Source organism: Billgrantia antri (assembly GCF_019430905.1).
Taxonomy (GTDB): Bacteria; Pseudomonadota; Gammaproteobacteria; order Pseudomonadales; family Halomonadaceae; genus Halomonas; species Halomonas antri.
The window spans coordinates 233,095-289,834 of sequence record NZ_JAHYCA010000001.1; the positions used below are offsets into that span (position 1 = coordinate 233,095).

The following is a 56,740-nucleotide window of genomic DNA, read 5'->3' on the forward strand; positions in this document are numbered from 1 at the left end:
CGACAGCGCCACGACCACCAAGGACTCGGCCGTCGAGATCGCCGTGCTGGCCAACGACAGCGACCCGGACGGCGATCCGCTGGCGGTGGGCAGCTTTACCCAGCCGACCAACGGCAGCGTCACCCAGAATGACAACGGCAACCTCATCTACACGCCGAACCAAGGCTTCGTTGGGAGCGACACTTTCACCTATCACGCCTCGGACGGCGAGCTGGTCAGTGATGATCCCGCCACCGTAACCGTCACGGTCGAGGAAGACGAACCACCGCCAGCATCCGGCACGCTGCAGTTCCAGCAGGGCCTCGACGGCTATGCGGGTGTCGTCGATACCTACCTCCACGGGGGCTCCAAGGCCACCAGCCGGGCCGGGGTGACCACGCTCAACGTCGACAGCGACGACAAGGGCAACGCGGTACAGACGCTACTGCGCTTCGAGCAGATATTCGGCAGCGGATCCGGGCAGATCCCGCTGGGCGCCACCATCGTCTCCGCCACCCTGGAGCTCAACACCACCGGCAAGGGTGACGGCGCCCGGCTGCACCGCATGCTGATGCCGTGGAACGATACCGATACCTGGAACACCTTCACCGATGGCCTCCAGGCCGACGGCGTCGAAGCCCATGCCAGCGCCGACCTGACCACCGGCTTCGTGCCCGCCGGCACTACCCGGCTCGACGTCACCGCCAGCCTGCAGGCCTGGGCCGACGGCACGCCCAACTACGGCTGGGCGTTCCTGCCGACGGGCCCCAACGGCTGGGACTTCCACTCGGCGGAGGGCAGTACGCCACCGCGGCTGATCGTCGAGTACACCACCGACGGCAGCGAGCCCGGCAATAACCCGCCGGTGGCCAACGACGACAGCGCCACGACCACCAAGGACTCGGCCGTCGAGATCGCCGTGCTGGCCAACGACAGCGACCCGGACGGCGATCCGCTGGCGGTGGGCAGCTTTACCCAGCCGACCAACGGCAGCGTCACGCTGAACCCCAGCGGCACCCTCACCTACTCGCCGAACCAAGGGTTCATCGGCAGCGACAGCTTCACCTATCGCGCCTCGGACGGAAGTCTCCAGAGCGATTCGGCCACGGTCATCGTTTCCGTCGAATCCGGCATGCCCCCGCCTATTCCGCTGGAAACCTCTTATATTGCGACCGAATTCGGCACCGACCACCGACGCAATTTCGAGCACACCAATGCCAACAAGAGTTTCTTCCATGCCGGTACCTGGTGGGCCGTGCTACCGGAGCAAAGCGGCTGGCACGTGTATCGCTTCGACGGCACCCTACCCGAACCAGGCACGATGGGCGGGTGGTCGATAGCGAGCCCGACCATGATGACCAGCGGCCGCCGAGCCGACATCGCCTGGAATGACGCGACCGATACGCTGTACGTGCTCAATTTCGGACCCACCGAATCGACGCCGCATCTCTACGCCATGACATATGACACCCAGGCCGAGTCGTTCGCCGTGTCAGCGGAGATCAAGCTAGCCGGTTCGGGCGGCAAGCTGCCGGGGGTGGAATGGCAGCGCAATCCCGACATGGCGCTGGGAATGGATCAGAACGGCAATCCGCTGGTGGCCATTATCGGCCCCTCTGAAGCGGGCGGCGAACAGGGCTTGAAGCTGGCCTACCCGACCTCGAGCGACCTCTCGGCCTGGAGCGTGGTGGACATCGATGATGGCCCCACCACCGTCTCGGCCAGTAACGGCGACAACAAGGTCGACTTCGTGTCCTTCCAGTTGAACGGCGTCGACCATGTCGGTCTCGTCTACGGCGACAGCACCGCGAACGCCTGGAAGTTCGCCTCCCAGCCAACCTCCGCGACGCCGAGTGACTACGCCGACGGCTGGACCATAGAGCAGATCACCGACCGCGTGCCCCTGGACGATCATCTCGCCGTGGTATGGACCGGCAGCACCCTCGTCATGACCATGAAAGACGACACGGATGCGATCTGGTTGGTCAAGGGCCTGCCCGGCGCCTGGGAGGAGCCGGTACTGGTGCATGCCGCCTCCCACAAGGCCAGCCGGCCGACCCTGGCCTATGACGAAGACAATGACTTCATCTATGTCTTCTACCAGGAGAACGCCGTTAGCCCGTATGGTGATATTCACTTCAAGGTCTCGCAGGTCGCCGAGCTATCTTTCGACACCGCCTCCCCCGGTACGCGAATCCTGACCAGCGGCAGCAGCGACGAGAACATGATCGACCCGCAGACCCCCACACATGCCGTCGGAGAAGCGACCGGCGACAAGTTCTTTCTGTTCGCCCGCAACGCCGAGGCCAAGGAGATCTGGTACAACGACTTCCAGCTTGACGACGACATCTTCCTCGCCTGAGCACCGAGCTCGTCATGCCTCGCGCACTGCCCGGGCAAACATGTCGGTGAGCGGCTTGAGCAGATAGCTGGCGAAGGTACGCTCACCGGTGCGGATCATGACTTCCGCCGGCATCCCCGCCAGCAGCTGCATGTGGCTGTCCAAGGCCTGTCGCCCCGTGTCGGACACTTTCAGCCGAACGCGATAGAACCGCGCATCGGTCGCCTCGTCGACCTGGCTGTCGGCACTGACATAGACCACTTCAGCCAGGCTCGAATAGGTCTGGCGCTGGTTGAAGGCGGTAAAGCGGATCTCGGCCGCTTGCCCCGGGTACAGTCGGTCGACATCGCGTCCGGGCACGCGCGCTTCGATGATGAAGCCATCGCCTGCCGGTACCAGGTCGAGCAGCGAATCGCCCGGACGCACCACGTCGCCATTGGAATGCACGCGGCGTTCCACCACCGTACCGGCCACGGGTGCCCTTACCGTGGTTCGCAGAACCTGATCCGACAGCGAGATGATGCGCTCCTCGGCTTCCGATACCCGCGCCTGGACGTCGCGCAGCTGCTCGCCCACTTCTTTATGAAATTCCTGAATTCGAACCTCGCGCAGCATGCGGTTCTCGCTCAGTTGGGAGCCCAACCGACCGATCTCGGCACGCCGGCCGGCCACCTCGCCTTCGAGTTGCAGCAAGTCGCGCTCGACCTCCCGCAGGCGCAGGTTATCGACGAGTCCCCTGGCATAGAGCCCGCGCAAATCGTTCTCCTCGGCGCTTAGCGAGGCTAGGTGACGCTCTCCCAGCCTTACCGTCTCCTCCAGCCCTTCGATCTGTCGTCTTAGTTGTATGACCTGCTCGTCCAAGGCGTTCAGGGCACCGCGATGGGATTCCCGCCGCGCGACGAACAGTGCCTGTTGCAGGGCCAGCACCTCTTGAACCCTCGGCAGGTCGCTCGTTGCAAGTTCTTCGGGAATCGACAGCGTTGCATTTCCTTGCTGCTCGGCCAGCAGACGCAGTTCCGTGGCCCGGTGAATGAGGTATTGAGAGCGCATGATCTGCAATTGGCTGCGCGCCTGGGTGTCGTCGAGCACGACCAGGGGCTGGCCTGCCGTCACGCTGTCGCCATCCTCCACCAGAATCTCCCGCACGATACCGCCTTCGAGATGCTGAACCGTGCGCCGATAAGACTCCGCCGCCACGTACCCCGGCGCCACCACCGATACCGAGAGTTCCGCGGTAAAGGCCCAGCCACCGAAGCCCCCCAACCCCAGCAGCAGCACCAACAGGCCAAGGCGGTGATAGCGTCTCTCGTCGAGGGGAACGTGCGGTGGGGCCAATGCCGGCGCCGAGCCTGTCCCCCCGTATGGCTGGTCGTCTCGTGCCGTCGTCATCTTCGCCTCTCCACGGGTGGCGCCGCCTGGCGCGGCTGCGCCTCGGCGGCCGCACTGGGCACCGGCTTGATTGTCAGGCTTGCCATTACCTCTTCACGCCGGCCGAAGCGCTGCATCTCACCATCGCGCAACAGCAGCAGCCGGTCCATTCCCTTCAGCACGCTGATGCGATGGCTGATCACGCACAGGGTGACGCCCTCCTGCTTGAGCGCCGACATCGCCGCCGCCAGGGCCTTCTCTCCACGGTCGTCGAGGTTGGCATTCGGCTCGTCCAACACCACCAGCACGGGGTCTCCATAGAGTGCGCGCGCCAAGGCAAGGCGCTGACGCTGCCCCCCTGAGAGGCCGCTGCCGGAAGCGATGAGGGTGTCGTAGCCATCGGGGAGGGCCAGGATCATCTCGTGGACGCCCGCCTTGCGCGCCGCTGCCACGACCCGGATCGAATCGACCTCGCCGAAGCGGGCGATGTTCTCGGCAATGGTGCCATCGAACAGCTCGATGTCCTGGGGCAGGTAGCCAATGCACGGGCCCAAGGCGTCACGCTGCCAGCTTGCTATATCGGCTCCGTCGAGTCGCACCGTACCCGCCGACACGGGCCAGATGCCCAGCATGACCCGAGCCAGGGAGGATTTGCCGGCGGCACTCGGCCCGATGATGCCGAGGTGCTCGCCGGGTCCCAGCTCGAAGTGGATGTTGCTCAGCACCGCAACTCGGCCTCCCGGCACGCTTGCGGTCACGCCCTCCAGGCGCAGCCGGCCGCTTGGCCGTGGCAAGGGCATCCGCTCGGGCTCCATCGGTACCCTGAGCAGCAACTCCTCGAGACGGCGGTAGGCGCCACGAGCGGAAATGAAGCCCCTCCAGGTACCGATCATACGGTCGATAGGGGCCAGCGCTCGCCCCATGACGATGGAGCCGGCGATCATCATCCCCGGTGTCAGTTCTTCGCGCAGCACCAGCCAGGCGCCCAGTCCCAGGATCAGGGATTGGGCCAGCAGGCGCAGCACCCGTGCACTGCTGGCCAGCGCCTCGCCGCGATCGCTGGCCCGGGACTGCCCCGCCAGGTAGCGCCGGTGCCGCTGCGACCAGCGCGCCAGAATGCCCGGCAGCATGCCCATGGCATGCAGCGCCTCGGCGTTGCGCAGGTTGGCGTCGACCAGTTCGTTCGCCTTGATCTGTTCGATGGCAGCCCCGCTCAGCAGCGGCTGGGTCAGCTTCTCCCCCACTGCGGTCAGCGTCAGCAATACCAGGCCGGACAGCGTGGCGAACAGGCCAAGCCATGGATGGAAGAGAAAGAGCACTGCCAGGTAGACCGGTACCCAAGGGGCATCGAAGAAGACCAGCAGCCCGTTGCCGGCAAGGAACTGGCGCAGGGTAGCCAGGTCGGTGAGCGGCTGAGCCGACTGCCGGCTGCCCGTCAGCAGGCTGTGCCGAAACATGGCCTGGCACAACCTCCCGCTGAGCTGAAGGTCCAGGCGATTGCCGATACGCACCAAGATGCGCGAACGCACCAGCTCGAGCAGCCCCATGATGAGGAACAGGAAAACCACCACCAAGGTGAGCATCAGGAGGGTCTCGCCGCTCAGGGTAGTCAACACGCGGTCGTATACCTGCAGCATGTAGATGGCCGGCACCAGCATCAGCAGGTTGACGAAGAGGCTGAAGAGCCCCACCGAGGCAAAGGAACCCCGACAGGAATGCAGGGCATGGTGAAGCTCCGAGGCTTGAGGTATCCGGACCATTGCGGGTCACCGAATGAAGAAGACGCCAACCCAACCTTCATTACAAAAAAGATACATACCGTTTCAATCACGGTAGCACGCCACGCGCACGTCACCACCAAGCGTGCAGGAAAATGAACCTAAAAGGTTGATGACGCTAAGCCTTTAGGCTGAGCAACCGAGGCATCGGACCGCCTACCTCAAAAACGACGACGCCTCGTGCCGTCACCGGCACGAGGCGTCGGGATGCGTTACCGCCGGATTCAGCGATAGACCGGGAAGCGGGCGCAGACGGCCTCGACCTTGCCCTTCACCTCGGCTTCGATGGAGGCGCTATCGTCACCCTTGGCCATGGCGTCGAGGATGTCGCAGATCCAGCCGGCCAGTTCGCGGCACTCGCCCTCGCCGAAGCCGCGGGTGGTTACCGCCGGGGTGCCGATGCGCAGGCCGGAGGTGACGAACGGGCTCTGCGGGTCGCCGGGCACGGCGTTCTTGTTGACGGTGATGTGAGCGCGACCCAGGGCGGCATCTGCATCCTTGCCGGTCAAGCCCTGCTTGATCAGCGAGAGCAGGAACAGGTGGTCTTCGGTGCCACCGGAAACCACGTCGTAGCCGCGCTCGATGAACACCCCGGCCATGGTCTGGGCGTTCTTCACCACCTGCTGCTGGTAGGCCTTGAACTCGGGCGCCATGGCCTCCTTGAAGCACACTGCCTTGGCGGCGATGACGTGCTCGAGCGGGCCGCCCTGGATGCCGGGGAAGACAGCGGACTGCAGCTTCTTCTCGATCTCGGCATCGTCTTCGGCAGAGAGAATCAGGCCACCGCGCGGGCCGCGCAGGGTCTTGTGGGTGGTAGTGGTCACCACGTGGGCATGGGGAAGCGGGCTCGGGTAGATACCGGCGGCCACCAGGCCGGCAATGTGGGCCATGTCGACCAGCAGGTACGCTCCCACGTCATCGGCGATCTCGCGGAACTTCGCCCAGTCGATGACCTGAGAGTAGGCAGAGAAGCCGGCGATGATCATCTTGGGCTGATGTTCGCGGGCCAGACGCGCCACTTCCTCGTAGTCGATGCGCCCCGTGTCGTCGATGCCGTACTGCACGGCATTGTAGTGCTTGCCGGAGAAGTTGGGCTTGGCGCCGTGAGTCAGGTGACCACCCGCGTCGAGGCTCATGCCCAACACGGTGTCGCCCGGCTTGACCAGCGCCTGGAATACGGCACCGTTGGCCTGGGAGCCGGAGTGGGGCTGAACGTTGGCGTAGGAGGCACCGAACAGCTGCTTGGCATAGTCGATGGCCAGCTGCTCGACGATGTCGACGTACTCGCAGCCGCCGTAGTAGCGCTTGCCGGGGTAGCCTTCCGCATACTTGTTGGTCAACTGGCTGCCCTGGGCCTCCATCACCCGGGGGCTGGCGTAGTTCTCGGAGGCGATCAGCTCGATGTGTGCTTCCTGACGGGCGAGCTCTTTCTGCATCGCATCGAACAGGGCGTCATCGAAACCGGCAATCGTCATGTCACGGCTGAACATCGGCGGGAAACCTCGCATCACGGGGAGAATCGGGATGCGCCATGATACCCCAGGCCATGACGGCTTTCACATGAAAGGCCGTCATGGCATCGTGCAGAAATTCTCATGCTGGGTTTAGTTAGGAAACGCTAGACAAATCGACGAGCGAGATGAAGCGCAAGGCGCACGGAGCACAAGAACCGGAACATATGGGGAATATGTGAGGATTCTGACCGGGCTGGCGCTCCAGCACCGCGCAACGCAGCGATTCGCTCGCGCAGGCATTTGTAAGTGTTTCCTTAGCGTGTCTCGACCTTTACGTTGAGCTTGTCGACCACCCCCAGCGGATCGGTTTGGTAGCTGGCCACGCTGCTCTCGGCGGGCAGGTTTAAGCGAACTTCCAACTCCTCGGCGGAACCCTCCAGCAGTTCGACCAGCCCCAGCAAGACCGCTTGCGCCTCCGGGCCGAACATCATGCCGAGCCCCTGGGCCTGGGTGCGCGCCTGCTCGACGTACTGTGCCTCGGTCATCCCTTCCATGGCTGCACCCAGGGTTGCCAGACGAGCAAACAAGCCCGCGTCGGTGAGGCTCAGCCGCATGTCTCCCCCCAGCAAGGTCGCACGCTCCAGCCAGTCGGGGTCGGCGAAAGCATCGGCCGGCGTCACCCCGGCCGGCAGTCGCACCGGCAGATTGACGTCGAACAGCAGACGCAACGCGTCCTGAACATCGATCTGGCTATCGCTGACCAGCACGCTGTGCTCGCCCTTCTCCTGCCAACTACCGAGAAGGGCGGCGTCGAGCCGTAGTTCGCCGCTGCCGTCGGTCAGCACGTTGCTAACCATGCGCAGCTGGGTACGCTCCTCTTCGGGCGCCAGCTCGATCATGCGCGCCAGATCGAGCTGAAGCCCCTCGAGGCGCATGCCGCCCTTGCCATCATTGAAATCACCATCGACGTCGAGCATGGCCAGGCTGCCGACCAGTTCGCTGGCATCGACGTCGAGATCGCGCAGCAGCAACGACGCCAGCGTTTCTTCACCTTCGGTATCGAGCCCGGTCAGTTCCTCGAGACGCAGCGAGGCCAGGGTGAAGGAGCCCGAGCCAATCTCGTCCAGATTTTCCGCCGCCCCCGCCACGCCGGTGATCTCGAGCATGCCGATGGCGTCGTGGGTCAGCGATTCGCCGCGCACCCGCTCGATGGTCATGCGCCCTTGGCCGTCCTGCAAGGGCGTGTCGAAGAAGAGTTCCTCGCCCAACTCCGAGGCCAGTTCGAGCACGATGCCGTCGATGGCCAGGCTGCCGAGACGTACCTCATCGGGAGCCAGTTCCGCATGCAGCGGGAAGACCGCGTGCGAAGGTTCTCCCAGCACGATTCGCTCCGCACTCATCAGCGTCAGCTCGGTGAGGCTGTCCTCGATGCGCAATCCTTCCAGCGTCACCTCGTCGGGGGCGTCGTAGTCGCCGCTGACGATATAGCGATCGATCACCAGACGCTCGCCCTCCTCGGCCTCGAAGACGATCTCCTCGGCGGTCACACGGGATCGCAGCATCCCGCTCGAAACCTCGCCCAGCGAGAGGTTGCCGCCTGCGCCGAACAGCGCCCGCAGGTCGGCCTCGAGCCGCTCTGCATCGGCGGCTACGGTAGTACTGCCGCCCATGAGCGCCACGCAGGTCAGCAACTGGCCCAGGCGAGTCACCGAGGAGTTAAAGGCTTGCATGAACATCACCTCCTGTGAATGCATAGAAACCGGAGTGGCGATGTCAGCCAGCGCCACGCTTACACAGTGTAACCTTATCGGTAGTGCAGTTGTGGCCTCGTGCAAGTCGCTAGCCAATGCCGGTTCAACGCATTGGCCAGCGCCGCCGGTCAGGTCAGGCCTCCCCCAGCAGACCGAGACTGGCCGCCGGCGCCTCCCGGCGCAGTCCACGCGACAAGGCGTGGCCGATGGCTCCGATCAGCAGCGCGCCGCCCAGCGGCAGCACCAACCACAGCCACGGATGCAGCCGCGGAGCCAGATCGAGCCAGGCCACGTAGATGCCGGCAACGGCCAGCTCGGCCAGCAGTGCGCCCATCAGGCCGCTGGCCAGGCCGAGAATGGCGAACTCGGCCCCCTGCACGCGGGAGATCAGGCCACCGCCGGCGCCGAACACCCGCAGCAGGCCGCTCTCATGCGCGCGCGCCGGACGGCTCACGGTCAGTGCCGCGTAGAGCACACTCACCCCGGCCAGCAGCACAAAGGCCAGCACCAGCTCCACCGCTCGGGTGACCTGGGTCACCACGTCGCGTACCTGGGCCAGGATAGCGTCGATGTTGAGCAGCGATACGCCTGGGAAGCCCTGCACCAGTCGGCGCAGTGTCTCGCCCTGCCCCGCCTCGAGGTGGAAGGCGGTGATGAAACTGTGGCCGAAGCGCTCCAGCACCCCGGGTGGGAAGATGACGAAGAAATTGGGGCGGAAACTGTCCCAGTCCAGGTTGCGCAGACTCGTCACCTCGCCGACCACCTCCTCACTGCCGATAGTGAAGGTCATCTGGTCGCCGAGAGCCAGCCCCAGGCGTTCGGCCAAGCCGTCCTCGAGCGAGATCGGCACCGTGACCTCCCGGGGCTCGGCATCCACTGCTCCGAGCCAGCCAGTCCCTGCCTGTGCGCTCTCCAGGTCATCGAACCAGCGGCCGGCCACCACCCGGTTGCCCTCCGGCAGTTCGGCCTGCCAGGTGAGGTTGAGTTCACGGCGCAGCGAGCCGTCACCGCGGGATTCCACCGGCACCGCTTCGCGTGCCGGCTCGCCGTTGATCGCAGTGAGGCGTCCGCGCACCATGGGATAGAGCGCCGTGCGGTCGTCGGCATTGGCGTCGAGGGCGTCGATGAATGCCTCGCGCTCGCCGGGCTGGATGTTGATGGCAAAGTAGTTGGGCGTGTCCTCGGGGAGCTGGGCCTGCCAGGTGGTAAGCAGATCCCCGCGCACCAGGGCAATCATCGCCATGGCGAAGAAGGTCACCGCAAAGGCGAGCAGCTGGCCCAGGCTGGCGCTACGTCTCCTGGCCAGCTGACGCCCTCCCAGGCGCACGGCCTGGGACAGCTCGCTGCTACTGCGCCCCTGCGGCAGGCGAGACGCGAGGCGCAGCACCAGGCCGAGCAGCAACGCCCCCAGGCCCCACAGCACTACCAGCATGACCAGGCCGCCGACCAGCAACGAGGCCGCCAGGTCGATATCGCCGGAATAGAGCCACAGCAGGCCGCCGAAGACCAAGCTGGCCACCAGCACGACCAGCCAGGCCGAGGCCGGCAGCGGATCGAGCTCGCGACGCAGCACCTTGAGCGCGCTGACACGCTTGAGCCTCAGCAGCGTCGGCCCGGCGAAGCCGACCAGCACCGCCAGCGCCGTCAATATGCCGAGCCACAGCGGCAGCCAGCCCGGCGGCGGTAGGCTGAGCGGCAGGAACGCCGTCAGCAGAGCCAGCAGCGCGGCCTGACCTGCCAGGCCCAGCAGTGCACCCAGAAACGACGCCGCCAAGGCCAGCCACAGCAGCTGCAGGGCAAACAGCCAGGTCAGGTCGCGCTGGGAGGCACCGAAGCAGCGCAACAGCGCCGCGGTGTCTAGATGTCGCTCGACGTAGCGCCGCGTTGCCATGGCCACCGCCACACCGGCCAGCAGCACGGCGGCGAGCCCGGCCAGGCTGAGGTACTTCTCGGCGCGTTCCAGAGCGTTGCCAAGCCCCGGGCGGTCGCGCCTGACATCGCGCACATCGACCCCTTCACGGCGCAGCCGCTCGATCAGCGGACCCAGTTGCTCCAGCGCCTGGGGTGGGCCGGCAGCAAGCAGCTCGAACTCCACCCGCGCCCCGGGTTGCACCAGGTTGGTGGCGTCTAGATCATCGAGATGCATCATCAGACGCGGGTTGAAATTGGCGAAGCCAGCGGACTGATCCGGCTCGCGCTCGACCAGGCCGGTCACCGTCAGCTCGCCTTCGCCGACCTGGATGCGATCGCCCAGCTCGGCCTCGATCAGCAGCGCCAGGCGCGGCGCCAACCAGGCTTCGCCGGGAGCGGGTCCGTGGGCCAGGGTCTCGATGCCCTCGCCGCGGTCGACGTAGATCTGGCCGTAGTGGGGATAGATGCTATCGATCACCTTGAGGCTGGCCGGCTGGAAGGCGTCACCGAGACTGACCATGGTCACCATGTCGACCTGGTCGCTCAGCGTCATGCCAGCTTCCTCCAGGGTGCGACGTAGCTCGTCATCGAAGGGACGCCCCTGCTCCAGCACCAGATCGCCCCCGAGCAGCTGCCCAGCCTGGCGGGTCAAGCCCCGGTCCAGACGATCGAGGAAGAAGCCGATCATGGTCGAGGCAGCCACCGCGAGGGCCAGGGCGACGAACAGCGCACGCACGTCGCTGGCACGCAGGTCGCGCAGCAACCCGCGGGCGGAGAGCCGCAGCAGGTTGGTACCGGCTGAGCGGTTCGGCGTCCGGCTCATGCGCCCACCTCGTCGCGCACGAGCTCGACCAGCCGCCCCTCCTCCAGGCGCAGGCAGCGATCGCAGCGCGCCGCCAGGGCGTGATCGTGAGTCACCAGTACCAGGGTGGTGCCGGCCTCGCGATTGAGCTGGAACAGCAGCTCGATGATGCGCCCCCCGGTGGCCTGGTCCAAGTTGCCGGTAGGCTCGTCGGCAAAGACAAGTTCGGCGCCGGTGACGAAGGCCCGCGCCAGCGCCACGCGCTGCTGTTCGCCGCCGGAAAGCTGCTTGGGCAAATGATCCAGGCGTTCGCCGAGCCCAACACGAGCCAGCCAGTCGCGCGCCCGCGCCGCGGCATCGGGTAGCGGCGAAAGCTCCAGAGGAAGCAGCACGTTCTCGAGCGCCGTAAGGGTCGGCAGCAGCTGGAAGTTCTGGAATACGAAACCGACCCGGCCGGCGCGCAGCCGGGCACGACCGTCCTCGTCGAGCTGACCCAATGTCTCGCCAAACAGCTCGAGCTCGCCGCCACTCGGTTCGTCGAGCCCCGCCAGCAACCCCAGCAGGGTCGACTTGCCCGCCCCGCTCTGCCCGAGGATCGCCACGCTCTCGCCGGGGAACACTTCGAGCGTCAAGCCACTCAGAATGGTGAGCCGCCGCTCTCCGCTCACGACCTGCTTGCTCAGCTGCCGAGCATGTAGAATCGGTGTGGCATCACGCCTTGAGCCGGACGTCGTGGCGGGTGCTACAGCATCTCGAGTCGAGGAGTCGGACATGGTGAAAGGTTTCCCCATTGGTGTGAACGGAGTGTGCCGAGCCAGGCAAGCCCAGCGGCGATTAAGCTTCGCTGGCTCAGCCTGCGTCATACTGCTCGCCTTGATGCTGGCGGCCTCGGCGGCCCTGGCTGCAGAGCGGCCAATCGTGCTGGTCATGGGCGACAGCCTGAGTACCGCCTATGGCATCGAACGGGAAACAGGCTGGGTCCGCCTGCTGGAAGAGCGGCTCGACGGACACGCACGGGTGGTCAATGCCAGCATCAGCGGCGAGACCAGCAGTGGCGGTGCGAGCCGTCTCCCCGAGCTAATCGGACAGCACGACCCCGACATCGTTCTGCTAGAGCTGGGCGGCAACGACGGCCTGCGCGGCCTGCCGCCGAGCCAACTGGAGGCCAACCTGGCCGGCATGATCGAGGCCAGCCAGAGCGCCGGAGCAGAAGTCCTGCTGCTCGGCATCGACATTCCGCCTAACTACGGGCCGGCCTACCGCCGCGCCTTCACCGACGTATTCGCCCGCCTGGCCGATAACTACAATACACCGCTGGTGCCCTTCCTGCTCGAAGGGGTAGCGCTCGAGGAGGGCATGATGCAGGACGACGGCATTCACCCCACCAGCGACGCCCAGCCGATCATTCTCGACAACGTGTGGCCGGAACTGGCGCCGCTGCTGGAAGGCAATGGAGTGGAGCTGGCCGAAGCGGATCGGGAATGACACCACCAGTGCCAGAGGAATGAGTTCAACTCTTTTCGAGCATCAGCTGCTCTCCTGAGCCGCAGTCACCGGCGCCTTCTGCCACTGCTGCAGGCCGAGCCCGCCGAGGATCAGCACCAGTCCGACCAGGGTGGAGACGAGGATCGGCTCGCCCACCACCAGGTGGAGCAGCAGCAGCGACACCGGCGGCGACAGGAAGATCAGGTTCGAGACCTTGGCCGTGCGCGACACACGATGCACGGCCAGTTGCCACAGCACGAAGGCGATACCCATCTCGAACAGGCCGACATACACCCCGGCGCCCAAGGTCGCCCAGCCGTGCCAGGCAAAGCCGGGACCCAGCAGCATCAACAAGGTGAGTACCGGCAGGCCGACGCCGAAGTTCTGCCACTGGGCGACCAATGGCGGGCGGGCGTCGCGCACGTTGAGCAGCCAGTAGAGTGCCCACAGCAGGGTGGAAGCCAGCGCCAGCCCTACCCCCAAGGGGTCGGCAAAGTCTACGTTCAGCACCTGTCCCCGCGTGGCTATCACCCATACGCCCGAGTAGGCGACCAGCCCCGCCAGCACATCGATGCGGGTGAGCCGCTGCCCCAGAATAGGCACCGCGAGAAAGGCCATGGCAAGGGCCCAGGTGTAGTTGAGCGCCATGGCTTCCTGGCCCGGCAGGCGGTCGTAGGCACCGAACAGCACCAGGTAGTAGGCTACCGGGTTCATCAGGCCGGCCCAGGCCGCGGTGCGCCAGCCTTTACGCAATGCCTCGCCGAGCAGGCCCTGGCGAACCACCAGTGCGCCCATCAACAGCCACGACACCAGCGACGCCAGCCACATCAATTCCAGCGGCGACATGTCGACCAGGGCCACCTTGAAGGCAGTGGCCACGGTCGACCATAGCGCCACAGCGCCCAACCCGAAGAGCATGGCCTGGCGATCCTGGCTCGATACCTCCGTGCTCGTCGCTGCCATCTTCATCGGTCAATGTGTCCCAGGTCCCGCTCGGGATCGAGCCGGTCGCGCACGCGCTGCTTGAGCTGCTTGCTGTCGGGGAAGCCGCCGTCGCGCTTGCGCTCCCACAGCGATTCATCGTCGTAGAAGATTTCGAAGTAGCCCCCATGGGATGGCACCAGCGCGACCTCTTCCAGCTCCTCGCCGAAGGTGGAAAGCAGCTCCTGGGCCAGCCAGGCGCTGCGCAGCAGCCACTGGCATTGGGTGCAGTAGTGAATGCGGATGCGTGACATGCGGACACCCTGTCGCAACAATGGAGTGGTGATGATAGCAGCCAAGGAGCCTGAATGGCCGAACGCGAGATCAGCCAGTCGCGTCTCTACGAGTGGTTGACGGGCGACGACGACAGCCGCATGTGCCAGGACATCCCCGACGCAGCCTGTCGCGAGCAGCCGCATAACTTTTTTCTTCATCTGTCCGCCGCCTTGGGCAACAAGCTGGCCGACGAACTCTCCAGCGCCAGGTTGGTGCTGCCTTGGCTGCTCGGCGTAATCGGCGCTCCGCTATGGATGATTGGTCTGCTGGTACCGATTCGAGAGTCGGGCGCGCTGCTGCCGCAGCTGTTCGTCGCCGGCTTGATTCGCCTCAAGCCGCAGCGCAAGTGGGCCTGGGTGGTCGGCGGGGTCGTCCAGGCACTGGCCGCCGCGATTCTCGCGCTGCTCGCGCTGTATGGACAGGGCGGGCTCGGCGGTACCCTGGTGCTGGCCACGCTGATCGTTCTGTCGCTGGCCCGCGGGCTCTCCTCCATCGCCACCAAGGACGTGTTGGGCAAGACCATCGCCAAGGGTCGGCGCGGCAACCTGATGGGCTGGAGCGGCAGCGTCGCCGGTGCCATGACGCTGGTTGCCGGCGGCACCCTGATGCTGTTCCAGGATCGTCCTGGCGAGCTGGCCCTCGCAGCCCTCCTGGGCATTGCCGCACTGGGCTGGCTACTCAACGCGGCATGTGCGGCACGCATCAAGGAGGAGCCCGGCGCCGTGGAGGGAGGCGAGAACGCCTGGAGCAGCATCAAGCTGGGGCTGCGCCTGCTGCGTGACGATCGCGACTTCCTGCACTTCAATCTGTCGCGCTCGCTGCTGCTGGCCAGCGCCTTGTCGCTACCCTACGTCGCCCTGCTCGGCCAGCAGCAGAGTGGCACCGAGCTGGGCGGCCTGGGTGTGCTCATCGTGGTGTCGGGGGTGGCGGGCATGCTGGCCAACCCGTTGTGGGGCAAACGCGCCGACGCCTCGAGCCGTACCGTGCTGCGCGACACCGGCCTGGGGGCCGCAGCCTGCTGCCTGCTCGGTGCCGGTATCGCCTGGCTGCCGGGCGAGTGGACGCAAACGGTGTGGCCCTATGCCAGCGTCTATGCTCTGCTCGTCATCGTCCACGCCGGCGTGCGTCTGGGGCGCAAGACCTATCTGGTCGACATGGCGGGTCACGCTAGGCGCGCCCTCTATGTGGCACTCTCTAACACCCTGACCGGAGTGATCATGCTGCTGGTCGGCGGTGCGACCGGACTGCTGGCGCAATGGCTCGGCACCGACTGGCTGCTGGTGGTCCTGGCCGCCATGGGCCTGGCCGCTGCCGTCTCGGCCGCACGCATGCCGGAAGTTGAGTAGCCCCTGCGTTGTCAACGTGGCGCAGGCTAGCCATGATGTAGCATAGTCACGTTGTGTTACCGCCACGTCTCAGCCAGGAATGCTTGAATGAAACGCGCCCCATTGATCAGCCCGGAACTGCTCGAACGCATCGTCGATGCCTCGGAAGACGGTATCGTGGTCGCCGAGCAGGAAGGTGACGAGAACATCCTCATCTACGTCAACCAGGGCTTCGAGCGACTCACCGGCTACAGCACCGACGAGATCCTCTATCAGGACTGCCGCTTCCTGCAGGGCGACGATCGCGACCAGCCAGCGCTGGCCACTATCCGCAAGGCCCTGAGCGAGGGGCGCCCGTGCCGCGAAATCCTGCGCAACTACCGCAAGGACGGCACGATGTTCTGGAACGAGCTGTCGATTACCCCCGTCTTCGATGCCGACGACAACCTGACCTATTACATCGGTGTGCAAAAGGACGTCACCGAGCGCATCGAGGCCCAGATGGAGCTGGAGCGGCTCAAGGCCGAGCATGGGCTGCCCTGACAAGGCCGGACACGGCAAAAAAAACATCGCGGAGGGGTTGCTCTCGAGGCCTAGCGGAGATATACAGCCGTCAGGTGCCAGCCATTGGCGCCGATGGCGCTTCAGGTCCGTCGCTTCGGACGCGAAGCGAATGTGCGATACGTCGATCGCCGAGCGGTCGACACTGGGCCATGGGAGGATTTTCGCATGAGCCATGAACCCCTTGTCAGCGACACTCACGACGACGACCAGGACTTCCTCGAAGCGGTAAACGACGACGAGTACGTACGCCCCCGCGCCTCCAGCCGCGCCGACACCCTGCGCGCACGACGCCGCGTCGAGGCCCTGCTGGAAGAGCGACGCCTGCAGCGTGCCATCGAAGACGACTGGATGCTGATCGGCGAAGAGGAAGAGGAAGAGTAGGCAGCACTCCCCCGACACGAGGCATCCACGGATGCCTCGTTCAGTATGTCAATCCTCACAGCACGCCATGCCGCGCCACATGTGGCGTCAAGCACGGCAGCACTGGCCTTTGCCCCGCCCGGCCACTATCATCGGGGCCACTGAAACCCTCAACTCCAGTGGAATTCCATGGCGCAATACGTCTTCACCATGAATCGGGTGGGCAAGGTCGTTCCGCCCAAGAAGCAGATCCTCAAGGATATCTCGCTATCCTTCTTCCCGGGTGCCAAGATCGGCGTGCTGGGCCTCAACGGTGCCGGCAAGTCGACGCTGCTGCGCATCATGGCCGGCGTCGACAAGGAGCACGAGGGCGAGGCGCGCCCCATGCCGGGTATCAACATCGGCTATCTGCCTCAGGAACCCCAGCTCGACGACGAGAAGAACGTGCGTGAGACCGTGGAAGAGGCGCTGGGCGAGATCAAGGAGGCACAAGCCAAGCTCGACGCCGTCTATGCCGCCTATGCCGAGCCGGACGCCGACTTCGACGCCCTGGCCGCCGAGCAGGCGCGCCTGGAGAACATCATCGAGGCCGCCGACGCCCACAATCTCGAGCGCAAGCTCGAAGTGGCCGCCGAAGCGCTGCGCCTGCCGCCGTGGGAAGCCCGGGTAGGCAACCTGTCCGGGGGCGAGCGCCGCCGCGTGGCGCTGTGTCGCCTGCTGCTCTCCAACCCCGACATGCTGCTACTCGACGAGCCCACCAACCACCTGGACGCCGAATCGGTGGCCTGGCTCGAGCGCTTCCTGCACGACTACAGCGGCACCGTGGTCGCCATCACCCACGACCGCTACTTCCTCGACAACGTGGCCGGCTGGATCCTCGAACTCGATCGTGGCCATGGTATCCCCTTCGAAGGCAACTACTCGCAGTGGCTGGAATCGAAGGAGAAGCGCCTGGAGCAGGAGGCCAAGCAGGAGGCCTCACGGCAGAAGGCGATCAAGCACGAACTGGAGTGGGTACGCTCCAACGCCAAGGGCCGCCAGGCCAAGAGCAAGGCACGCCTCAACCGCTTCGAGGAGATGCAATCCGGCGATTTCCAGAAGCGCAACGAGACCAACGAGATCTACATTCCGCCCGGCCCGCGCCTGGGCGACAAGGTCATCGAGTTTCACGGTGTGTCCAAGCGCTTCGAGGACAAGCTGCTCTACGAGGATCTCTCCTTCAACGTGCCCAAGGGCGCCATCGTCGGCATCATTGGTGGCAACGGCGCCGGCAAGTCGACCCTGTTCAAGCTCATCACCGGGAAAGAGCAGCCGGACAGCGGCGAGGTGGTGATCGGCGAGACCGTCGACATCGCCTACGTCGAGCAGCTGCGCGATGCGCTGGAAGATAAGCAGACGGTGTGGGAAGCAGTCTCCGACGGTCAGGACATCCTCAACATCAACGGCTACGAGGTCTCCTCGCGTGCCTACGTCGGTCGCTTCAACTTCAAGGGCAACGACCAGCAGAAGTTCCTGCGCGACCTCTCCGGCGGTGAGCGCGGTCGCCTGCAACTGGCCCAGACCCTCAAGCAGGGCGCCAACGTGCTGCTGCTCGACGAGCCGTCGAACGACCTGGACATCGAGACGCTGCGCGCGCTGGAAGAGGCCCTCCTGGCCTTCCCCGGCTGTGCCCTGGTGATCTCCCACGATCGTTGGTTCCTCGACCGTATCGCCACCCATATCCTCGCCTTCGAGGGCGATTCCCAGGTGGTGTTCTTCGAGGGCAACTACACCGATTACGAGGCGGATCACCGTAAGCGGGTCGGTAGCGATACGCCGCATCGCATGAAGTACAAGCGTATCGACGCCTGACCGCTGCTATCGGGTCAAGCGACGAGGCCTCGCCACTCTGGCGAGGCCTCTCTCGTTACGGGTTCATGGGTCGCTGCAGGATCGTCAGCGCAGTTCGTACCTCTCGCCTCGTCGCGTCAAGGGCGTCGGCCGGTGACCAGCGAGACGATGAACAGCACGATAAAAAGAAAGAACAAGATCTGCGCGATGGTGGTGGCCGCCCCGGCGATACCGGAAAAACCCAGCACCCCGGCGATGATCGCAATGATCAGGAACAGCATGGCATTACCGAGCATAGGAACCTCCTTGGTTCATCCAGGCGCCATCCTTCGGCACCGCGTCCATGGTCCTCTTAAGCCTTGCGTGAGCCCGGGGAAGCGTCAAGTTACCATCGGTGAGTCGTTGTAACTCAATCCCGCTCAACCGACCTCAGTAGAAGCCCGGCTCGCCCCGCGGACGAGTCTTGAAGCGACGGTGCAGCCATAGATACTGCTCCGGATGCTTGCGTATCGCCTCCTCGATGAAGGCGTTGACACGTGCGGCATCGGCTACCTCGTCGCCACTGGGAAAGTCCTCCAGCGGTGGCCGCCACTCGATGGTGTAAGTGCGGTCATCAGGATTGCGATGGAACATCAGCGGTACCACCGGAGCCCCCGTCATGCGCGCGATCTTGGCCGTGAGGCGGATCGAGGCCGCATCGACGCCGAAAAATGAAGCGAACACGCTGGCGTCACGACCGAAATCCTGGTCGGGCGAATACCAGACGCTGTGGCCCGCCTTGATCCGCCGCACCACGCCGCGCAGATCGTGACGGTCGATCGCCTCACCGAAGATGCGGCTGCGCGCCCGGGTCATGAAACGGTCGAATAGCGGGTTGTTGTGGGGCCGATAGACCACGTCGGCAGGAAAGAAGAGCGAGTGGAAGGCGCCGCCGAGGTCGAGGGTCGAGAAGTGGATACCGATGATGAGCACCCCCTTGCCTTGCGCCTGGGCCTGGGCCAGGTAGTGGCCGTTCTTGCTGGCGACTCGATGGCGTAGGTGGAGGGGATCGCGACACCAGGCGGTGGCGGTCTCGAGCAGGCCGATGCCGTTGGCGGCGAAGGTTTCCTTCACCAGCCGGGCGCGCTGAGCCGCATTCAGCTCGGGAAAGCACAAGCGCAGGTTGGTCTCGACGATGTGACGACGACGCGGGATCAAGCGCCAGGCCAGCAGCCCGATACCGCGTCCGAGGGCGAGCTTCACGCGCCATGGCAGCCAGGCCCCCAGCCACATGCTGCCGATGGCCAGCCATGCTGGCCAGAACCGGGGGTGGGCGAAGGAGGCGGGCCAGTTTCGCTTGGACATACAGAATTCCGTTCGGTCTAATTCGGGCAGCGATCGCCCACCCTCAGGCAGGCGGCGTATAGCGTCTGGGAACTCGTGGCAGGATGCCGGTCAGCAGCGTGTAGCTGATGGTGTCGCAATGCCTTGCGACCTCGTCGACGGAGAGCACCGCTCCATGACGAGACCTGCCCCACAGCACCACTTCGGTGCCGATGTCAGCCTCGGGGATATCGGTGAGGTCGACCGTCAGCATGTCCATCGAGACCTTGCCGGCGATCGCCGTTCGTTGCCCCGCCACCAGCACCGGCGTACCGTCCGCGGCATGCCGATCATAGCCGTCACCGTAGCCGCAGGCCACCACCCCGATGCGCGACGGCCGGGACGCCTGCCAGCGACCCGCATAGCCCACCGGCTCGCCTGCCGCCAGGTCGCGCACGGCGATGATCTCGGAGCGCAGGGTCATCACCGGCTCGAGTCGGTGGCTCGCCTCGTTGGCCCGCTCGAGGGGATCGCTGCCATATAGCATCACCCCTGGGCGAACCCATGCACCATGCGCTTCTGGCCATGCCAGGGTCGCCGGGGAATTGGCCAGGCACAACGGCGCATCGAGTCGCCTCGCCAGGGCCTGCATGCAGTCGAGCTGACGCTGGAAGTACTTTGAGTCAACGGCATCGGCCGTGGCAAAGTGACTCATCAACAATAGGCCAGTGGCACACGTCGGCGCGGCGGCCAGGCGCTCCCAGACTGCCGCCGCCTGGTCAGGAGGAAAGCCCAGCCGATGCATGCCGGAATCGACCTTGAGCCAAACGGGAATGGGCTTGGCCGGTCGGTAGGCCAACAGCGCGCTCACCTGCCACTCGCTATGGACCGCCATCCACAGCCCCAGCGCCTCGACGCGAGCCAGCTCGTGCGGCTCGAAAATGCCTTCGAGCAATACGATCGATGATTCGATGCCTCCTTCGCGCAGGGCTTCCGCCTCTTCCAGGCAGGCGACGGCGAAGGCAGGCGGCCGCCGCTCGGCAGGTAGAGACTCCAGCGCAGCGGCACAAGCGACGGCACCATGACCGTAGGCGTCGGCCTTGATCACGGCCACCGCCCGGCTGTCACCGGCCAATTCACGCGCCAGCGAATAGTTGTGACGCAGGGCGCCGAGATCGATCTCGGCGAGCAAGGGCCTGGCCATGACATTCTCTCCACTTGGCGAAATAGCGCAAAATTATGTTTCAAACTCCTCGCTATTACACGAAGAAAACCACCGACTTATCGGTGGTTTTCGATATAAGAAACTCAAATCAACTCTATATTCAGCAAATCATCAGGAAGGCGCCTGGGGCCGCTCGCCAATGTTCATGACGGGATCGGGGTTGGCCTCGTCGGGCAGATCCAGCAGAACACGCTCCTCCTCGGAGAGCCAGGCATTGACGGCCTGGATCGAGTCCGGCCCGAGCAGCCCCGCCTGCTGCTGAAGCTGCAGCAGCCCAAGAATGTAGTCGTAGCGCGCTTCGGCATGTTCGGCAATAGCGTTGAACAAGTTCTGCTCGGCGTTGAGAACGTCGACGATGTTGCGCGTCCCCACTTCATATCCCGAACGCGTCGCTTCCAGCGCGCTCTGATTGGAAACGATCGCCTGGCGACGGGCCTCGACGGTTTCGACATCGTTATTGACGCGGGTAAACAGGGAGCGCACCTGCTGTATGGTGTCACGCCGCTGTGCCTCGAAATCGTACTGGCTGGCCTCCAGCAGGAAGCCGTTCTGGCGAATCTGTGCCTGGGTCGAGCCGCCGGTGTAGAGCGGCAGACTGGCACGCAGGCCGACCTGGCTTTCCGACTGATGATTCGTGCCCGTGCGATCGCTGTCCGACCAACCGTAGTTGGCGAAGGCCGACACCACCGGCTGCTGACCGGCCCTGGCGATGTCGACATTGCTGCGCGCTACCTCGATACCGGCCTCTGCCGCCAGCACGAGGGGATTGTTGGCCAGGGCCAGCGCCACCCACTCCTCACGATCCGCCGGCTCGGGAGGCGCAATCGGCACCTCGTTCTCCAGCGCTTCGATGCTGTCGTAGCGATGTCCGGTCAGGCGCTCCAGGGCCTCGAAGCTGACCTGCATGGCCCCTTCCGCCGCGAGGCGCTGGGCGCGCGCCAAGTCATAGGTGGCCTGCGCCTCGTGAACATCGGTGATTGCAATCAGCCCCACCTCGAAGCGCTCCTGCGCCTGCTCCAGCTGACGCTCGATGGCAGTCTCCTGGGCACGCCGTGCGCTCAGGACATCGTGAGCCCGAAGGATCTCGAAGTAGGCATCGGCCACGTCGAACAGCAGCTGCTGGGTTGCCGCGTCGACCCCCAGGGCATCGCGATCGATCTCGCGCTCGGCTCGCTCCAGCTGGGCACGGCGGCTAGGGTCGTACAGCGCCTGCTCGGCATCGAGGTTAAGGCCCGCGCTGTTGACATTATCGTCCTGTTCGGCCAGCCCCGGTATGGCCGCTTGCCCTCCACCCTGCCCGAACGCCGAGCCCGTGGCGCTCGAGTAAGTGCGGGTATGCGCCACGTTGCCACCCACCGAAACCTGGGGAAGCAGCGCACCGCGCTGTACGTCCCGCGCGGCTTCGGTGGCGCGGAAACTCGCCTGGGTGGACGACAGCTCGGCATCATTGGCCAGGGCATCCCGGGCGATGGTCCAGAGATCGGCAGCCTGTGCCTGACCGATCATGAGGCAACTGATGACAGCGGCCAGTCCCCGTGGGAAGCGGCGTGCGAAAGGTGGGCGAAGCATGTGTTCTTTTCCCCTTTTCATCCCTGCATGGTAAGGAGGCTAATGATATCCTATCAGCATGCAGAAAATATGCAGCCGACCCTTGGGTCGGCTGCCATTTCTTCGTCGTAGGGCCTACTCGTTGAAGATGTTGTCCATCGAGAGCCCTTGCTTCTCGAGTACCCGGCGCAGCTTCTTGAGCGCCTCCACCTGGATCTGGCGAACCCGCTCCCGGGTCAGGCCGATCTCGTCGCCGACCTCCTCCAGGGTGGCCGCCTCGTGGCCGCGCAGCCCGAACCGGCGTACCACTACCTCCATCTGCTTCTCAGTCAGTTCCGCCAACCACTCGTCGACGTGCTGCTTGACGTCGACGTCGACCAGCGACGACTCGGGGCCCTGCTCATTGTCGTCGGCCAGGGTCTCGATCAGTGGCTTGTCGCTATCGCCACCCATGGGGTAGTCCACCGAAGAGACCCGTTCGTTGAGCCCCATCATCTTCTTCACCGCCTCGACCGGCTTGTCGAGATGATCGGCGATCTCTTCCGGCGTGGCCTCGTGATCCAGCTTCTGGGTCAGCTCGCGCGCTGCCCGCAGATAGATGTTGAGCTCCTTCACCACGTGGATCGGCAGACGGATGGTGCGGGTCTGGTTCATCAGCGCCCGCTCGATGGTCTGGCGGATCCACCAGGTGGCGTAAGTGGAAAAGCGGAAACCGCGCTCGGGGTCGAATTTCTCCACGGCACGGATCAGGCCGAGATTTCCCTCCTCGATCAGGTCGAGCAGGGTCAGCCCGCGGTTGAGATAGCGCCGGGCGATCTTCACCACCAGGCGCAGGTTGGACTCGATCATTCTCGCCCGGCCCGCCGGGTCACCCTTCTGCGCCAGGCGGCCGTAGTAGACCTCCTCTTCGGGCGTCAGCAGAGGCGAGAAACCGATCTCGTTGAGATAGATCTGGGTGGCGTCGAGGCTATGGTGGTAATGCTTGTCTTCACGACTCAACGCTTTCTCGAAGGCGGCGTCATCGTCACTGGTTGCAGTGTCCGAATCCGTTTCGAGGTCCTGGTCGGCCTCGGTGACGTCATCGAGATCAACATCCTGAAGGTCCCGTTCAAGCATGCTCATCGGTTGCTACCCCGTGGTTTCGTCCTGAAATGCCTGTTGCTCTGGCATGGCTCACAGCACGCAGAGTTCTATTTGTTATGACTCCTCACGGTGCCCATCGGCACCCATGCCCACCTGTGACGCTCCGACGGCAACCGCGATATTGACTAGCGTTCCGGCAGGAACTTCAGGGGGTCCTGAGGCTGGCCATCCTTGCGCACCTCGAAGTGCAGCCTGGCGCTTTCGGCATCGCTATCACCCATCGTGGCGATCACCTGACCGGCTTCGACCACATCGTTCTCCGTCACCCGGAGGCTGTCGTTGTGGGCATAGGCGCTCAGGTACTGGTCATTGTGCTTGAGCAGGATGAGGTTGCCATAGCCCCGCACCCCGCTGCCGGCATAGACCACGATACCAGGTCCGGCTGCTCTGACAGGTTGCCCCTTTTGCCCGGCGATATCAATGCCGGCGGTTATGCTGCCGCCTTCACCGAAGCGACCGACCAGCTCACCGTCTGCGGGCCACTGCCAGGGGACCTCTGCTACCGGTGTATAGCCGCGACCATTGCTCTCGGGCTGGCGTTCAGGCTCCCCCGCCACCTCGGTGCCCGCATCCTGCGGTTGAGCTTCCGGTTGCGGCTCGGGCTCGGGCTCGGGTTGCACGGCGGTGGCTGCTTCGGGCTCGACGCTGGGCTCCGGCGGAGTCTGCGGCTGGCTTTCAGGCTGAGTCGGGCCCTCGGCAATGCTCTGCGCCCCGGCTATGGCAGTATCACTGGGAACGCCCTCCTCCGCGGAGAGTGGCTCGGCCGTCAACCTCCGGTTACGCTCGATGGCTTCTTCGTCGGGCAGCAGCCAGTCGTCATCCCCCGTTTGAGCCGCCGTGCCGCCGCCGAGAGCCGTCGCCGTCGCGACCTGGCCTTGCCCCAGCTCACCCGAGCGAGACTCCCCGGACGACGCCGCCGCAGCGTCGCTCAGACGTAGCTGCTGGCCGGGTTGGATACGGTAGGGCGGGCCGATCTGGTTGAGCCTGGCCAGATCGCGATAGTCCATGTCATGGCGCCAGGCGATACCGTACAAGGTATCGCCGGCCTCGACCGTATAGTGGCTGGCCGGAGTACTTTCGCGGCTCACCGACAGGTCGCGGACCTGGGGAGTGGAATACTCCTGTTGAGCGGCACAGCCAGCCACTGCCATGGCAACGGCCGAGACGAGAAATACCTTACGCATTGGAGCCCTCCTTCTTGTCAGACGATTTGCGAGAGCCGTTGTCGGCCTTGCCAGACTCCCCGCCCCGCGAATGGCGACCCAACGCCAGGACCAGCACGCCACCGGCCGCCATGGCGATCACCACGGGAACCAGCAGAGCAGGCTCCCCGGTCAGGTTGGCGTAGTCGCCGGGTGTCAGATAGCGGTACTCGAGCGGGATCACCTGCGACTCGGGCCCGAGCTGGTAGCGTATCAGCTCCCGCCAGGGCCACAGTACCGGCAGCGAGCCGACGATGAAGCCAATCAACAGCTGCAGTGTTGCGGTGTGGTGGTAGCGCAGCAGCCAGGAAAGCAGCCGCGAGAAACCGAAAAGACCAATCAGGCAACCCACCGCGAAAGTCGAGAGCAGCGCCAGATCGAAGCTCCGGATCCCCTGCATCACGGTGCCGTAAAGCCCCATGGTCAACAGCAGGAAACTGCCGGATACGCCGGGCAGCAACAAGGCGCTGATGGCTATGGCACCGCCGACAATCAACACCAGCGAGGGACTACCCAGCTGTGTGACCAGCGGCATCAGCGACGGCAGTCCATGAGCCAGCAACAGGCCCAGAACCAGCGGGATCAGGTGCCAGAGCTTCCAGTCGGCGGGATGACGGCTCACCACGATGGCCGAGGCCGCCACCAGGCCGAAGAAGAAGCCGTTGAGCAGCAACGGGTAATCGTCCATGAGCCAGACGACCAGATGCGCCACGCTGACCAGACTGGCCCCGATACCGAGCAGCAGCGGAATGGCAAAGGCCAGATTGAGATGGGCGAAGAGCGCCGCCAGGCCACCGCGTCGCCAGGCCGTGAAAGCACTAGGACCGAACTGCTTGATGGTATGAATGAGTTCCTCGTAGATGCCCGTGACGAAGGCTATGGTGCCACCGGAGACTCCGGGCACGGCATCGGCCGCCCCCATCCCGGCCCCCTTGAGAAAGGTACTGAATTGTCGCTTCAACGAATCACTCCTTGCAGCAGCGGCACGAAGCGTACGCGCTCGAGCCGCTGAACCTCATGTTGAGCCCCCATTCGGCGCACCCGGGTCAGCCACTGTTCGCCGTCGGGGTCGGCCAAGGGCAGAATCATCACACCCGCTTCACTGAGCTGCGAAATCAGCAGCTCGGGCAACTCGTGGGCGCAGGCGGTGAGCAGCACGACATCGAACGGCGCCGCCTCCTGCCAGCCGTGTCCGCCATCGGCCAGGCGCAGGCGCGCGTTATGCGCCTGCAACAGGCGCAACCGCTTCGCCGCCCGGTGATGCAAGGCATTGATTCGTTCGACAGACCAGAGTTCCGGCACCAGGCGGGACAGGATCAGCGTCTGGTAGCCGGAGCCGGTACCGATCTCCAGCACCCGCCCCGGGTTTTCCTGCATCACCAGCTCCGTCATCCGCGCCACCATCCACGGCTGGGACAAGGTCTGGCCGTGGCCGATGGGCAACGAGGTATCCTCGTAGGCGCGGTGAGCCAATGCCTCGTCGAGAAAGAAATGACGTGGCTCTGCGGCCATCACCCGGAGGACTCGTTCGTCGGCGACCCCTTGCCTTGCCAGGCGCGCCACCATGCGGTCGCGGGTTCGCTGCGACGTCATGCCGACGCCGCGCAGCAGTTCGGGTAATCGTTCAGGTGAATGCATCCAGCCAGCCCTGCACATCTTCGATGGCCGCACGCTGCGTCAAGTCAGTCTGCAGCGGCGTGATCGAAACATAGCCCGCCTCGATGGCGGCAAAGTCGGTATCGGGACCATCATCGGCATTCTCTCCCACTGCCGCAATCCAGTAGCGCAGGCGGCCGCGAGGGTCACGCACCTCCATGGGCCGCTCTGCCGGGCCGCGGTAGCCCATCCGAGTGACGCGAAAGCCCTGGATCTCCTCCCAAGGCAGGTCCGGCACGTTGACGTTGAGCAGGCTGCGAGGAGGCAGCGAGAGCTGGTCGGCCGCCCCTACCAGGCTCGCCGCCACGCGTCCGGCGGTATCGAAGTAACGTGAACCCACCAGCGACATGGCGATCGCCGGCATGCCCAGGTTACGCCCCTCCATGGCCGCCGCCACGGTGCCGGAGTAGAGTACGTCGTCACCCAGGTTGCCACCGTGGTTGATGCCGGAGATCACCAGATCGGGGCGCTCGTCCCACACGCCGTTGACCCCCAGGTAGACGCAATCGGCCGGGGTGCCATCGACACAATGAAAGCCGTTGTCCAGCGACGTGAGCGCCAGGGGCCGATTGAGGGTGAGTGAATTGCTGGCACCGCTTCGGTCGCGGTCAGGCGCCACCACGCGCAGCCGGGCATGGGGCGCCAGGGCGTCGTACAGAGCGTGCAGGCCCGGAGCATGCACACCGTCATCATTGGAAAGCAGAAGTCGGCGCATCCGATCAGGCCTCCGTGGAAAGCGTCAGAGTGGGGTGGTCGATGAGTTCACGCAGCACTGCCGTGGCGAAACTGCCGCGCGGCAAGAGGAAGTCGAGCCGAGCCTCCCTCCCATCCCTCTCGAGCCGCGGCTGATCCAGGCGCATGCGCAGGGCACGCCGAGCCATGCGGACCCCGGCCCGCTCCAGGCCTTGGCAGAGCACAGCATGACGCTCGGCAATGGCGTTCTCGTAGTACAGCGCATCGCCCCTGGCGAGGGACGTGCCCACGCCCCACAGCACACCGGACGGATGCAAATCTAGCCTTGCGGCCCGCTCGCCAAGCTCGGCATCCACGGCATCCACGGCATCCACAGCGAACTGGCTCGCGGTGCCGTCGAGTATCGCCACGTCACCCGACACCAAGTGCCGCCAGCTGCCGTCCGACACCCGCAAGGCCGTGAGCTCATTGAACAGGTAGCTGCGCGCGGCCGAGAGCAGCATGCCCTCACGATCGTCACGCTTGCGCCAGCCTCGCGCCAGCAGCGACCGGGCACGTATCAGGTTACGGCCTGCCGGACCAAAGCGCTGGGGGCCAAACAGATTGGGTACGCCATGTCGACACAGCCAGGCCCAGCGCGCCTCGAGTTCGTCGTTTATGGCCGCCCCCGAAAGACGCAGCTGGAAGCGGTTGGCCCGATGTACGCCACGCTTGAGCTTGCGCGGATGGCGAACCTGCTCCAAGACTCTCACGCCGAGAGCGTCAAGCCGCGCCGCCAGGTCTTCCGGCGCCTGCTGGCCCGGCAAGTGTACCGAAAGCCACTGACGGGTCACGGCAATGCGATCCTTCATGCCCGCATAGCCGATGGCGCGCGGCGTCACGCCACAGGCCCGTGCCAGATGGCGCACGACCTCCAGCGTGGTGAGCCCACGCTTCTCGATCCATAGCCAGAGATGCTCGCCCTGCCCCTCGGGGGCGAAGCCAAGGACCTCTTCCACCACGAAGTCCTCTGGGGTGGCGCGAAACTCCCCGCTGCGCGGAGGGCCGAACTCGGCTTCGCTGACGAGGGGCCAGCAACTCGGCAGCGAGTCACTCACGCGACATTTCCCCCGCACGGGTCAGCAGCACTACGGCCTCGGCGGCAACGCCTTCGCCACGACCGGTGAAGCCTAGCCGCTCGCTGGTGGTCGCCTTGACGTTGACCGCATCCAAGGCAAGCTCGAGATCCTCGGCGATACGCTCACGCATGGCCGAGATGTGGGGTGCCAGCTTGGGTGCCTGAGCGATCACCGTGGCATCGACGTTGCCAACGCGATAGCCCGCCTCGCGCACCAGCGACAGCACATGACGCAGCAGGCCGCGACTGTCGGCACCGGCCCAGGCGGGGTCGGTATCGGGAAAGTGGCGGCCGATATCGCCCAGCGCACAGGCGCCAAGCAACGCATCGCTGATGGCGTGCAGCAGCACGTCGCCATCGGAGTGGGCAACGAAGCCGTGATCGAAGGGGACGGCAACGCCACCAATCATCAGATGGTCGCCCTCACCGAAGCGGTGAACGTCGAACCCATGGCCGATGCGCAGCATCAGGGCGCCTCCTCGTGGGAATGATTGAGCGGGGACATGCCCTGCTGAGCGGCCAGGATGTGCTCCGCCAGCGCGAGGTCCTCCGGGTGGGTAATCTTGATATTGTCGCGTCTGCCCGGCACCAGTCGCGGTGCGAGGCCCAGCGCCTCCACCGCCGACGCCTCGTCGGTCACCACGAGGCCGTTCACCGCGGCCTCGTCCAGTGCCCGGCGCAGCAGGCCGTAGCGAAACCCTTGCGGGGTCTGCGCCTGCCAGAGGCCGCATCGCGACTCCGTCCGAGCCACGCGACCATGGCTGTCGTCGCGCTTCATGGTGTCGGCGACCGGCGCGGCAAGCAGGCCGCCCACCTCGTCCTCGCAAAGCGCGATATACAGGCGTTCGAGGTCCGTCTGCGTCACGCAAGGGCGCGCCACGTCATGAACCATCACCAGATCGCTGTCCGCGGCGCTATCGGCCATGGCAGCCAGGGCGTAGCGCACCGAGTCGACCCGCTCGCTGCCTCCCGGGGTGCGCCGCCAGTGAGAAAAAGGCACCCAGGCGGGATCGAAGTGGTCGTCGTCGACGTCGAGACACAGGCAGAGCCGTGCCGCCGGAAAGGCCCGGTGCAGCCGCGCCAGGGTATGAGCGAGCACCGGGCGCTCGCGCAGGGGCAGGTACTGCTTGGGCACATCCGAGCCCATGCGCCGACCACGGCCCGCCGCCGGCACCACCAGCCACAGGTTTTTACTCATTCGGGTGCCCCGCCCGTGCATCCGTCACGCCGCGCCCTCCTGTACCGCTCTCGGCCCCCACGCCCGGTACCCAATAGAACTGTTCGTCGGTGCGCACCATGCCGATATCACTGCGCGCGCGCTCCTCGATGGCATCGAGGCCCGTCTTGAGATCCACCACCTCGGCGGCCAGCCGCTCGTTGCGGTCGCGCAGCGGCTTGTTGGCCGCGTCGAGCATGGCCACACGCTTGTCTATCTCGCGCAATTCGTGAATGCCGCCGTCGCCGAGCCACAGGCGATACTGCAGCAGCGCCAGCAACAGCAGCAGGGCGATGGCAAGCCACTTGAGCATCGACTGACGTCCTCATGATTCTGAATGGCCGGCATTATGCCATCATCGCCTGCCCGGCTCACGCGCTGAACGTCTCAGCAGCGGTAGGGCAAGGCTCGCTCGGCGGCCCGGCAGTAGGCCTCGACGTGGCGGCGCTCCTCGTCACAGAAGCCGGCCAGGGCATCACGCAGCCTCGGGTCGGCGATGTGATGCAGCGAGCGTAGCCGGCGGGGGGCAAAACCGCGCGTGAGCTTGTGCTCGCCCTGGGTGCCGGGATCGAAGCAGGTCAGGCCGTGAGCCAGGCAGTGCTCGATTCCCTGGTAATAGCAGGCCTCGAAATGCAGGCAGTCGGCCATCACCTCGCTGCCCCAGTAGCGCCCGAAGAGGGTACGACTGCCCTGCAGGCAGAGGGCAGCGGCGACCGGCTGGTCATCGAGGCGTGCCTGAATCAGCACCAGCGCATCGGCCATGGTGCGACGCAAGCGTCGGAAGAAGTCCAGATTCAGGTAGCCATGACGGCCACGCTCGAGATAGGTGATCTCGTAGCAGCGGAAGAAGTGCTCGAGCTCGCGCTCGCCGATCGCCTCGCCGGTCAAGCGATGCAGGGTCAGGCCCTGCTCGGCCACCCGGCGGCGCTCACGGCGAATCGTCTTGCGCCGCTTCGCCGTAAGTGCACTCAAAAAACCCTCGAAGTCGCCGTAACCGCGATCCTGCCACTGGAACTGCACGCCGTGACGCACCAGCAGGTCGGGGCGTGCAGTGAGCCAGGCCTCGACTTCGTCATCTTGGGCGAACAGCAGGTGCCAGCTCGATAGCGCGCTCTCCTCCCACGCCGCGGCCAGAAGCTCCCGGGCCGCCAGGGGGTCGACGTCAGCGGCCAGGGCCAACCGCGGTCCTGGTACCGGAGAGAACGGGATCGCCGTGAGTCCCTTGGGATAATAGCGTCCACCCGCCCCCTCCCAGGCATCGGCCCACGCCCAGTCGAACACGTATTCGCCATAGGAATGGTACTTGTGGTAGTGCGGCATCGCGCCGACCAGGGCATCGCCCCGCCATAGCGTAAGGTGGTTCGGCACCCAGCCGGTGGCCCGTCCCACCGCCCCGCTCGCCTCAAGCGCATGGAGAAATTCATGGCGCAGGAAGGGGTGGTCCTCATCGACCAGCGCGTTCCATTGCGTCGCCGCCACCGCCTCGATGGCTGGCAGCCGCTTGAGAATCAGCTCGGACATGGTGTTTCCGTGAGGCAGGTGACCGAAGCGCCGGCTGACAACTGACCGACAGCCGCCTACATTGTGCCCAGACCTACCCAACCTTTTCCATCGCTGTAATAAAACTACATAGTTTCGGCCAGACACCTTCAAATCTGCCACGCGATGGGACACAATTGTGTAAATTTACATCTATCACCCAACGACGCGAGGTGCTCTTATGGCTCGCCCCACCGCACTAAACCCCACCGTCGAGCAGGTGACCGGCCGCATTCGCGAGCGTTCACGCGAGCGCCGCAAGCTCTACGAAGCGCACATGGCTGCACAGCACAGGCAGGGCGTGCATCGCGGCGAGCTCTCCTGTGGCAACTTGGCCCACGGCTTTGCCGGCTGTGATCACGCCGGCGACAAGGACAGCCTCAAACTGACCAATAGCGCCAACCTGGGCATCGTTTCGTCATATAACGACATGCTTTCGGCCCATCGGCCTTTCGAGAGTTACCCCGAGATCATCAAGCAAGCCGCCCGCGGCATGGGCAGCACCGCACAATTCGCCGGTGGCGTACCGGCGATGTGCGATGGCGTCACCCAGGGTATGCCGGGCATGGAGCTGTCGCTGTTCTCCCGCGACGTGATCGCCATGGCTACCGCCGTGGCGCTGTCGCACAACATGTTCGATGCCGCGCTCTACCTGGGCATTTGCGACAAGATCGTACCGGGGCTGTTCATCGGCGCGGCGCGCTTCGGCCACCTGCCGGCGGTGTTCGTCCCCGGCGGCCCGATGCCCAGCGGCCTGCCCAACGACGAGAAGGCCCGCATACGACAGCTCTACGCCGAAGGCAAGGTCGGCCGCGAGGAGCTGCTCGAGGCCGAGTCGCGCTCCTACCACAGCCCCGGCACCTGCACCTTCTACGGCACCGCCAACTCCAACCAGCTGATGATGGAAATGATGGGCCTGCACCTGCCCGGGGCTTCCTTCGTCAATCCGGGCACTCCGCTGCGCGAGGCGCTGACCCGCTACGCCACCGAGCAGGCCATTCGCAACACCGAGCAGAGCGGCAACTACCGCCCCTTCTACCGGCAGATCGACGAGCGCGCCATCGTCAATGCCATGGTCGGCTTGCTCGCCTCGGGCGGTTCCACCAACCATACCCTGCATCTGGTGGCGATGGCCGCGGCGGCCGGCGTCACCATCGACTGGGACGACTTTACCGCGCTCTCGGCAGTGGTACCGAGCCTGACCCGGATCTACCCCAACGGCAGCGCCGACGTGAACCATTTCCAGGCTGCCGGCGGCATGAGCCTGCTGATCCGCGAGCTGCTCGGGGCCGGCCTGCTGCACGCCGACATCCCCACCGTGTTCGGCACCGATCTCTCCGCCTATACTCAGGAGCCCTTCCTCGAGGACGGCAAGCTTACCTGGCGCGAAGGGCCGAAGGAGAGCCTCGACGCCGACGTGCTGCGCCCGGTCGCCAATCCCTTCGCCCCCACCGGCGGACTGGTGGTGCTCGACGGCAACCTCGGACGCGGCGTGATCAAGGTCTCGGCGGTGAAGCAGGCCAACCGGATCGTCGAGGCGCCGGTACGCATCTTCGACGACCAGAACCAGGTCAAGGCCGCCTTCGAATCGGGCGAGCTCGATCGTGACGTGGTGGTGGTGGTGCGCTTCCAGGGACCCAAGGCCAACGGCATGCCCGAGCTGCACAAGCTCACCCCTTTCCTCGGTGTGCTGCAGGATCGCGGCTACAAGGTGGCGCTGGTTACCGACGGGCGCATGTCGGGCGCTTCGGGCAAGGTTCCCGCCGCCATCCACGTCACCCCGGAGGCGGTGGATCGTGGCCCGCTGGCGCGCCTGCGCGACGGCGACGTGGTGCGCCTCGATGCCGAGCGCGGTGAACTGACCGCACTGGTCGATGCCGCCGAGTTCGCCGGCCGCCCAAGTGTCGACCCCAACCTGGAGCACTACCACTTCGGCCTGGGCCGTGAGCTGTTCGGCGGTTTCCGCCACCTTGCCGCCAGTGCCGAGCTGGGCGCCGGAGTGTTCGGCGGCTTCGAGGACGAGGTACTCTCCCGCGAACTCGAGAAGATCGCCCAGGAGGATCAATGACCCGACCGGCCCTGATCGGCGACATCGGCGGCACCAACGCCCGCTTCGCCCTGGTGACCCCGGGCGAGCACGTGCCGCGAGAGATCCTCGCCCTGCCCTGTGCCGACTATCCCGGTCTGGTGGAGGCGGTGCGCGACTACCTTGAACGGGTCGGGCTGGCCGCCGAGGTTGCACCGCGGGAGGCCTGCCTGGCCTTCGCCTGCCCCATCGGCGACGATCGGGTCACCATGACCAACAATCACTGGTCGTTCTCCCGCCGCGACGTGCAAGCCGCACTCGGTCTTGAGCGGCTCAAGGTGATCAACGACTTTACGGCCCAGGCGCTGGGTGTGCCGCACGTGGCGGCCGACGAGCTGGTCGAGATTCACCCGGGCGTAGCGCGCGAGCATGCCGCCTGCCTGGTGATCGGGCCAGGAACCGGCCTCGGCGTTGGCGGCATCTTTCCCGGCCGGCATGCCTGGATCCCGCTGCCCACCGAAGGCGGCCACGTCACCTTCGCCCCCACCGACGAGCGCGAACAGAACCTGCTGCGACATTTCCGCAACCGCTATGGCCGGGTGTCCGTGGAGCGTATCCTGTGCGGCCAGGGACTGCTCGACCTCTATCTCGCCCACTGCTCGCTTAAAGGTGCCAATCCCGGTTGCCGGACGCCGGCCGAGGTCACCGCCGCGGCCGCAAGCGGCGACGGCATCGCCCGTGATACCCTGCTGAGGTTTCTCAAGATCCTCGGTGACGTCTGCGGCGACGCCGCCCTGACCATGGGGGCACGCGGCGGGGTCTTCCTGTGCGGCGGCATCCTGCCGCGCCTGCTCGACTGGCTGCCCCAAAGCCGTTTCGTCGAAGCCTTCACCGCCAAGGGGCGCATGAGCGACTACACGCGCACCATCCCGGTACGCGTCGTTACCGCTCCCTGGCCGGGATTGCTGGGCGCTGCCGAGGCCCTGCACAACGAAGAAGTGGAATGATAGGGAGAGCGAATGATTCCGCAAAGCCTGCGAGCCCTGCTCGACGACACTGACGGTCAGCGTGAATGCGAGTGGCGAGACCGCCGCGTCTGGCTGGCACGTGAACCTTGGGGCGAGCTGGCCGTCTGTCTGCAAGGCGCTCAGGTGCTTCACTTTTTCCCCGCGGCCACCGCTGCGCGAGCAGGCGTGGTCGAGGCCACGGGCGAGGGAGAAGAGGCGCTGGTGCCCGGCGGCTGGCTATGGGTCACGCCTACGCCCCAGGCGCTGCCCGGCGCCATCCGCGGCGGCATCCCGCTGTGCTGGCCTTGGTTCGCCGACGAGCGCGGCGCCGACGAGAGCCCGGATCGTTCCGGCCCCATGCACGGCCCGGCGCGCAAGGCCCAATGGCGCCTCGACGCGGTGGACGAGCACGAGGGCGGCGTAGAACTGCACCTCTCCCCCACCGAACGCCTGCATAGCCAGCTGGTGCCGCGCACGGTGATCCAGGCCAACGCCCGACGGCTGCACGTGGAGCTGATCACCGAGCACGTCGGCGAGACCCCGGTGAAACTGAGCGGTGCCCTGCACAGCTACCTGGCCGTGACCGACAGCTTCGCCTGTCGCGTCGAGGGCCTGGCCGGCGCCCGCTACCTGGACAAGCTGGCGGGTTTTGCCGAGCGCGAGCAGCAGGGCGAGCTCGCCGTGCGCGGAGGACTCGATCGCATCTATCACAGCAACGCCGAGGTGGTGCTCGACGACGGCAACCGTCGCCTGCGCGTCGCCCGCCAGGGCAGCGACTCGGCGGTGGTGTGGCATCCGGGCGAGACACCGCCCGATGACACATCGGTCGAAGCCGCCAGCCACTTCCTCTGCGTGGAATCGGCCAATACCCGTCTCGATCCGGTATGGCTGGTTCCCGGCGCCCAGCACCTGCTGGGCACCACCCTGTCGTGCGAGGCCGGTTCGTGAAGCCCGCCGGATCGCTGGAGACGCCTTTCCTGCTGGGCATGATGCGCCTGCACGAGGTGACCGACCTGCACCCGCCGGCGCGCCTGGCAGCCTGGGTCGAGGCCCGCCTCGACGAGGGGCTCGAATGGTTCGATCATGCCGACATCTACGGCGACACCCAGGGCGAGGCTCTGTTCGGCAACGCCCTGCGCACGCGCCCCGGACTCGCATCACGCGTCGGGGTCGTGACCAAGGCCAGCATCGTCAACCCGGTGCGCGACGCCTCGCCGTTTCGCGTCAAGCACTACGACAGCTCGCCGACGTACCTCGCCCGCAGCATCGAGGCCTCGCTGGCCCGCCTGGGCGTCGAGCGTCTCGACCATTTCCTGCTGCATCGACCCAGCCCGCTGATGGACGCCGAGGCCACCGGCCGCGCACTGGATGACGCCATCGATGCCGGCAAGGTCGGCGCCGTCGGGGTCTCGAATTTCCTTCCAGACCAGTGGAGGCGCCTGCAGGCGGCGATGCACCACCGCCTGGCGGCTCATCAATTGCAGCTTTCGCTGGAGCATCATCAACCGCTGTTCGATGGCAGCTACGATGCGCTGGTCGGCGACGGCCTGATACCGCTCGTATGGTCGCCCCTGGGCGGCGGGCGAGTCTTCCAGGGTCCGGCCGAACGGCTGCTGATCCGCCTCGCCGAGGAGCTCGGCATGACACCAGCCGGGTTGGCTCTGGCCTGGCTGCGCGCCTTGCCGGGTCGCCCACGACCGGTGATCGGCAGTCTGCGTACAGAGCGCATTGCCGCTTTGCAGGCGGATGCCGAATGCAAACTGGATTCCCCCACCTGGTATGCCCTGCTCGAGGCTGCACGGGGGCACGAGGTGGCGTGAATGCACGCCCACCCGCAACAACGATACATCGTGAGGACACGCATGACGCCCGTGATCGCCTTCGGCGAAGCTCTCGTCGACATGCTTTCCAGCCGCCTCGGCGAGGCGGCCGGCAATGCCCCGGAAACCTTTACCCCCTATGCCGGCGGCGCCCCGGCCAACGTCGCCGTGGCCTGCGCGCGACTAGGGGTGCCCAGCCGCTTCCTCGGCATGCTCGGCGAGGACCATTTCGGCGACTTCCTCGCCGCGGAACTTGCCTCGCATGGCGTCGACCTCTCCGGCGTGGTCCGCACCCGCGAGGCGCGCACGGCGCTGGCCTTCGTCTCCCGCGATGCCTACGGCGAGCGCACCTTCGACTTCTACCGCCCGCCCGCCGCCGACCTGCTCTACCGCCTCGAGCACCTGCCGGCCGGCGTGTTCGCCAATCCCGCCATCGTGCACTTCTGCAGCAACAGCCTGACCGAGGCGGAAATCGCCGAGACGACCCTGTCCATGGCCGACATGGCCGGCCGCGCCGGCTGCCTGGTCAGCGTCGATGCCAACCTGCGACACAACCTGTGGGCCAGTGGTAGCGCCGACATCGCCCTGGTCACCCAACTGATCGACCGCGCCGAGCTGGCCAAACTCTCGACCGAGGAACTCGACTACCTGCGTGCCGACCACCCGGCCGACGCCTGGCTGGCCGAACGGCTCGCTGCGGGCGTAAAGCTGTTGGTGATCACCAACGGCCCCGGCGATGTGCGTGCCGTGGGCGTAGGCAGAGAGCTGCGCCATGCACCTCCTGCGGTCGAAGCGGTGGACACCACCGCCGGCGGCGACGCCTTCATTGGTGGGTTGCTCGCCGAACTGGCCGAGCATGGTATCGACAATGCCTGGTATCACGACGAGGCGTTCCTGCAGCGTGCCCTTGGCACCGCCGCCAACTGCGGCGCTCACGCCGTGACCCGCCCCGGGGCCTACGCCGCGCTGCCCGACCGCCATGATCTGGCCGGATTGAGAGGGTAAGGCTTCAAGAAGCGAACCTGACCGGCAGCCGTCGCCGCAAGGTTCGTGGCACGACCTGCTGCCCTACGCGGTAGTCGCCTTGCGCAGCCGCCAGGGCGCAAGCCAGCGCCATCGCCGCCATGCGGTCGTGGTCCTGCACCGCCGAGTTGACCGGCAGCGGCAGGAAGTCGAGCAGCCGGCTGTCGCCGAAGGTCGCCAGGCGCAACGCCTGCGGCAGCCCGCCCTCCTCGAGCAGCACATCGAAGACCCCGTCGAGCAGCGTGTAGGAGGCCGTGACCAGAGCATCCGGCAGGCCGTCACGCTCGAGCAGCTCGCGCATCAGCCGGGCACCATCGGCGCGGTCGTAGCGCTCGGCGCCGAGCATAAGCGGCTCACCGTCGCGTCCCGCCAATGCCTGCTGGAAACCGGCCCGTCGCTCGCGGCTGATGGAGAGCGCCGGCACCGCATCCAGCCAGGCGATACGCTGTATCGAATCGTCGAGCAGCGAGCGCGTCAGCTGCTCGGCGGCTGCGCGATCGTTGCTCACCACGCTGGCGAAGCGCTGCGGGTCGAACCCACGGTCGACCGCCACCACCGGCAGGCCTGCCTGCAGCAGTTCGCCATAGAAAGGATCGTCCATCGGCAGGCAACTGGCCGTGATCAACACCTCGCAGCGCTGGGCACGCAGCGACAGTGCTAGATCGCGCTCGGCATCCGGCTGATCGTCGGAGCCGACGATCAGCAGCTGGTAGCCCTGTTCACGAGCGCCGCGCTCGAGCCGCTTGGCCAGGCGCGCGTAGCTGACGTTCTCCAGATCGGGCACGATCAGGCCCAGCGTGCGGCTCGAGCCGCGCCTTAGCGCTGCAGCCTGAGCATCGACGCGATAGCGATGCTCACGCACCACCGCCATGACCCGCTCGACGGTGTCCTGGCTGATGCGCCGTTCGGTGGCCTTGCCGTTGATGACGTAGCTGGCGGTGGTACGCGATACCCCGGCCAGTCGGGCGATTTCAGCGAGTGTCATGGGCTTCCTCTATCTGCGGGCATCGATTCTACGCCATGCATGGCCTCTCCGCCCCCTGCGAAAGTCTAAGAAAAGGCGCCTTGCGAAACGAGTTGAATCGTTCCAGCATGATAAACACGATAGGTGACACGATTCAGCTTAACCTCTAGACATCAAGCGCAGAATGAAATCGCAGGCTTTTGCATGTCGCCTAGGCCATCAGGAGATTCGATGATGCTCACGCTACGCCCCGAGGACATCCGCCTCGGCTGTCAGGCCCCCGACTGGCGCGTCGCGCTGGAGCAGGCTGCCGAGTCGCTGCACCAGGCGGGGCTGACCGCTCCCGCCTATCGCGACGGCCTGTTCCAGCGCGAGTCGCAGTCATCCACCTATCTCGGCAATGCCATTGCCATTCCTCACGGGACGCCCGAGAGTCGTGAACACGTGCACACGACCGGCGTGCGCGTGCTGCAGTTTCCCGGCGGCGTCGAGTGGCACGACGGCCAGCGCGTCCATGTGCTGGTCAGCATTGCCGCCCAGAGCGACGAGCATCTCGGCATCCTGCGTCAGCTCACCCATGTGCTGGATGACGATAGCGTCGGTGAGCGCCTGGCCGCCGCAGGCTCCGCTACCGAGGTCGCTGCGCTGCTGTCGAAAGCTGTGGTCGAGGCACGCCTGGACGCCGAGACCCTGTGCCTCGGCTTTCCTGCTCGCGACACCCACGAGCTGGCCCTGGCCGGCGCCGCGCGCCTGCGTCAGCTCGGCTGCGTGGGTAGCGACTTCATGACCGACGTGGCCGAACGCACCTTGGCACCAATGGGCCAAGGGCTGTGGCTGATCCACGGCGAGCGTAGCGTCGAGGTGCCGGCACTGGCCCTGGCAACGCCGGAAGAGCGCCTGGAGCGCGACGGCGAAGCGGTGAAGGGAGTGTTCTGCCTGGCGGCTCAGGGCGACGCCCATCGCGGCCTGCTGGAGCGCATCCTGGCGCTGCTCGACAGCGGTGCCGCAGCCGAGCTGCCCAATGCCGATGCGGCTACCGTGCTGGCCCGGCTGGCGGGCGAGTCGGCCACGGCCCATACCCGTCTCGCCCGGGTACTCAACGCTCACGGCCTGCATGCCCGTCCGGCCAAGCAGCTGGTTCAGATCGCCCGGCAGCAGGGGCTCCCCATCCACGTGCGCCTGGCCGAAGGCGGCGGCGCCGCGGTGCCGGCCACCAGCCTGACCAAGGTGATCAACCTCGGCGCCCGGCGCGGCCAGCAGTTGACCTTCTCCGCCGAGGGAGACAACGCCCAGGCGGCGCTCGACGCCGTCTGCCGGGCCGTGGCGGACGGCCTCGGCGAACAGGTATTGCCCTTCGATGAGAGCCGCGAGCGCATCACGCCCTCAGCGGATACCGCACCTCCGGAACCGCTGCCCGACGACACGCCTCATCAGGGCGTGGCAGCCTCGCCGGGACTCGCCATTGCCCCGGTGTTCGTGCTGCAGACCCCACGCTTCGACTATCCCGAGCGCGCCGCCGATCCCGCCGAGCAGCAGCGGCGCCTGCACAGCGCCATCGACGAGGGCGCGGCACAGCTCGAGGCGCTGGAGCGCGAGGCCCGCGGCGGCGAGGTGGCCCAGATCCTTTCCATGCACGAGGAGATGTTGCGCGACCCGGAGCTTTTTGAAGCGGCCCGCGAGGGCATCCAGGACGGCCGCTCCGCCGAAGCTGCCTGGTGGGAAGCGATCGAGACTGCCGCCCACGCCCAGGAGATGCTCGCCGATCGCCTGCTGGCCGAACGCGCCGCCGACCTGCGCGACGTCGGCCGCCGCGTGCTCGGCATCCTGTGTCAGGTGAGCCGACCGGAGCCGCCGGAAACGCCCTATATCCTGGTCACGGATGACATCGGCCCCTCCGACGTGGCACGGCTCGATACACGCCGGGTGCGCGGCCTGCTCACCGCTCGCGGCGGCGCCACCGCGCACAGCGCGATCCTGGCCCGGGCACTGGGCATTCCCGCCGTGGTGGGCGCCGGCGAGCGTGTGCTGACACTGGCGGGAGGCTGCGAGCTGATCCTCGACGGTGAGCGTGGCCGGGTGATCCCGGCCCCCTCCGCCGCACGCCGCGCCACCGCCGAGCAGCGCCTGGCAGAGCGCCAGCAACGCGAAGCCGAGGCATGGGAAGCACGCTTCGAGGAGGCACGTACCCGCGACGGCCACCGCGTCGAAGTCGCCGCCAACCTGGGCAATACCGCCCACGCTGTCGATGCCGTGGAGCGCGGCGCCGAAGGCGTCGGCCTGCTGCGCACCGAATTCCTGTTCATGGCGCATGCCCAGGAACCGGACCTCGAGACTCAGGTCGCGGAATATCGTGAGGCGCTCGATGCTCTCGACGGCCGTCCGCTGGTAGCCCGCACCCTCGACGTGGGTGGCGACAAGCCGCTGCCCTACTGGCCGGTGCCGAAAGAAGACAACCCCTTCCTCGGCCTGCGCGGCATTCGCCTGACCCTGACCCGCCCCGAGGTGCTCGAGACCCAGCTGCGTGCACTGTTGATGGCGGCCGCTCCCGCAGCGGAGCAGGCGCCGAGGCCACTGCGCATCATGCTGCCGATGGTCAAGGATATCGCCGAGTTCCGCGCGGCACGGGCCATCCTCGATCGCCTACTCGACGAGATTCCCGCGGCCGAGCGGGCCACCGACGTGCAGCTCGGCGTGATGATCGAGGTGCCCTCGGCCGCCCTGCTGGCACCGACGCTGGCCGCCGAGGTGGACTTCTTCTCGGTGGGCACCAACGACCTGACCCAGTACACCCTGGCCATCGACCGCGATCACCCCGCGCTCTCTGCCCAGGCCGACGGCCTGCACCCGGCGGTGCTGCGCCTGATCGAGATGACCGTAGCGGCGGCCCATGCCCACGGCAAGTGGGTCGGTGTGTGCGGCGAGCTGGCCAGCGACGCCTTGGCGGTGCCGGTACTGGTCGGGCTCGGCGTCGACGAGCTTTCAGTGAGCGCGCGGCAGGTGCCGCTGGTCAAGGCGCGGCTGCGCGAGTTCGACCTCGCCGAAGCCCGGGTCCAGGCCGAGCTGGCGCTGGCCCAGGCCACGAGCGAGGCGGTCCGCGACGCCCTGGAGGTGCGCTGATGGCCCGCGTGCTCACCCTGACGCTCAATCCCGCACTGGATCTCTCCGTAAGCCTGGAGCGACTGACGCCGGGGACGGTCAACCGCACCCGCGAGACCCACCTGACGGCAGCCGGCAAGGGCGTCAACGTGGCCCGGGTGCTGGCCGACCTCGGCCACGACGTCACCGTGTCGGGCTTTCTCGGCGCCGACAACGACGGCCCCTTCCTGCGCGCCTTCGAGGCCATGGGCGTGGAGGACGCCTTCCTGCGCGCGCCCGGCGAGACGCGTATCAACGCCAAGCTCGCCGAGGCCGACGGCCGGGTCACGGATATCAACGGCCCCGGCGCCGCCATCGACGCCGCCGCCTGGCAGCGCCTGCTCGACGGTCTCGCTACGCGTATCGGCGACCCACGGCGCCGGCCCGACGCCGTGGTCATCGCCGGCAGCCTGCCGCCTGGCGTGGCGCCGACCGATCTCGCCGAGCTTATCGCCCGCCTGCGGGCAGCCGGGCTGCCGGTATGGGTCGATACCAGCGGCGAGGCATTGACCCGCACCATCGAGGCCCGAGCCACGGCGGTCAAGCCCAACGAGCAGGAGCTCGCCGCCTGGGCCGGCGAGAGCCTCGAGAGCGCCGAAGCACGACTCAAGGCGGCGCTGCGCCTGTATGCCGCCGGCATCGAGGAAGCCGTCGTCTCCGCCGGCCCCGCCGGCGTGCTGTGGATCAGCCGCCGCGGTGCCTGGCAGGCCATGCCGCCGCGCCTGACGGTCGCCAGCACCGTCGGGGCCGGCGATACCCTGCTGGCCGCCCTGCTGCATGGCGTACTCGCGGGTCATCCGCCCGATCAGGCCCTGCGCCTGGCTACCGCCCTTTCCGCCGAATCGGTTCGTCACGTCGGCGTGGGTAACCTCCACGCCGACGACTTCCCGCAACTCCAACAACAGACCCGCGTTCGGCGTCTCAACGACGTCGACGCAGGGGGAGCCCTCGCATGAACGTGATCATCGTTACCGCCTGCCCCAGCGGCATGGCCACCACCTTCCTCGCGGCTCGCCGACTCGAGCAGGCGGCGCAGCGACTGGGCTGGCAGCCCAGCGTCGAGATGCACAGTCAGCTCGAGGCCGTCCAGCCCGTTTCAGCCGACGCCATTGCCGATGCCGAGCTGGTCGTGGTCGCCGCCGACCATCTTCCCGCCGCCGAACGCTTTGCCGGCAAGCGCCTGTTCCAGGCCTCAGCCAGCGAGGCACTGCCCGACCCCGAGGCATTCCTGCAGCGTGCCCGGCGCGAGGCCAGCGACTACACACCACCCGCCTTGAGCGCGACCGCGAGCCCCTCGCCCAAGGCCGGCGCCAGCAGCATCATTGCCGTCACCGCATGCCCCACCGGCGTGGCCCATACCTTCATGGCCGCCGAAGCGCTGAGCGAAGCGGGCAAGAGCCTGGGCCATGCAATTCGCGTCGAGACCCAGGGCTCGGTCGGCGCCCAGGACAAGCTCACCGACGAGGAGATCGCCGCGGCCGACGTGGTGATTCTCGCCTGCGATATCGAGGTCGATCCGACCCGCTTCGCCGGCAAGCGCATCTACCGCACCTCTACCGGCAATGCACTCAAGAAGCCGCGCCCCACCATCGAGGCGGCGCTGGCCGAAGCCGAGGTCGAGGATGCTGCCAACGCTCCGCGCCGCAATGAGGCGAAGAAGAGCCTGAAGGAGAAGGGCGTCTACAAGCACCTGCTCACCGGCGTCTCGTTCATGCTGCCCATGGTGGTGGCCGGAGGCCTGCTGATCGCACTCTCCTTCGTCTTCGGCATCGAGGCGTTCCAGGAGGAGGGCACGCTGGCCGCGGCGCTGATGCAGATCGGCGGCGGCACCGCCTTCGCCCTGATGATCCCGGTGCTGGCCGGCTACATTGCCTACTCCATCGCCGACCGTCCAGGCATAGCCCCGGGCATGATCGGGGGCATGCTCGCCAGCGAGATCGGCGCCGGCTTCATCGGCGGCATTCTCGCCGGCTTCCTCGCCGGCTACGTAGCACTGGCGGTGACCCGCCATGTCAAACTTCCGGCGAGCGTCGAGTCGCTCAAACCAATCCTGATCATTCCGCTGATCGCGAGCCTGGTCACCGGCCTGACCATGATCTACGTGATCGGCGAGCCGGTGGCAGCCATCCTCTCCGCGCTGACCGCGTTTCTCGAGAACATGGGCTCAGCCAACGCCGTGCTGCTCGGCATCCTGCTCGGCGCCATGATGTGCTTCGACCTGGGCGGGCCGGTCAACAAGGCCGCCTATACCTTCGGCGTCGGCCTGCTCTCCACCCAGACCTACGCGCCGATGGCTGCCATCATGGCCGCCGGTATGGTGCCGGCCATCGGCATGGGCATCGCCAGCTTCGTCGCGCGTCCCAAGTTCTCCGAGCCGGAGCGCGAGGCAGGCAAGGCGTCGTTCGTGCTGGGGCTGTGCTTCATCAGCGAGGGCGCCATTCCCTTCGCCGCCAAGGATCCGCTGCGGGTGATCCCGGCCTGCATGCTGGGCGGCGCCGCCACCGGCGCGCTTTCCATGTTGGTTGGCGCACAGCTGATGGCTCCCCACGGCGGTATCTTCGTGCTGCTGATTCCCAACGCCATCACACCGGCACTGTTGTATCTCGGAGCCATCGTCGCCGGCTCGCTGATCACCGGGCTGGGCTACGCCGCGATCAAGCGCGGTGCCGCCCCGGTAGCGGTCACCGCCAACGCCTGATGTCAAAATGACAGCCCCGGCACCTGCCCTCAAGGCCGCCAGCACCATCCAAGATGACATTTGACCCGGCATATGCCGGGTCGCTTGCCTTCGATTCCCTTCCACCGAGTTTTCTGCTCGTGTTGGCGATATACGACCAGCGATAGTGCAATGCAATATTTTCTATACATAAGATATACAAATATTGTATAAGAAACCCCAGGAGCAAGTGACGACAAGGACACAAGCAGCCTTCTACCGCGAGGAAGCGCCATGCGCTATAACGGGCCGGTAACACACAACGAGTATGTCCTCAGCGATGGTGACGTGCTCATCTCCAAGACGGACCCACAAAGCCATATCACCTACGCCAACCAGCGCTTTATCGAGGTAAGCGGCTTCAGCTACGAGGAGCTGAAGGACTCACCGCACAACATTGTTCGTCACCCCGACATGCCCGAGAGCGTGTTTGCCGACATGTGGCACGATCTGCAAGGCGGCCAGTTCTGGTCGGGGCTGGTCAAGAACCGACGCAAGAACGGTGATCACTACTGGGTCCGGGCCAACGTGGTGCCCATACGCGAAAATGGCCAGCTCAAGGGCTATGCCTCCATTCGCGTCAAGCCAAGCGCCGCGGAAACGGCACACGCCGAAGCGGTGTATCGTGACATTCGCGAGCAAGGGGGGCGCTACGTCGTCAGGCATGGTCAGGCCTATCGTCGCGGCATCCTGCATGCCGTACGGCGTATCGACTGGCGCAGCCTGGCTGTACGCAACTTGGTTGCCAGCCTGACCATCACTGCATTGCCAGCAACTCTGGGGCTGACGGCTTGGAACTTGATGCCGGAGACGGCCTCGCTCGCCGACGAAAGCCTGCTGGCAGGTGGGGTATTGTGTGGAGCCCTGCTGGGCTGGCTGAACTGGCGAGGCACTGCCCGCCTGAGTCGCACGCTGCACAAGGCCCACGACTTCGCCTTGCAGGTGGCCGCCGGCAACCTCAAGGCCGACTTGCCCAGTCAGGGTAGCGATGAGCTGGGCCAGATGCTCAAAGCTCTGGCGTTCATGCGTCAGTCGCTTGGCGCACTCATCGGTGATGTCGAGAGGCGCATCGGCGTGGTCGAGCCGGCGGTGACTGAGCTGGTAAGCAACAACGAGGCCATGGCCAGCCGGCTCGAGCAGCAAGCGTCATCGGTGCAACAAACGGCTGCCAGTACCGAACAGATCAGCGCCACGGTCAGTCAAAGCGCAGAGCATGCCCAGCAGGCCGGCAAGGCGACGCTGGGCAATGTCGAGGCGGTCGACGCTGCCGCTCAGGTCATGCAGGCACTCGCCAGCTCGATGCAAGAGATCACACGACAGGCCGACAACATGGCCGGCATCGTTGGCACCATCGACAGCATCGCCTTTCAAACCAACATACTGGCGCTAAATGCCTCGGTAGAAGCCGCTCGGGCCGGTGATCATGGGCGCGGCTTCGCCGTGGTGGCACAAGAGGTGCGCAAGCTTGCCAGCGAATCGGCAACTGCCGCCCATCGTGTACAGGTCTTGATCCATTCGGCTCGCAGCGAGATCGAAACGGGCCGCGCCCATGCCGGCAAGGCAGAAGACGCCATGACAGCCATAAAGGCGGCCAGCTACGAGGTCAACGAACTGATGCAGGAAATCAGCGCGGCCACGGCAGAGCAGAGCCAGGGCATCGAACAGATCAGCCAGGCCATCGGCGAGATCGACCGGGCCACGCAGACCAGTGCTGGCAGCATGCAGCGCTACCAGGCCGCCACGGCCTCACTCGACCACGAAGTGCGTGCACTGGCGCACAGCGCGGGCGCCTTCGGCGACGACCAGCCTCGCTCCGGGAAATTAGCAACCGTAAGCTCAGCGATAACTACCATGATCCATGAACGGAATGGATTGTCACGTGGTACAGGCCGGCAGATGGTAGCCTCGGAAGAATTGATATCCTGTTGAAATAGAATAAAAAAACCCGGCCATGAGGCCGGGCGCAATGACAGCTACTGGCTGCCGAGAGAGCACAAGAAAGAGGTCAGCGAGGCCGCTCAGTGATGAAAGCGCTGGGCGGCCTCCTTGGCGAGCTGGCGGATGCCGTTCCAGTCTTCGGCATCGACCAGCGATTTCGGCGTCAGCCAGGAGCCGCCCACGCACATCACGTTCTTCAGCGCCAGGTAGTCCTCGGCGTTGTCGAGGCTGATGCCGCCGGTGGGACAGAAACGCGCTTCGGGAATCGGGCCGGCAAAGGCCTTAAGCGCCTTGACGCCGCCGCTGGCCTCGGCGGGGAAGAACTTGAAGCGGCGGTAACCGTACTGCCAGCCGGTCATCAGCTCGGACACGGTGGCCACGCCGGGCAACATCGGCACCGGGCTGGTGATGCCATAGCGGTAAAGCGCCTCGGTGGTACCCGGCGTGACCACGAAATCGGCACCCACCTGCTCGCTCTGACGGTACTGGGCCGGCGTCAGCACGGTGCCCACGCCGATGCTGGCCTGGGGCAGGGCTTCCTTGAGGCGGCGAATCGCCTCCAGGGCGCAATCGGTGCGCAGGGTCACCTCCAGCACGGTGAGCCCACCTTCGACCAGGGCACGGCCCAGCGGCACGGCATCTTCCACCCGCTCGATGGCCAGCACCGGGATGACCTCGGCCTTGAGGCAGATGCTGTCGAGTTCGGTGATACGCGTGGACGGCAGCTGTTTGTCGATGGTCATGAGCAAGACTCCAGTTTCAGGGGGCCCAGTAAACGGCCAGCGGGCAGGAAAGAAAGGCGCGGATCGGCAGTTCACGCAAGTCGTCGCCGGACAGGGCCCGGGCCAGCACGCTGCGCTTGTCGTCACCGGTGATGTGCAGTACGTGGCGTCGCGCCTGATGCAGGCGGTCGGCGCTGAGGGTGATCCGCGCTTGGGGCTGACTGGGCGTGCGCGCGGCCAGTACCGGGGCATCGGTGGTGAGCCCCAGCTCCAGCTCGCGGCTATCGGGAAACAGCGAGGCGGTGTGACCGTCGCCGCCCATGCCCAGCACCACCACGCTGGCCGGCCAGGTCAACGCCTCGATGCGCCGGGTCACCTCCTCTACGCCCTGTTCCGGCGTCCCGTCGTCGGTGGTCAACGAAACGAAGCTGGCAGCGGCCGCCTCGCCTTGCAGCAGGTGGCGGCGCACCAGGTGGGCATTGCTGGCCTCGTCGGTCTCGCTCACCCAGCGCTCGTCGGCCAGGGTCACATCGATCCGCTCCCAGGGCAACGCCTGGGACGACAGGGCCTGAAAGAAGGGTACCGGCGTCGAGCCGCCGGAAACTACCAGCAGAGCCCGCTCCTGCTGGGCCAGATCCTGGCGCAGTGCTTCACAAGTGGCTTCGGCGAGCTGCACGGCGAGCTGTTCGCGCGGCCCGGCGGCGAGATGCGTCATGTCAGTAGTCCTCATACCAGCTGCGCCCATCCTGGGTAATCATGGCAATGGAGGCCACCGGCCCCCAGGAACCGGCCGGGTAGCGCCGTGGCGGCTCGCCCATCTCCTTCCAGGCGGCAATCAGACTATCGCACCAGTGCCAGGCGTGCTCGACCTCGTCACGGCGCACGAACAGGTATTGGCGCCCCTTCATCACCTCGAGCAGCAGGCGCTCGTAGGCGTCGGGGATGCGCGTCTGGGGGAAGGCACTGCCGAAGTCCAGGTGCAGCGGACCACGGCGCAGGCGCATGCCCCGGTCCAGCCCGCTGTCCTTGGTCAGCACCTCCAGCGCAATGCCCTCTTCGGGTTGCAGGCGAATGACCAGCTTGTTGGCCGCCAGGTTGCGCTGATCGGGGTCGAAGATGTAGTGCGGCTGCTGGCGGAAATGCACCACGATCTGCGATAGCTTTTCCGGCATGCGCTTGCCCGTGCGCAGGTAGAACGGCACCCCGGCCCAGCGCCAGTTGGAAACGCCGGTCTTCATGGCGACGAAGGTCTCGGTCTCGCTCTCTCGATTGGCGCCCTCTTCTTCCAGGTAGCCGGGCACGCTCTTGCCTTTGATGGTGCCGGCAATGTATTGGCCACGCACCACGTCGCGGTTGAGCTTGGTCTCGCTGAATGGCTGCAGCGCCTTGAGCACCTTGACCTTCTCGTCGCGGATGGCGTCGGCATCCAGATTGGCCGGCGGGTCCATGGCGATCAGGCATACCAGCTGCAGCAAGTGGTTCTGTACCATGTCGCGCAACTGGCCGGCACGGTCGAAATAGCCCCAGCGCCCTTCGATACCGACCTGCTCGGCCACGGTGATCTCGACGTGGGAGATGTGGTTCTGGTTCCACTGGGTACCGAACAGTGGATTGGCAAAGCGCAGCGCGATGAGGTTCTGGACGGTCTCCTTGCCCAGGTAATGGTCGATGCGATAGACCTGGGACTCGTGGAACACTTCGCCGATGGCGTCATTGATCTCGCAGGAGGATTCGAAATCGTAGCCGATCGGCTTCTCGACCACCACGCGGGAGAGTTCGTCGAGGCACTCGCCGGCCTGCAGGTTGCGGCAGATATCGCCATACAGGCTCGCCGGCACCGCCAGGTAGACGACCAAGGGACAGACCACGGTGTCATGGCGCACGGCCCCGCGCCATTCGGTGATGGCGCGATAACCCTCGGCGTTGGCGAAATCGAGCTGCAGGTAGTCGAGACGTGCGGTAAAGCGCTTGACGACCTCCCGATCGAGCTCCGCGGGCTTGACGTAGGTCTGTAGGGTGTCGGCGATACGACGGCGAAAGGCGTCGGCCTTCAGCTCCTGGCGCGCCAGCCCCAGAATACGCGTGTCGTCGTGCAGCAGGCCCTCGCGGTCGAGGTGGTAGAGCGCGGGATAAAGCTTGCGCAGCGACAGGTCCCCCAGGGCACCGAACAGCGCGAGATCGATAACCGGCCGACTCTCTTCCTCAGGCCGCGTGGTTGCCTTCATGTCCGCCCCCATCTGGTTAATTTACACAAAAAATACGCAAAAAAGCCCTTAGCATCAACCAATATTTTGTAATATTACACTCATCATAGCGATTTTCGATACCTCGATTCGCGCCCGGCCGATGCTCCGCGATAGGATAGCCGGTGACCATGTTGTTAAATCACTACATTATCAGCTTGAGAGAGTCCCTTCAGCCATGGCCCATCACGATCTGCTGCAACGAATCCGTCAACGCCTCGACGAGCTCAATCGTTCCGAGCGCAAGGTAGCAGATGTCATCCTGGCCGACCCAGCCCGTGCCACCGGCCTGAGCATCGCCAGCCTGGCCCAGGCGGCCTCGGTCAGCGAACCCACGGTGAACCGCTTCTGTCGCAGCTTCCATGCGAAGGGCTACCCCGACTTCAAGATCAAGCTGGCCCAGAGCCTGGCCGGCGGCACGCCCTATGTCAGCCAGTCGGTGGAGCCAGGCGACGTTGCCGCGGACTACACGCGCAAGATCTTCGGCGCCACCATTGCCGCCCTGGACGAAGCCAGCCGCACCCTCGATCCGGCCCGCATCGAGCGGGTGGTGGACTACCTGATCCAGGCCAAGCAGATCCACTTCTTCGGTCTCGGCGCGTCCGGTGCCGTGGCGCAGGACGCCCAGCACAAGTTCTTCCGCTTCAATCTTCCGGTCACGTCTTATGTCGACGTGCTGATGCAGCGCATGGTCGCGTCGGCCTGTCATACCGGCGATGTGGTGGTGGTGATCTCCTGGACCGGTCGCACCCGCGAGCTGGTCGAGATCGCCCAGCTGGCACGCGAGAGCGGTGCCGTGGTACTGGGCATCACCGCTCCCGGCTCGCCGTTGGCGGTGGAGTGCACCGAGACGCTCGAGGTACCCACGCCGGAAGACACCGACGTCTACATGCCGATGACCTCGCGCATGATTCAGCTCACCCTGATTGACGTGTTGGCGACCGGTGTGACCCTGCGCCGCGGCGAGGACTTCCTGCCCCACCTGAAGAAGATCAAGGACAGCCTGCGCGATACCCGCTACCCGCCTCGCGGCTGAGCGCAGCCGCAGGGCCGCCCTGCGCCTGGCCTACGCTTCGCCATCGGCGGCACGCCAGGCCGCGACCAGCGCGCGTGCCTGTTCACCCACCTGCTCGGGCGACTGTCCGGGGCGATAGAGCGCACCGCCCAGGCCGGCGCCATCCACGCCGGCGGCACGCCAGGCGGCGAACTCCGCCGCACCGATGCCGCCCACGGCATAGAGCCGTGTGCCATTCGGCAGTACCGCCCGCAAGGCCCTCATGCCCTCCACCCCCACCTGCACGGCGGGAAACAGCTTCAGCCCCGTGGCCCCGGCGTCCAGCGCATCGAAGGCTTCCGTCGGCGTCAGCACGCCTGGCCAGCTCTGCATGCCGAGGCGTCGCGTCTCCTCGATCACGTCCGGACGGCAGTTGGGAGACACCACCAGACGACCCCCGACGGCATGCACGGCACGCACCTCATCCACGCCGAGCACGGTGCCGGCGCCCACTAGGGCTCGATCGCCCAAGGCTTCGACCAGACACCGAATGCTTTCCAGCGGGTCGGGAGAGTTGAGCGGAACCTCCAAGGTAGAGATACCTGCGGCGATGGCGGCTTCGCCCACCGCCACCGCCTCGCCGGGGGTAACGCCGCGCAGGATACCGATCAGTGGCAGTCTCATGTGCGTCTCCACCAAGGTTGTCAGTTAGGGTTGTCAAGTACCGGCCCGTGCCAGCCCAAGGCCGGCCAGTACCGCCGCCTCGCCCTCGACACGCCGGCTGGCATGGCCGAGCGCCTCGAGGGCCAGCGCATAGCGTTCGCACAGCGCCTCGCCGCCGACCAGGGTGACGGAAGACGCTGAGAGGTCGTGACGAACGCCACTGAGCTCGAGGCCAATGGCGAGCCCCGAGAGACGCGCCCCCAGCCGGGTTTGCCGCGCTTCCCCGGCAGGCAAAGAAGCGTCGAGCAGGTCGGCGGCACGCAGGCCGAACAGCAACCTAGCGAACTCACCGGGTCGGGCGCTCGCCTCGCGTACCGCGGCGACGAACGCCTCGCGACAGCCGGGTTCGGTGAGGCCGTCGTCGGCCACGGAGTGTCTGAGCACCGACTGGCCGGCCAACAGGCCATAGAGCTCGCCGGTCAGGTAGGTGGCGAAGCGCTTGACCTCTCCGCGCTCCAGCCACGCCCACTTGGCATGGGTACCCGGCAGGCAGACCAGCCCCGAGAATCCCGGCTCACGGGCCACCAGCCCAGCCAGCTGGGTCTCCTCCCCGCGCATCACATCGAAGTCGCACCCGGTGACATCCGCGAACTGGCACAGCCCCGGCAACAGGAGAACGTCAAGGCGCGTATCGCTTACCGTCGGCATGACGGCGCCTTGGGCCAGGTCGTCCAGGCGTGTCGGCACCGGCAGGTAAGCCGCCTCGCGCCAGCCCTGGCGGGCGCCGGCCATGCCACAGACCCACACTCCCACGCGCCCGGACGCCGGCAGCCAATCGCCGACGACCTCGAGCAGTGCGATCTCGTAATCCTCAGGCCTCAGGGTCAGCATGCCCTTGTCACTGCCGCCCCGCACCAGCACCTCGCCGCTCTCGTCCAGGCCCCAGACGCGCAGCTGACTCGAGCCCCAGTCCACCGCGACCCAGGCCAGTCGCTCGCGTATCGCATCGCTCATGAAGATCTCCTCACCACTCGGCGATGGAGCCGTCCTCGTGGCTCCATACGGGGTTGCGCCAACGATGCCCGACCTTGGCCCGCTCCTCGACGAACGCCTCGTCGATCTCCACGCCGAGCCCCGGCCCCTGGGGAATGGCACAGAAGCCCTGCTCGATGGCCAGCGCCGACTTGTCGACCAGGTAGTCGAGCACGTCGTTGTCGCGGTTGTAGTGGATGCCCATGCTCTGCTCCTGGATGAAAGCGTTATGGCTCACCGCATCCAGGTGGAGCGAAGCGGCCAGGGTCAGCGGACCGAGCGGACAATGCGGTGCCAGGGCGACGTCGTGGGCCGAGGCCAGCGCGGCAATCTTCAGCCCCTCGCTGATGCCGCCGCAATGGGAGAGGTCGGGCTGGATGATATCGATCATGCCGTCGGCGAGCAGGTCGCGAAATTCGAACCGGGTGTGCAGCCGCTCGCCGGTGGCCAGCGGATAGCCCAGGCCGCCGGCGATGTGCTTCAGGCTGGGCAGGTGCTCGGGTGCCACCGGCTCCTCGACGAACATCGGATGGAACGGCTCCAGCTCACGCAGCAGCGCCTTGGCCATGGGCCGATGCACCCGGCCGTGAAAATCGATGGCAATGCCCACCTCGGGCCCCACCGCCTCGCGGGCCTCGGCGACGCGAGCCACCGCCTCGTCGATCTTGCGGTGCGAGTCGACGATCTGCATCTCGGCAGTACCGTTCATCTTGAACGCGGTGAAGCCACGCTCCACCAGCTCCCTGGCGCCCGCCCCCACGTCGTTCGGCCGGTCGCCGCCGGTCCAGGCGTACATGCGCATGCGCTCGCGCACCGCGCCGCCCAGCAGTTGGTGCACCGGCACGCCCAGGTCGCGTCCCTTGAGATCCCACAGCGCCTGGTCGATACCGGCGATGGCGCTCATCAGGATCGGGCCGCCGCGATAGAAGCCGGCTCGGTAAAGCGTGTTCCACAGGTGCTCGATGCGGTGCGGGTCCTGGCCGATCAGGTAGTCGGCAAGCTCGTGCACTGCAGCCTCCACGGTGGCGGCGCGGCCCTCGATGACCGGCTCGCCCCAGCCGTAGCAACCCTCGTCGGTCTCGATCTTGAGGAACAGCCAGCGCGGCGGCACCTGCCAGGTCTTGAGTCGAGTGATCTTCATGGTGAGCGCTCCTTGGCATGAATGATGGATTCGGCTGACGGCGCCTGGACGGACTCGGCTTGTGCGTCGGCGACGATACCCAGATCGACAGCGGTGCGTCGCAGCACATCGACAGCGGCCGCTTCAGCTGCATCCGCATCCCGGGAGCGGATCGCCTCGAGCAGGCGGCCATGACGCGCCAGGCTGTCATCCAGGCCGGCATCAAGAGGCTGGAGGTGGGCCTGGGAGCGCTGGATCAGGGCAATGATCGAGGGACGCAGCAAATGCCCCATCTGGCGCCACACCAGATTATGGCTGGTGCGATAGATGGCATCGTGGAAGGCCACGTCGTACTCCGCATGCCGCGCACTGGCCTCCGGCATGCCGGCGGTACGCTGCATGCCCAGGAAGGCCGCCTCCAGGCGCTCGAGATCCTCCGCTTCGGCCGCCCGGGCTGCCAGGCGGGCGACAGCCGGCTCCGCCGAATAGCGAAAGGCAAAGATCTCGCGCAGCAGCTGAGCATCGGGCGTTTCGATATCGGCCATCCACGCGCTCACCAGCGGATCGAGCAGATGCCATTCGCCAATGTTGCAGACCACGCTGCCGCGCCCCGCGGTGCGCTCGATCAGACCAAGGGCGACCAGAGTCGCCAGGGCGTTGCGCACCTGGTTGCGGCTGACCTCGAAGTGCTGGCAGAGGTCGCGTTCACGAGGAAAGGTTTCGCCGGGGCGCCAGCGCCCGGCCAGCAACGCCTGCCCCAGCAGCCGCGCCAGGCCGTCGGCACCGCCGTGATGGCGTGGCAGCGAAGTCAGTGTCATGACGCCCTCCAGATGAGCACTGCTCAAGTTGGCGAAGTGCAACGAATATAGAGCATGCCGCCACAAATGTCAGACATTTACCCTTGCCCAAAAAGAGGCGAGCCTGGCGGCCCGCCTCCGTGTGCATCTTCAACCACCGGCGAAGGTCGCGTAGATGATGACCACCAGAGCCACCAGCAAGAGGCCCACGGGCACGGCGCCGCGCCAGGGCGTGAGATCGACCGCACCGCTGTCCTCGTGAACCCAGTCGGTCTCGCGCGGGCGCAGCTTGCCGATCACCAGCATCAAGGCCACCAACAGCACGAACACGCCGGCCACAAAGTGGAACTCATGCATGACCAGCGGCAGCCGGTCGAACGGCGGCACGAAATAGCCGGCGGCAATCAGCAGGCAGCCGCCCACCAGTGCGATCTTGGCCGCCATGGGCGGTACGCGCTTGGTCAGCAGGCCGACGATCACTACCGCGAGGATAGGGATGAAATAGATGGCGTTCATCTTCTGCAGGTAGCCGAACAGGCTCTCCTGACCGGCCAGCAGCGGCGCGATGGTCATGGTGACGAAGGCCATGATCCAGCCGAACACCTTGCCCGACTTCACCACCTGCTCTTCGCTGGCCTCCTTGTTGAGCACGCCTTTATAGAGGCCCAGGCTGAAGATGGTGGTGGTGCTGTTGAGCGCCGAGTTGAACGACGACAGGATGGCACCCACCATCACCGCGGCGAAAAAGCCGGTCAGATAGGGCGGCAGCACATTGAACACCAGGTGACCGTAGGCCTCGTCGGCCTGAATGCCCTGGTCGGCATAGAGGTGGTAGGCGATGATCCCCGGCAGCACCAGGTAGAGCGGGCCCAACAGCTTGAAGAAGCCGGTCAGCAGAACCCCCTTCTGGCCCTCGGCGAGGTTCTTGGCGGCGAAGGTACGCTGGATGATCTGCTGGTTGGTCGTCCAGTAGAAGAGGTTGATCAAGAACACACCGGTAAAGAGCGTGGAGAATGGCACCTGCTGATCGGAGCCGCCCAGTGAGTTGAGCTTGTCCGGATCGCTCTGCTTGAGGATGTTCCAGCCCTCGAGCAGGCCACCGTCGTTGCTGACCGCCTGCAGGCCGAAGTAGACGATGACGAAGCCGCCAACCAATAGCCCGATGCCGTTCAGCGTGTCCGATACGGCCACGGTGCGCAGCCCGCCGAACAGGGCGTAGATGGAGCCGATGAGGCCTACCACCCAGACCGTGAGCCACAGCAGCAGCGTCTGCGACTCGATCCCGGTCAGGCCGGAGAGATCGAGCATGCCCTGCAACCCCATGGCGCCGGAGTAAAGGATGATCGGCAGCAGAATCACCGCATAGGCGATCAGGAAGATGACGTTGCAGATCAGCTGGGTGCCGGCGTCGAAGCGGATCAACAGCATCTGCGGCAGGGTGGCGATACCGCTGCGCAGGAAGCGTGGCAGGAAGAACAGCGCCAGCGCCACCAGCGCAATGACCGCCACCACCTCCCAGGCCATCACGCTCAGGCCATCGCTGAAGGCCGCCCCGTTGAGCCCCACCATCTGCTCGGTGGAGAGGTTGGTCATCAGCAGCGAGCCGGCGATCAGCGGGAAGGTCAATGAGCGGCCGGCGAGGAAGTAGCCGCTGGTACTGGCATGATCGTCGCGACGGGTCAGGCGCCAGGTGATGAAGGCCACCAGGCCGGTAAAGAACAGGAACGATAGCAGGGTCAAGGCATGCATGCGGATACACTCCCTTGCAAGCGATTGGCAGTCCGTTGGGCCAGAAAATGTCTGACATTGATGAATTGACAAAATTCTAAGCGGAAAAGGCGCGCCTCGCATGCGCCTTTAGTCGCAAAAAAACGTTAAATTTTTGTAATATTACGCACTATTCCATGTGACCTATCGACCGACCCGGCTGCGTCTTGCCTACAGGGTTGTCAGACAGGCTAGGCGGCACAACAATAGCCTCTCTCTCGAACTCACTCTCATGGACCTTCTTCATGCGCCGGATCGCCCTTTCTTCCATTTTCCTGCCCACCATCGCCCTCGCCTTGTTCGCTCAAGGGGCCGCCGCCGAGACCTTCCGCTTCACCGCCATTCCCGACGAGGACCAGGCGCGCCTGGTGGAGCGCTTCGCCAAGGTGGCCGACTATCTGGAGGAGCGCCTCGGCGTCGAAGTGGAGTACGTGCCGGTGAAGTCCTACAGCGCCGCGGTCACCGCCTTCCGCAACGATCAGGTGCAACTGGCCTGGTTCGGCGGGCTCTCCGGGGTGCAGGCACGCCGCCTGGTGCCGGGCTCCCAGGCGCTGGCCCAGGGCAGCGAGGATAATGCCTTCGTCAGCTACTTCATCGCCCATGAGTCCACCGGCCTCGAGCGTGCCGACGAGCTGCCCGACGAGATCGAAGGCATGAGCCTGACGTTCGGCTCGCGCACCTCTACCTCCGGCCGACTGATGCCGGAGCACTTCCTGCGCCAGCGTTTCGATGACGCCAACCCTGAGGACCTCTTCTCGCGGGTCGGGTACTCCGGCGATCACTCACGCACCATCGCCCTGGTGGAAGCCGGCACCTACGACATCGGGGCGGTCAACTACACGGTGTGGGAAGCCGCCGTGGAGGACGGCCGGGTGGATACCGACAAGGTTGGCGTGATCTGGGCCACGCCCTCTTACCCTGACTACAACTGGACTCTGCGCGGCGACGCCGACGAGCGTTTCGGCGAGGGCTTCAGCGACAAGGTACAGGCCGCGTTCCTCGAGATGGAGGATCCGGAGCTGCTCGCCACTTTCCCCCGCGAGGCGTTCATCCCTGCCGACAACGACCTCTATGCCCCCATCGAGGAGGTGGCCGAGGAGCTCGGCCTGCTGCGCTGATGGAGGATGAGCAACGTCGCCTGCTGGTTCGCTTCGACGGAGAGGCTCTCGGGCATGGCGCACAGGTCGTCCTGCCCCGCCTGACCCTCGCCCTGCACGAGGGCGAGCGAGTCGCGTTGCTCGGCCAAAGCGGCGCCGGCAAGTCGACGCTGCTCGGTGAACTGCGCCAGCGGCTCGAGCACCAGGCGGCTTGGTGTCCGCAGCATCACGGCCTGGTGCCGCAGCTCGCGGTGTATCACAACGTCTTCATGGGGCGTCTGTCGGAGCATTCGGCGCTGGCCAACCTGTGGAACCTCATCCGCCCCCTGCGCCGCCCCTGGCGGGAAGTGGCCGCGCTGTGCGACGAGCTGGGTCTGGCCGGCCTGCTGCGGCGCCCGGTGGGCCAGCTCTCCGGCGGCCAGCGCCAGCGGGTGGCCATCGCCCGCGCCCTCTACCAGGCCCGGCCGCTGTTTCTCGGCGACGAGCCGGTAGCCAGCGTCGACCCCCACCAGGCGCTGCGCCTGCTGAACCTGATCGATTCTCGTCACACGACCTCGGTGATCGCCCTGCACCAGCGCGAACTGGCACTGACGCACTTCGACCGCGTCTGGGGATTACGTGACGGTCGCCTGGTAATCGATGCGCCGGCCACTTCGCTCACCCTGGCCGAGCTGGACGCGCTCTACCCCGACGCCGATGCCACGAGACACAGCCCGGATACGCGCGATGCCAATGTCGGCGCGCTGGACGTCAACGCTCTCCCCTGCCCCCGGGGGCGGCCGTGAACGACAGCTCATCGACCCTACCCCCATCAGGGTGGAAAGCGTGGT

The 56,740-nt window shown here is 66.0% G+C and carries 49 protein-coding genes; 18 read left to right on the forward strand and 31 right to left on the reverse strand.

Translation table 11 applies throughout. The features are described from left to right. Window positions 1–2,341, forward strand: a 2,341-nt coding sequence (locus tag KPL81_RS01085; RefSeq protein WP_219790343.1) for an Ig-like domain-containing protein, incomplete at its 5' end; no start/stop codon positions are given. A gap of 12 nt (window positions 2,342–2,353) precedes the next feature. Here KPL81_RS01085 and KPL81_RS01090 read toward each other — a convergent pair. The 6 genes from KPL81_RS01090 to KPL81_RS01115 form a co-directional block, all read right to left on the reverse strand. Next, window positions 2,354–3,709, reverse strand: coding sequence for an HlyD family type I secretion periplasmic adaptor subunit (locus KPL81_RS01090; RefSeq protein ID WP_209473573.1), 1,356 nt, complete (start codon window positions 3,707–3,709; stop codon window positions 2,354–2,356). Next, window positions 3,706–5,448, reverse strand: coding sequence for a type I secretion system permease/ATPase (locus tag KPL81_RS01095; protein ID WP_209473574.1), 1,743 nt, complete (start codon window positions 5,446–5,448; stop codon window positions 3,706–3,708). The genes KPL81_RS01090 and KPL81_RS01095 overlap by 4 nt, the downstream gene beginning before the upstream one ends. Window positions 5,449–5,690: 242 nt before the next feature. Beyond that, window positions 5,691–6,956, reverse strand: a complete 1,266-nt coding sequence (gene glyA, locus KPL81_RS01100) for a serine hydroxymethyltransferase (protein ID WP_209473575.1) — start codon at window positions 6,954–6,956, stop codon at window positions 5,691–5,693. Window positions 6,957–7,234: 278 nt separating this feature from the next. Further along, complete coding sequence (locus tag KPL81_RS01105; RefSeq protein ID WP_219790344.1) at window positions 7,235–8,650, reverse strand: hypothetical protein; 1,416 nt, start codon at window positions 8,648–8,650, stop codon at window positions 7,235–7,237. Between the two features lie 154 nt (window positions 8,651–8,804). Then, on the reverse strand, window positions 8,805–11,405 hold the full coding sequence (locus tag KPL81_RS01110; RefSeq protein WP_219790345.1) for an ABC transporter permease: 2,601 nt from the start codon (window positions 11,403–11,405) through the stop codon (window positions 8,805–8,807). Beyond that, window positions 11,402–12,157, reverse strand: coding sequence for an ABC transporter ATP-binding protein (locus KPL81_RS01115; protein ID WP_240548996.1), 756 nt, complete (start codon window positions 12,155–12,157; stop codon window positions 11,402–11,404). The genes KPL81_RS01110 and KPL81_RS01115 overlap by 4 nt, the downstream gene beginning before the upstream one ends. Between KPL81_RS01115 and KPL81_RS01120 the strand changes: the two genes are divergently transcribed. Then, window positions 12,156–12,869 (forward strand): arylesterase, encoded by a 714-nt coding sequence (locus KPL81_RS01120; protein ID WP_209473578.1) that lies wholly within the window; start codon window positions 12,156–12,158, stop codon window positions 12,867–12,869. The genes KPL81_RS01115 and KPL81_RS01120 overlap by 2 nt on opposite strands. Window positions 12,870–12,911: 42 nt before the next feature. Here KPL81_RS01120 and KPL81_RS01125 read toward each other — a convergent pair whose 3' ends face one another. Next, window positions 12,912–13,838 carry a DMT family transporter gene (locus tag KPL81_RS01125; RefSeq protein ID WP_240548997.1) on the reverse strand — a complete coding sequence of 309 codons (927 nt, stop codon included), beginning with the start codon at window positions 13,836–13,838 and terminating at the stop codon, window positions 12,912–12,914. Beyond that, complete coding sequence (locus KPL81_RS01130) at window positions 13,835–14,104, reverse strand: Rdx family protein (RefSeq protein WP_197448128.1); 270 nt, start codon at window positions 14,102–14,104, stop codon at window positions 13,835–13,837. Before KPL81_RS01130 ends, KPL81_RS01125 begins: the two co-directional genes overlap by 4 nt. Window positions 14,105–14,158: 54 nt before the next feature. Between KPL81_RS01130 and KPL81_RS01135 the strand changes: the two genes are divergently transcribed. The 4 genes from KPL81_RS01135 (at window position 14,159) to ettA (ending at window position 18,226) form a co-directional block, all read left to right on the forward strand. Next, window positions 14,159–15,472 carry an MFS transporter gene (locus KPL81_RS01135; RefSeq protein ID WP_219790346.1) on the forward strand — a complete coding sequence of 438 codons (1,314 nt, stop codon included), beginning with the start codon at window positions 14,159–14,161 and terminating at the stop codon, window positions 15,470–15,472. A gap of 87 nt (window positions 15,473–15,559) precedes the next feature. Continuing rightward, complete coding sequence (locus tag KPL81_RS01140; RefSeq protein ID WP_209473580.1) at window positions 15,560–15,994, forward strand: PAS domain-containing protein; 435 nt, start codon at window positions 15,560–15,562, stop codon at window positions 15,992–15,994. Window positions 15,995–16,180: 186 nt separating this feature from the next. Next, entirely contained in the window at window positions 16,181–16,396 is a 216-nt protein-coding gene (locus tag KPL81_RS01145) for a PA3496 family putative envelope integrity protein (protein ID WP_209473581.1), read from the forward strand. Window positions 16,397–16,564: 168 nt separating this feature from the next. Beyond that, window positions 16,565–18,226 (forward strand): energy-dependent translational throttle protein EttA, encoded by a 1,662-nt coding sequence (ettA, locus tag KPL81_RS01150; RefSeq protein WP_219790347.1) that lies wholly within the window; start codon window positions 16,565–16,567, stop codon window positions 18,224–18,226. A gap of 116 nt (window positions 18,227–18,342) precedes the next feature. Here ettA and KPL81_RS01155 read toward each other — a convergent pair whose 3' ends face one another. From KPL81_RS01155 to KPL81_RS01220, 14 genes are all read right to left on the reverse strand, one after another. Continuing rightward, on the reverse strand, window positions 18,343–18,501 hold the full coding sequence (locus tag KPL81_RS01155) for a DUF1328 domain-containing protein (RefSeq protein WP_111413928.1): 159 nt from the start codon (window positions 18,499–18,501) through the stop codon (window positions 18,343–18,345). A 133-nt stretch (window positions 18,502–18,634) separates the two neighbouring features. Next, complete coding sequence (gene lpxL, locus KPL81_RS01160; protein WP_219790348.1) at window positions 18,635–19,549, reverse strand: LpxL/LpxP family Kdo(2)-lipid IV(A) lauroyl/palmitoleoyl acyltransferase; 915 nt, start codon at window positions 19,547–19,549, stop codon at window positions 18,635–18,637. Between the two features lie 43 nt (window positions 19,550–19,592). Then, entirely contained in the window at window positions 19,593–20,711 is a 1,119-nt protein-coding gene (alr, locus tag KPL81_RS01165; protein WP_219790349.1) for an alanine racemase, read from the reverse strand. A 132-nt stretch (window positions 20,712–20,843) separates the two neighbouring features. Next, window positions 20,844–22,301 carry a TolC family outer membrane protein gene (locus tag KPL81_RS01170; protein ID WP_219790350.1) on the reverse strand — a complete coding sequence of 486 codons (1,458 nt, stop codon included), beginning with the start codon at window positions 22,299–22,301 and terminating at the stop codon, window positions 20,844–20,846. 114 nt (window positions 22,302–22,415) lie between these two features. Beyond that, complete coding sequence (gene rpoS / locus KPL81_RS01175) at window positions 22,416–23,402, reverse strand: RNA polymerase sigma factor RpoS (RefSeq protein WP_209473586.1); 987 nt, start codon at window positions 23,400–23,402, stop codon at window positions 22,416–22,418. A 146-nt stretch (window positions 23,403–23,548) separates the two neighbouring features. Further along, window positions 23,549–24,607, reverse strand: a complete 1,059-nt coding sequence (locus tag KPL81_RS01180; protein WP_219790351.1) for a peptidoglycan DD-metalloendopeptidase family protein — start codon at window positions 24,605–24,607, stop codon at window positions 23,549–23,551. After that, window positions 24,600–25,586: a DUF368 domain-containing protein gene (locus KPL81_RS01185; protein ID WP_219790352.1), complete on the reverse strand. Its 987-nt coding sequence runs from the start codon at window positions 25,584–25,586 to the stop codon at window positions 24,600–24,602. The genes KPL81_RS01180 and KPL81_RS01185 overlap by 8 nt, the downstream gene beginning before the upstream one ends. After that, window positions 25,583–26,263, reverse strand: coding sequence for a protein-L-isoaspartate(D-aspartate) O-methyltransferase (locus KPL81_RS01190; RefSeq protein WP_209473589.1), 681 nt, complete (start codon window positions 26,261–26,263; stop codon window positions 25,583–25,585). Before KPL81_RS01190 ends, KPL81_RS01185 begins: the two co-directional genes overlap by 4 nt. Continuing rightward, window positions 26,250–26,996 carry a 5'/3'-nucleotidase SurE gene (gene surE / locus KPL81_RS01195; protein WP_209473590.1) on the reverse strand — a complete coding sequence of 249 codons (747 nt, stop codon included), beginning with the start codon at window positions 26,994–26,996 and terminating at the stop codon, window positions 26,250–26,252. Before surE ends, KPL81_RS01190 begins: the two co-directional genes overlap by 14 nt. Before the next feature lie 4 nt (window positions 26,997–27,000). Further along, window positions 27,001–28,071, reverse strand: coding sequence for a tRNA pseudouridine(13) synthase TruD (truD, locus tag KPL81_RS01200; protein WP_338035580.1), 1,071 nt, complete (start codon window positions 28,069–28,071; stop codon window positions 27,001–27,003). Then, on the reverse strand, window positions 28,064–28,558 hold the full coding sequence (gene ispF / locus KPL81_RS01205) for a 2-C-methyl-D-erythritol 2,4-cyclodiphosphate synthase (RefSeq protein ID WP_209473592.1): 495 nt from the start codon (window positions 28,556–28,558) through the stop codon (window positions 28,064–28,066). Before ispF ends, truD begins: the two co-directional genes overlap by 8 nt. Further along, a complete protein-coding gene (ispD, locus tag KPL81_RS01210; RefSeq protein WP_209473593.1) occupies window positions 28,558–29,289 on the reverse strand; it encodes a 2-C-methyl-D-erythritol 4-phosphate cytidylyltransferase in 732 nt (243 codons plus the stop codon). The genes ispF and ispD overlap by 1 nt, the downstream gene beginning before the upstream one ends. Continuing rightward, a complete protein-coding gene (gene ftsB / locus KPL81_RS01215) occupies window positions 29,282–29,620 on the reverse strand; it encodes a cell division protein FtsB (RefSeq protein WP_209473594.1) in 339 nt (112 codons plus the stop codon). The genes ispD and ftsB overlap by 8 nt, the downstream gene beginning before the upstream one ends. Window positions 29,621–29,694: 74 nt before the next feature. After that, the gene (locus KPL81_RS01220; protein WP_219790353.1) at window positions 29,695–30,828 is read right to left on the reverse strand and encodes a GNAT family N-acetyltransferase; all 1,134 of its coding nucleotides are present in this window, start codon (window positions 30,826–30,828) and stop codon (window positions 29,695–29,697) included. Between the two features lie 199 nt (window positions 30,829–31,027). Between KPL81_RS01220 and edd the strand changes: the two genes are divergently transcribed. Genes edd through KPL81_RS01245 form a run of 5 tightly spaced genes read left to right on the forward strand, consistent with a single transcriptional unit; the run spans window position 31,028 to window position 36,704 of the window. Continuing rightward, a complete protein-coding gene (gene edd / locus KPL81_RS01225) occupies window positions 31,028–32,914 on the forward strand; it encodes a phosphogluconate dehydratase (RefSeq protein WP_219790354.1) in 1,887 nt (628 codons plus the stop codon). After that, a complete protein-coding gene (gene glk, locus KPL81_RS01230; RefSeq protein ID WP_219790355.1) occupies window positions 32,911–33,879 on the forward strand; it encodes a glucokinase in 969 nt (322 codons plus the stop codon). Before edd ends, glk begins: the two co-directional genes overlap by 4 nt. Window positions 33,880–33,891: 12 nt before the next feature. Then, entirely contained in the window at window positions 33,892–34,827 is a 936-nt protein-coding gene (locus tag KPL81_RS01235; protein ID WP_219790356.1) for an aldose epimerase family protein, read from the forward strand. Then, window positions 34,824–35,699 (forward strand): aldo/keto reductase, encoded by an 876-nt coding sequence (locus tag KPL81_RS01240; protein ID WP_338035581.1) that lies wholly within the window; start codon window positions 34,824–34,826, stop codon window positions 35,697–35,699. The genes KPL81_RS01235 and KPL81_RS01240 overlap by 4 nt, the downstream gene beginning before the upstream one ends. Before the next feature lie 42 nt (window positions 35,700–35,741). Continuing rightward, window positions 35,742–36,704, forward strand: a complete 963-nt coding sequence (locus KPL81_RS01245) for a carbohydrate kinase family protein (RefSeq protein ID WP_219790358.1) — start codon at window positions 35,742–35,744, stop codon at window positions 36,702–36,704. 4 nt (window positions 36,705–36,708) lie between these two features. Here the strand turns inward: KPL81_RS01245 and cra are convergent, their stop codons facing one another. After that, window positions 36,709–37,707, reverse strand: coding sequence for a catabolite repressor/activator (gene cra / locus KPL81_RS01250; RefSeq protein WP_219790359.1), 999 nt, complete (start codon window positions 37,705–37,707; stop codon window positions 36,709–36,711). A 213-nt stretch (window positions 37,708–37,920) separates the two neighbouring features. Between cra and ptsP the strand changes: the two genes are divergently transcribed. The 4 genes from ptsP to KPL81_RS01270 all read left to right on the forward strand — a co-directional run bounded on the left by ptsP (window position 37,921) and on the right by KPL81_RS01270 (window position 45,466). Then, window positions 37,921–40,803, forward strand: coding sequence for a phosphoenolpyruvate--protein phosphotransferase (gene ptsP, locus KPL81_RS01255; RefSeq protein WP_219790794.1), 2,883 nt, complete (start codon window positions 37,921–37,923; stop codon window positions 40,801–40,803). Then, the gene (gene pfkB, locus KPL81_RS01260) at window positions 40,803–41,777 is read left to right on the forward strand and encodes a 1-phosphofructokinase (RefSeq protein WP_219790360.1); all 975 of its coding nucleotides are present in this window, start codon (window positions 40,803–40,805) and stop codon (window positions 41,775–41,777) included. Before ptsP ends, pfkB begins: the two co-directional genes overlap by 1 nt. Further along, entirely contained in the window at window positions 41,774–43,519 is a 1,746-nt protein-coding gene (locus tag KPL81_RS01265) for a PTS fructose-like transporter subunit IIB (RefSeq protein WP_219790361.1), read from the forward strand. The genes pfkB and KPL81_RS01265 overlap by 4 nt, the downstream gene beginning before the upstream one ends. 252 nt (window positions 43,520–43,771) lie before the next feature. Next, window positions 43,772–45,466 carry a methyl-accepting chemotaxis protein gene (locus KPL81_RS01270; protein ID WP_219790362.1) on the forward strand — a complete coding sequence of 565 codons (1,695 nt, stop codon included), beginning with the start codon at window positions 43,772–43,774 and terminating at the stop codon, window positions 45,464–45,466. An 89-nt stretch (window positions 45,467–45,555) separates the two neighbouring features. On the opposite strand, the gene KPL81_RS01275 is transcribed toward KPL81_RS01270, so the two are convergent. The 3 genes from KPL81_RS01275 to zwf are packed head-to-tail and all read right to left on the reverse strand — an operon-like array spanning window position 45,556 to window position 48,422. Next, on the reverse strand, window positions 45,556–46,218 hold the full coding sequence (locus tag KPL81_RS01275; protein ID WP_209473604.1) for a bifunctional 4-hydroxy-2-oxoglutarate aldolase/2-dehydro-3-deoxy-phosphogluconate aldolase: 663 nt from the start codon (window positions 46,216–46,218) through the stop codon (window positions 45,556–45,558). 16 nt (window positions 46,219–46,234) lie between these two features. Continuing rightward, window positions 46,235–46,912: a 6-phosphogluconolactonase gene (gene pgl / locus KPL81_RS01280; protein WP_209473605.1), complete on the reverse strand. Its 678-nt coding sequence runs from the start codon at window positions 46,910–46,912 to the stop codon at window positions 46,235–46,237. 1 nt (window position 46,913) lies between these two features. Then, window positions 46,914–48,422, reverse strand: coding sequence for a glucose-6-phosphate dehydrogenase (gene zwf, locus KPL81_RS01285; RefSeq protein ID WP_209473606.1), 1,509 nt, complete (start codon window positions 48,420–48,422; stop codon window positions 46,914–46,916). A 196-nt stretch (window positions 48,423–48,618) separates the two neighbouring features. On the opposite strand from zwf, the gene KPL81_RS01290 reads away from it, so the two are divergent. After that, window positions 48,619–49,476, forward strand: a complete 858-nt coding sequence (locus KPL81_RS01290) for a MurR/RpiR family transcriptional regulator (protein WP_219790363.1) — start codon at window positions 48,619–48,621, stop codon at window positions 49,474–49,476. A 30-nt stretch (window positions 49,477–49,506) separates the two neighbouring features. On the opposite strand, the gene KPL81_RS01295 is transcribed toward KPL81_RS01290, so the two are convergent. From KPL81_RS01295 to KPL81_RS01315, 5 genes are all read right to left on the reverse strand, one after another. Next, complete coding sequence (locus KPL81_RS01295; RefSeq protein WP_219790364.1) at window positions 49,507–50,118, reverse strand: 2-dehydro-3-deoxy-6-phosphogalactonate aldolase; 612 nt, start codon at window positions 50,116–50,118, stop codon at window positions 49,507–49,509. A 33-nt stretch (window positions 50,119–50,151) separates the two neighbouring features. Then, window positions 50,152–51,111 carry a 2-dehydro-3-deoxygalactonokinase gene (locus tag KPL81_RS01300; RefSeq protein WP_219790365.1) on the reverse strand — a complete coding sequence of 320 codons (960 nt, stop codon included), beginning with the start codon at window positions 51,109–51,111 and terminating at the stop codon, window positions 50,152–50,154. A 10-nt stretch (window positions 51,112–51,121) separates the two neighbouring features. Then, on the reverse strand, window positions 51,122–52,270 hold the full coding sequence (dgoD, locus tag KPL81_RS01305) for a galactonate dehydratase (RefSeq protein ID WP_219790366.1): 1,149 nt from the start codon (window positions 52,268–52,270) through the stop codon (window positions 51,122–51,124). Next, entirely contained in the window at window positions 52,267–53,067 is an 801-nt protein-coding gene (locus KPL81_RS01310; RefSeq protein WP_219790367.1) for a FadR/GntR family transcriptional regulator, read from the reverse strand. The genes dgoD and KPL81_RS01310 overlap by 4 nt, the downstream gene beginning before the upstream one ends. 129 nt (window positions 53,068–53,196) lie before the next feature. Continuing rightward, window positions 53,197–54,795, reverse strand: coding sequence for a solute:sodium symporter family transporter (locus KPL81_RS01315; protein WP_209473612.1), 1,599 nt, complete (start codon window positions 54,793–54,795; stop codon window positions 53,197–53,199). A 263-nt stretch (window positions 54,796–55,058) separates the two neighbouring features. Between KPL81_RS01315 and KPL81_RS01320 the strand changes: the two genes are divergently transcribed. Then, window positions 55,059–55,931 (forward strand): putative selenate ABC transporter substrate-binding protein, encoded by an 873-nt coding sequence (locus tag KPL81_RS01320; RefSeq protein WP_219790368.1) that lies wholly within the window; start codon window positions 55,059–55,061, stop codon window positions 55,929–55,931. Further along, complete coding sequence (locus KPL81_RS01325; RefSeq protein WP_219790369.1) at window positions 55,931–56,695, forward strand: ATP-binding cassette domain-containing protein; 765 nt, start codon at window positions 55,931–55,933, stop codon at window positions 56,693–56,695. Before KPL81_RS01320 ends, KPL81_RS01325 begins: the two co-directional genes overlap by 1 nt. Window positions 56,696–56,740: the final 45 nt, after the last annotated feature.

What these genes read in the sequence shown, in the direction of transcription:
- pgl (WP_209473605.1), bottom strand. Translation starts at nt 46,912, where the DNA reads ATGACGCATCTCGCCGCCGGGCCGCGCGAACAGCTCGCCGTGCAGCTC.
- pfkB (WP_219790360.1), top strand. Translation starts at nt 40,803, where the DNA reads ATGGCCCGCGTGCTCACCCTGACGCTCAATCCCGCACTGGATCTCTCC.
- KPL81_RS01265 (WP_219790361.1), top strand. Translation starts at nt 41,774, where the DNA reads ATGAACGTGATCATCGTTACCGCCTGCCCCAGCGGCATGGCCACCACC.
- KPL81_RS01190 (WP_209473589.1), bottom strand. Translation starts at nt 26,263, where the DNA reads ATGCATTCACCTGAACGATTACCCGAACTGCTGCGCGGCGTCGGCATG.
- dgoD (WP_219790366.1), bottom strand. Translation starts at nt 52,270, where the DNA reads ATGAAGATCACTCGACTCAAGACCTGGCAGGTGCCGCCGCGCTGGCTG.
- ettA (WP_219790347.1), top strand. Translation starts at nt 16,565, where the DNA reads ATGGCGCAATACGTCTTCACCATGAATCGGGTGGGCAAGGTCGTTCCG.
- KPL81_RS01320 (WP_219790368.1), top strand. Translation starts at nt 55,059, where the DNA reads ATGCGCCGGATCGCCCTTTCTTCCATTTTCCTGCCCACCATCGCCCTC.
- lpxL (WP_219790348.1), bottom strand. Translation starts at nt 19,549, where the DNA reads ATGTCCAAGCGAAACTGGCCCGCCTCCTTCGCCCACCCCCGGTTCTGG.
- zwf (WP_209473606.1), bottom strand. Translation starts at nt 48,422, where the DNA reads ATGAAGGCAACCACGCGGCCTGAGGAAGAGAGTCGGCCGGTTATCGAT.
- ispD (WP_209473593.1), bottom strand. Translation starts at nt 29,289, where the DNA reads ATGAGTAAAAACCTGTGGCTGGTGGTGCCGGCGGCGGGCCGTGGTCGG.
- KPL81_RS01325 (WP_219790369.1), top strand. Translation starts at nt 55,931, where the DNA reads ATGGAGGATGAGCAACGTCGCCTGCTGGTTCGCTTCGACGGAGAGGCT.
- cra (WP_219790359.1), bottom strand. Translation starts at nt 37,707, where the DNA reads ATGACACTCGCTGAAATCGCCCGACTGGCCGGGGTATCGCGTACCACC.
- KPL81_RS01155 (WP_111413928.1), bottom strand. Translation starts at nt 18,501, where the DNA reads ATGCTCGGTAATGCCATGCTGTTCCTGATCATTGCGATCATCGCCGGG.
- KPL81_RS01095 (WP_209473574.1), bottom strand. Translation starts at nt 5,448, where the DNA reads ATGGTCCGGATACCTCAAGCCTCGGAGCTTCACCATGCCCTGCATTCC.
- ispF (WP_209473592.1), bottom strand. Translation starts at nt 28,558, where the DNA reads ATGCTGCGCATCGGCCATGGGTTCGACGTTCACCGCTTCGGTGAGGGC.
- KPL81_RS01270 (WP_219790362.1), top strand. Translation starts at nt 43,772, where the DNA reads ATGCGCTATAACGGGCCGGTAACACACAACGAGTATGTCCTCAGCGAT.
- KPL81_RS01110 (WP_219790345.1), bottom strand. Translation starts at nt 11,405, where the DNA reads ATGAGCCGGACGCCGAACCGCTCAGCCGGTACCAACCTGCTGCGGCTC.
- alr (WP_219790349.1), bottom strand. Translation starts at nt 20,711, where the DNA reads ATGGCCAGGCCCTTGCTCGCCGAGATCGATCTCGGCGCCCTGCGTCAC.
- KPL81_RS01090 (WP_209473573.1), bottom strand. Translation starts at nt 3,709, where the DNA reads ATGACGACGGCACGAGACGACCAGCCATACGGGGGGACAGGCTCGGCG.
- KPL81_RS01235 (WP_219790356.1), top strand. Translation starts at nt 33,892, where the DNA reads ATGATTCCGCAAAGCCTGCGAGCCCTGCTCGACGACACTGACGGTCAG.
- KPL81_RS01315 (WP_209473612.1), bottom strand. Translation starts at nt 54,795, where the DNA reads ATGCATGCCTTGACCCTGCTATCGTTCCTGTTCTTTACCGGCCTGGTG.
- KPL81_RS01145 (WP_209473581.1), top strand. Translation starts at nt 16,181, where the DNA reads ATGAGCCATGAACCCCTTGTCAGCGACACTCACGACGACGACCAGGAC.
- KPL81_RS01290 (WP_219790363.1), top strand. Translation starts at nt 48,619, where the DNA reads ATGGCCCATCACGATCTGCTGCAACGAATCCGTCAACGCCTCGACGAG.
- rpoS (WP_209473586.1), bottom strand. Translation starts at nt 23,402, where the DNA reads ATGAGCATGCTTGAACGGGACCTTCAGGATGTTGATCTCGATGACGTC.
- ptsP (WP_219790794.1), top strand. Translation starts at nt 37,921, where the DNA reads ATGCTCACGCTACGCCCCGAGGACATCCGCCTCGGCTGTCAGGCCCCC.
- KPL81_RS01300 (WP_219790365.1), bottom strand. Translation starts at nt 51,111, where the DNA reads ATGAGCGATGCGATACGCGAGCGACTGGCCTGGGTCGCGGTGGACTGG.
- KPL81_RS01170 (WP_219790350.1), bottom strand. Translation starts at nt 22,301, where the DNA reads ATGCTTCGCCCACCTTTCGCACGCCGCTTCCCACGGGGACTGGCCGCT.
- surE (WP_209473590.1), bottom strand. Translation starts at nt 26,996, where the DNA reads ATGCGCCGACTTCTGCTTTCCAATGATGACGGTGTGCATGCTCCGGGC.
- KPL81_RS01105 (WP_219790344.1), bottom strand. Translation starts at nt 8,650, where the DNA reads ATGCAAGCCTTTAACTCCTCGGTGACTCGCCTGGGCCAGTTGCTGACC.
- glk (WP_219790355.1), top strand. Translation starts at nt 32,911, where the DNA reads ATGACCCGACCGGCCCTGATCGGCGACATCGGCGGCACCAACGCCCGC.
- KPL81_RS01125 (WP_240548997.1), bottom strand. Translation starts at nt 13,838, where the DNA reads ATGAAGATGGCAGCGACGAGCACGGAGGTATCGAGCCAGGATCGCCAG.
- ftsB (WP_209473594.1), bottom strand. Translation starts at nt 29,620, where the DNA reads ATGCTCAAGTGGCTTGCCATCGCCCTGCTGCTGTTGCTGGCGCTGCTG.
- KPL81_RS01310 (WP_219790367.1), bottom strand. Translation starts at nt 53,067, where the DNA reads ATGACACTGACTTCGCTGCCACGCCATCACGGCGGTGCCGACGGCCTG.
- KPL81_RS01180 (WP_219790351.1), bottom strand. Translation starts at nt 24,607, where the DNA reads ATGCGTAAGGTATTTCTCGTCTCGGCCGTTGCCATGGCAGTGGCTGGC.
- KPL81_RS01245 (WP_219790358.1), top strand. Translation starts at nt 35,742, where the DNA reads ATGACGCCCGTGATCGCCTTCGGCGAAGCTCTCGTCGACATGCTTTCC.
- KPL81_RS01220 (WP_219790353.1), bottom strand. Translation starts at nt 30,828, where the DNA reads ATGTCCGAGCTGATTCTCAAGCGGCTGCCAGCCATCGAGGCGGTGGCG.
- KPL81_RS01295 (WP_219790364.1), bottom strand. Translation starts at nt 50,118, where the DNA reads ATGAGACTGCCACTGATCGGTATCCTGCGCGGCGTTACCCCCGGCGAG.
- KPL81_RS01120 (WP_209473578.1), top strand. Translation starts at nt 12,156, where the DNA reads ATGGTGAAAGGTTTCCCCATTGGTGTGAACGGAGTGTGCCGAGCCAGG.
- KPL81_RS01140 (WP_209473580.1), top strand. Translation starts at nt 15,560, where the DNA reads ATGAAACGCGCCCCATTGATCAGCCCGGAACTGCTCGAACGCATCGTC.
- KPL81_RS01115 (WP_240548996.1), bottom strand. Translation starts at nt 12,157, where the DNA reads ATGTCCGACTCCTCGACTCGAGATGCTGTAGCACCCGCCACGACGTCC.
- KPL81_RS01135 (WP_219790346.1), top strand. Translation starts at nt 14,159, where the DNA reads ATGGCCGAACGCGAGATCAGCCAGTCGCGTCTCTACGAGTGGTTGACG.
- edd (WP_219790354.1), top strand. Translation starts at nt 31,028, where the DNA reads ATGGCTCGCCCCACCGCACTAAACCCCACCGTCGAGCAGGTGACCGGC.
- glyA (WP_209473575.1), bottom strand. Translation starts at nt 6,956, where the DNA reads ATGTTCAGCCGTGACATGACGATTGCCGGTTTCGATGACGCCCTGTTC.
- KPL81_RS01275 (WP_209473604.1), bottom strand. Translation starts at nt 46,218, where the DNA reads ATGACCATCGACAAACAGCTGCCGTCCACGCGTATCACCGAACTCGAC.
- KPL81_RS01130 (WP_197448128.1), bottom strand. Translation starts at nt 14,104, where the DNA reads ATGTCACGCATCCGCATTCACTACTGCACCCAATGCCAGTGGCTGCTG.